The 49,691-nt window shown below is 36.7% G+C and carries 46 protein-coding genes, 1 tRNA gene and 1 other annotated feature; of the genes, 12 read left to right on the top strand and 35 right to left on the bottom strand.

The features are described 5' to 3' along the window. Positions 1-41: 41 nt before the first annotated feature. On the bottom strand, positions 42-1,136 hold the full coding sequence (locus JZO71_RS09215) for a DUF871 domain-containing protein (protein WP_206899205.1): 1,095 nt from the start codon (positions 1,134-1,136) through the stop codon (positions 42-44). Between the two features lie 187 nt (positions 1,137-1,323). Here JZO71_RS09215 and JZO71_RS09210 point away from each other — a divergent pair, with 187 nt between their 5' ends. Beyond that, positions 1,324-2,067: a peptidylprolyl isomerase gene (locus tag JZO71_RS09210; protein ID WP_206899204.1), complete on the top strand. Its 744-nt coding sequence runs from the start codon at positions 1,324-1,326 to the stop codon at positions 2,065-2,067. Positions 2,068-2,142: 75 nt separating this feature from the next. Here JZO71_RS09210 and fabZ read toward each other — a convergent pair whose 3' ends face one another. After that, positions 2,143-2,583 carry a 3-hydroxyacyl-ACP dehydratase FabZ gene (fabZ, locus tag JZO71_RS09205; protein WP_206899203.1) on the bottom strand — a complete coding sequence of 147 codons (441 nt, stop codon included), beginning with the start codon at positions 2,581-2,583 and terminating at the stop codon, positions 2,143-2,145. 240 nt (positions 2,584-2,823) lie between these two features. Between fabZ and fabI the strand changes: the two genes are divergently transcribed. Further along, entirely contained in the window at positions 2,824-3,579 is a 756-nt protein-coding gene (gene fabI, locus JZO71_RS09200; RefSeq protein ID WP_067482358.1) for an enoyl-ACP reductase FabI, read from the top strand. A 165-nt stretch (positions 3,580-3,744) separates the two neighbouring features. Here fabI and JZO71_RS09195 read toward each other — a convergent pair whose 3' ends face one another. Further along, on the bottom strand, positions 3,745-4,797 hold the full coding sequence (locus tag JZO71_RS09195) for a branched-chain amino acid aminotransferase (protein ID WP_206899202.1): 1,053 nt from the start codon (positions 4,795-4,797) through the stop codon (positions 3,745-3,747). Positions 4,798-4,910: 113 nt separating this feature from the next. On the opposite strand from JZO71_RS09195, the gene JZO71_RS09190 reads away from it, so the two are divergent. Then, on the top strand, positions 4,911-5,828 hold the full coding sequence (locus JZO71_RS09190) for a mechanosensitive ion channel family protein (protein ID WP_206899201.1): 918 nt from the start codon (positions 4,911-4,913) through the stop codon (positions 5,826-5,828). A 672-nt stretch (positions 5,829-6,500) separates the two neighbouring features. Here JZO71_RS09190 and JZO71_RS09185 read toward each other — a convergent pair. The 9 genes from JZO71_RS09185 to JZO71_RS09145 form a co-directional block, all read right to left on the bottom strand. Beyond that, complete coding sequence (locus JZO71_RS09185; RefSeq protein WP_206899200.1) at positions 6,501-7,079, bottom strand: lytic polysaccharide monooxygenase; 579 nt, start codon at positions 7,077-7,079, stop codon at positions 6,501-6,503. A 190-nt stretch (positions 7,080-7,269) separates the two neighbouring features. After that, positions 7,270-7,770, bottom strand: coding sequence for a cyclic-di-AMP-binding protein CbpB (gene cbpB / locus JZO71_RS09180; protein WP_206899199.1), 501 nt, complete (start codon positions 7,768-7,770; stop codon positions 7,270-7,272). A 111-nt stretch (positions 7,771-7,881) separates the two neighbouring features. Continuing rightward, complete coding sequence (locus JZO71_RS09175) at positions 7,882-8,394, bottom strand: metallophosphoesterase (RefSeq protein ID WP_206899198.1); 513 nt, start codon at positions 8,392-8,394, stop codon at positions 7,882-7,884. Beyond that, complete coding sequence (rph, locus tag JZO71_RS09170) at positions 8,395-9,753, bottom strand: ribonuclease PH (protein WP_206899197.1); 1,359 nt, start codon at positions 9,751-9,753, stop codon at positions 8,395-8,397. It abuts the gene before it with no gap. Positions 9,754-9,756: 3 nt separating this feature from the next. Further along, positions 9,757-10,569 carry a glutamate racemase gene (gene racE / locus JZO71_RS09165; protein ID WP_206899196.1) on the bottom strand — a complete coding sequence of 271 codons (813 nt, stop codon included), beginning with the start codon at positions 10,567-10,569 and terminating at the stop codon, positions 9,757-9,759. 200 nt (positions 10,570-10,769) lie between these two features. Next, on the bottom strand, positions 10,770-11,426 hold the full coding sequence (locus JZO71_RS09160; protein ID WP_206899195.1) for an amino acid ABC transporter permease: 657 nt from the start codon (positions 11,424-11,426) through the stop codon (positions 10,770-10,772). Between the two features lie 14 nt (positions 11,427-11,440). Continuing rightward, the gene (locus tag JZO71_RS09155) at positions 11,441-12,088 is read right to left on the bottom strand and encodes an amino acid ABC transporter permease (protein WP_206899194.1); all 648 of its coding nucleotides are present in this window, start codon (positions 12,086-12,088) and stop codon (positions 11,441-11,443) included. 11 nt (positions 12,089-12,099) lie between these two features. Further along, complete coding sequence (locus tag JZO71_RS09150) at positions 12,100-12,915, bottom strand: transporter substrate-binding domain-containing protein (RefSeq protein ID WP_206899193.1); 816 nt, start codon at positions 12,913-12,915, stop codon at positions 12,100-12,102. 18 nt (positions 12,916-12,933) lie between these two features. Continuing rightward, complete coding sequence (locus JZO71_RS09145; protein WP_206899192.1) at positions 12,934-13,671, bottom strand: amino acid ABC transporter ATP-binding protein; 738 nt, start codon at positions 13,669-13,671, stop codon at positions 12,934-12,936. 254 nt (positions 13,672-13,925) lie between these two features. Here JZO71_RS09145 and trpS point away from each other — a divergent pair, with 254 nt between their 5' ends. Continuing rightward, positions 13,926-14,936, top strand: coding sequence for a tryptophan--tRNA ligase (gene trpS / locus JZO71_RS09140; protein ID WP_206899191.1), 1,011 nt, complete (start codon positions 13,926-13,928; stop codon positions 14,934-14,936). Between the two features lie 131 nt (positions 14,937-15,067). Here trpS and pheT read toward each other — a convergent pair whose 3' ends face one another. From pheT to JZO71_RS09110, 6 genes are all read right to left on the bottom strand, one after another. Continuing rightward, positions 15,068-17,485 (bottom strand): phenylalanine--tRNA ligase subunit beta, encoded by a 2,418-nt coding sequence (gene pheT, locus JZO71_RS09135; RefSeq protein ID WP_206899190.1) that lies wholly within the window; start codon positions 17,483-17,485, stop codon positions 15,068-15,070. Positions 17,486-17,491: 6 nt separating this feature from the next. Next, a complete protein-coding gene (gene pheS / locus JZO71_RS09130) occupies positions 17,492-18,535 on the bottom strand; it encodes a phenylalanine--tRNA ligase subunit alpha (RefSeq protein ID WP_206899189.1) in 1,044 nt (347 codons plus the stop codon). A gap of 49 nt (positions 18,536-18,584) precedes the next feature. Next, positions 18,585-18,803 (bottom strand) — a binding site (T-box leader). A gap of 48 nt (positions 18,804-18,851) precedes the next feature. Further along, positions 18,852-19,193 (bottom strand): winged helix-turn-helix transcriptional regulator, encoded by a 342-nt coding sequence (locus JZO71_RS09125; protein WP_067482388.1) that lies wholly within the window; start codon positions 19,191-19,193, stop codon positions 18,852-18,854. A 64-nt stretch (positions 19,194-19,257) separates the two neighbouring features. After that, positions 19,258-22,971 carry a helicase-exonuclease AddAB subunit AddA gene (gene addA / locus JZO71_RS09120; protein WP_206899188.1) on the bottom strand — a complete coding sequence of 1,238 codons (3,714 nt, stop codon included), beginning with the start codon at positions 22,969-22,971 and terminating at the stop codon, positions 19,258-19,260. Beyond that, positions 22,968-26,501, bottom strand: a complete 3,534-nt coding sequence (locus JZO71_RS09115) for a PD-(D/E)XK nuclease family protein (RefSeq protein ID WP_206899187.1) — start codon at positions 26,499-26,501, stop codon at positions 22,968-22,970. Before JZO71_RS09115 ends, addA begins: the two co-directional genes overlap by 4 nt. Positions 26,502-27,076: 575 nt before the next feature. After that, entirely contained in the window at positions 27,077-28,543 is a 1,467-nt protein-coding gene (locus tag JZO71_RS09110) for a peptide MFS transporter (protein ID WP_206899186.1), read from the bottom strand. Between the two features lie 377 nt (positions 28,544-28,920). Between JZO71_RS09110 and JZO71_RS09105 the strand changes: the two genes are divergently transcribed. Next, positions 28,921-29,517 (top strand): nitroreductase family protein, encoded by a 597-nt coding sequence (locus tag JZO71_RS09105; RefSeq protein ID WP_206899185.1) that lies wholly within the window; start codon positions 28,921-28,923, stop codon positions 29,515-29,517. A 118-nt stretch (positions 29,518-29,635) separates the two neighbouring features. Here JZO71_RS09105 and JZO71_RS09100 read toward each other — a convergent pair whose 3' ends face one another. Both JZO71_RS09100 and JZO71_RS09095 read right to left on the bottom strand, forming a co-directional pair. After that, entirely contained in the window at positions 29,636-30,118 is a 483-nt protein-coding gene (locus tag JZO71_RS09100) for a hypothetical protein (protein ID WP_206899184.1), read from the bottom strand. Between the two features lie 133 nt (positions 30,119-30,251). Continuing rightward, positions 30,252-30,449: a hypothetical protein gene (locus tag JZO71_RS09095; RefSeq protein ID WP_067482398.1), complete on the bottom strand. Its 198-nt coding sequence runs from the start codon at positions 30,447-30,449 to the stop codon at positions 30,252-30,254. Positions 30,450-30,836: 387 nt separating this feature from the next. Between JZO71_RS09095 and JZO71_RS09090 the strand changes: the two genes are divergently transcribed. The 3 genes from JZO71_RS09090 (at position 30,837) to JZO71_RS09080 (ending at position 32,214) form a co-directional block, all read left to right on the top strand. Next, on the top strand, positions 30,837-31,598 hold the full coding sequence (locus tag JZO71_RS09090; RefSeq protein WP_206899183.1) for a C39 family peptidase: 762 nt from the start codon (positions 30,837-30,839) through the stop codon (positions 31,596-31,598). A gap of 66 nt (positions 31,599-31,664) precedes the next feature. Further along, entirely contained in the window at positions 31,665-32,078 is a 414-nt protein-coding gene (locus tag JZO71_RS09085) for a hypothetical protein (protein WP_206899182.1), read from the top strand. Between the two features lie 63 nt (positions 32,079-32,141). After that, positions 32,142-32,214: transfer RNA gene (locus JZO71_RS09080), tRNA-Gln, on the top strand. An 84-nt stretch (positions 32,215-32,298) separates the two neighbouring features. Here the strand turns inward: JZO71_RS09080 and JZO71_RS09075 are convergent. Beyond that, positions 32,299-32,670 (bottom strand): YxeA family protein, encoded by a 372-nt coding sequence (locus JZO71_RS09075; RefSeq protein WP_206899181.1) that lies wholly within the window; start codon positions 32,668-32,670, stop codon positions 32,299-32,301. Positions 32,671-32,908: 238 nt separating this feature from the next. Between JZO71_RS09075 and JZO71_RS09070 the strand changes: the two genes are divergently transcribed. Together JZO71_RS09070 and JZO71_RS09065 are read left to right on the top strand one after the other, a co-directional pair. Next, positions 32,909-33,094 carry a hypothetical protein gene (locus JZO71_RS09070; protein WP_206899180.1) on the top strand — a complete coding sequence of 62 codons (186 nt, stop codon included), beginning with the start codon at positions 32,909-32,911 and terminating at the stop codon, positions 33,092-33,094. Positions 33,095-33,510: 416 nt separating this feature from the next. Then, on the top strand, positions 33,511-34,059 hold the full coding sequence (locus tag JZO71_RS09065; RefSeq protein ID WP_206899179.1) for a hypothetical protein: 549 nt from the start codon (positions 33,511-33,513) through the stop codon (positions 34,057-34,059). 62 nt (positions 34,060-34,121) lie between these two features. Here JZO71_RS09065 and JZO71_RS09060 read toward each other — a convergent pair whose 3' ends face one another. From JZO71_RS09060 to JZO71_RS09040, 5 genes are all read right to left on the bottom strand, one after another. After that, positions 34,122-35,831, bottom strand: coding sequence for an N-6 DNA methylase family protein (locus JZO71_RS09060; RefSeq protein ID WP_206899178.1), 1,710 nt, complete (start codon positions 35,829-35,831; stop codon positions 34,122-34,124). A 202-nt stretch (positions 35,832-36,033) separates the two neighbouring features. Beyond that, positions 36,034-36,222: a hypothetical protein gene (locus tag JZO71_RS09055; protein WP_206899177.1), complete on the bottom strand. Its 189-nt coding sequence runs from the start codon at positions 36,220-36,222 to the stop codon at positions 36,034-36,036. Between the two features lie 17 nt (positions 36,223-36,239). After that, positions 36,240-36,503: a hypothetical protein gene (locus tag JZO71_RS09050; RefSeq protein WP_206899176.1), complete on the bottom strand. Its 264-nt coding sequence runs from the start codon at positions 36,501-36,503 to the stop codon at positions 36,240-36,242. Positions 36,504-37,093: 590 nt separating this feature from the next. After that, positions 37,094-37,417 (bottom strand): hypothetical protein, encoded by a 324-nt coding sequence (locus tag JZO71_RS09045; RefSeq protein WP_206899206.1) that lies wholly within the window; start codon positions 37,415-37,417, stop codon positions 37,094-37,096. A gap of 18 nt (positions 37,418-37,435) precedes the next feature. Beyond that, complete coding sequence (locus tag JZO71_RS09040) at positions 37,436-37,870, bottom strand: universal stress protein (protein ID WP_206899175.1); 435 nt, start codon at positions 37,868-37,870, stop codon at positions 37,436-37,438. A 350-nt stretch (positions 37,871-38,220) separates the two neighbouring features. On the opposite strand from JZO71_RS09040, the gene apf reads away from it, so the two are divergent. Then, positions 38,221-38,832, top strand: a complete 612-nt coding sequence (gene apf, locus JZO71_RS09035; RefSeq protein WP_206898830.1) for an aggregation-promoting factor — start codon at positions 38,221-38,223, stop codon at positions 38,830-38,832. A gap of 101 nt (positions 38,833-38,933) precedes the next feature. Here apf and JZO71_RS09030 read toward each other — a convergent pair whose 3' ends face one another. The 8 genes from JZO71_RS09030 to JZO71_RS08995 form a co-directional block, all read right to left on the bottom strand. Beyond that, the gene (locus tag JZO71_RS09030; protein WP_067481318.1) at positions 38,934-39,179 is read right to left on the bottom strand and encodes a GlsB/YeaQ/YmgE family stress response membrane protein; all 246 of its coding nucleotides are present in this window, start codon (positions 39,177-39,179) and stop codon (positions 38,934-38,936) included. Positions 39,180-39,222: 43 nt separating this feature from the next. Further along, a complete protein-coding gene (locus JZO71_RS09025) occupies positions 39,223-39,771 on the bottom strand; it encodes an Asp23/Gls24 family envelope stress response protein (protein ID WP_206899174.1) in 549 nt (182 codons plus the stop codon). Between the two features lie 12 nt (positions 39,772-39,783). Beyond that, positions 39,784-39,972 carry a DUF2273 domain-containing protein gene (locus tag JZO71_RS09020; RefSeq protein WP_206899173.1) on the bottom strand — a complete coding sequence of 63 codons (189 nt, stop codon included), beginning with the start codon at positions 39,970-39,972 and terminating at the stop codon, positions 39,784-39,786. A gap of 11 nt (positions 39,973-39,983) precedes the next feature. After that, positions 39,984-40,544 (bottom strand): alkaline shock response membrane anchor protein AmaP, encoded by a 561-nt coding sequence (gene amaP, locus JZO71_RS09015; protein WP_206899172.1) that lies wholly within the window; start codon positions 40,542-40,544, stop codon positions 39,984-39,986. Positions 40,545-40,823: 279 nt separating this feature from the next. Beyond that, positions 40,824-41,585 (bottom strand): formate/nitrite transporter family protein, encoded by a 762-nt coding sequence (locus tag JZO71_RS09010; RefSeq protein WP_206899171.1) that lies wholly within the window; start codon positions 41,583-41,585, stop codon positions 40,824-40,826. Between the two features lie 170 nt (positions 41,586-41,755). Continuing rightward, complete coding sequence (locus JZO71_RS09005) at positions 41,756-46,576, bottom strand: COG1470 family protein (RefSeq protein ID WP_206899170.1); 4,821 nt, start codon at positions 46,574-46,576, stop codon at positions 41,756-41,758. 68 nt (positions 46,577-46,644) lie between these two features. Further along, positions 46,645-47,154 carry a hypothetical protein gene (locus tag JZO71_RS09000; RefSeq protein ID WP_206899169.1) on the bottom strand — a complete coding sequence of 170 codons (510 nt, stop codon included), beginning with the start codon at positions 47,152-47,154 and terminating at the stop codon, positions 46,645-46,647. An 83-nt stretch (positions 47,155-47,237) separates the two neighbouring features. Continuing rightward, positions 47,238-47,852, bottom strand: coding sequence for a hypothetical protein (locus JZO71_RS08995; protein ID WP_206899168.1), 615 nt, complete (start codon positions 47,850-47,852; stop codon positions 47,238-47,240). 885 nt (positions 47,853-48,737) lie between these two features. Here JZO71_RS08995 and JZO71_RS08990 point away from each other — a divergent pair. After that, positions 48,738-49,037: a bacteriocin immunity protein gene (locus JZO71_RS08990; RefSeq protein WP_206899167.1), complete on the top strand. Its 300-nt coding sequence runs from the start codon at positions 48,738-48,740 to the stop codon at positions 49,035-49,037. A gap of 72 nt (positions 49,038-49,109) precedes the next feature. Here JZO71_RS08990 and JZO71_RS08985 read toward each other — a convergent pair. Further along, on the bottom strand, positions 49,110-49,691 hold a 582-nt coding region (locus tag JZO71_RS08985), incomplete at its 5' end, for an LPXTG cell wall anchor domain-containing protein (protein ID WP_206899166.1).

The raw sequence follows: 49,691 nt of genomic DNA, 5'->3' as shown, positions 1-49,691 counted from the left end.
GCTCGCTATCTCGTCGGAGCTAATCGTTTTGCACCACAACCTTATTTCACGTTTTCAATCAATTTAAAGCTTGACCATGGTTTCAAGAAATCGAGCAAGAATAATTCATCTTCTGAAATTCGGCCGACCACATTCACTCGTCCATCATTTTTCATTTCTTTCAGAGCAATTTGTGTCTCACCTTTGTATTGACCGTAGCCAACATTATCAATCAAAACGTCCCCGTGAGTCATATCACGAGTATTATGAGCTGGGAAAGGTTTATCTTTGTAATAAACACGTGTCATTGTCGAACGTAAAATATATTCTGAACGATCTCCTCGGTAACTGTGTAAGTTATCAAACAAACAAATACGTTCGTCTTCTGTAATTCCTTCTTCTACATCGACTTTTAGCGTTGGGTAATCTGCGTTGAAGGCTTCCGCCATTGCTTTTAACTCTTCTTCACTTGCATAGGCGTTCCCAACAGAAATATCATCAATCAAACCAGTTAACATCAAATGTTTTACTTGTGTTGAAATCTCTAAGTCACGATGGTCTTCTAATGAACACAAACCATCCTGTGTTGGCCATGGACCAAATGTTGCAACTTGTGAATTCACAAAAGCCATTGTATTCAAATTATATTTTCTGAATTTTTCTGAGCAATAAACAAAGTGATCGTAACTTAGACCAGAATAGCGATGTGGATAAAAGTTATGTGACCCCAATAAATTATTTGTGTTTGGTGAATAACTCATGATGTTATCCACGTAGTTTGTTCCAGAGCTCATATTGATTTCAATTTTGATACCATATGGGTTACGCGTCATCTTTGCTTCTTCTGCACCCGTAAAACCAATATCTAAACGAACGCCATAAGCGCCCATTTCATCAAAAAATGATAAGTCATCATAAGAAATCTCAAGTTGTTCAAATAAGGCAGGATTAATATCTACCATTACTTCCATTCCTAAGCTATTCGCATAGTCGACTACTTTTGTAAATCCGGCTAATACTTGCTCTTTGTCATCGTTCACTTGCAACAAGCTTGTAAATACGCGTTTAAATCCATATTTATGTGCTAGATCTAAATATGCTTTATCCTTTTCAAATGTTGAGCGTTCTGGGTAAATCGAAACTCCAAGTTTTCCCATAATCCTATTGCCTCCTAGCGGTTTGCTTTTTTGTATCCACTTACATTATAGCAAACCTGACACAAATGGTCTACACCTTTTATCAAGGCTTCAAAAAGAAAAATCGCTTGCTAATTTTCATTAGGTTTTTGCTCAAGAGTTTGCTATCATAAATGTAGACTATTTTTAAAGAAGAAAGGATTCAGATATGAAAAAGAAAAAAATATTGTTAACACTTGGATTGGCTGCAGCTCTACTAGCTGTTGCGGGTTGTTCAACAAATCAAACAACTACTTCAAGCACGAAAGCAAGCACTGCAGAAAGCACGACTGAAAGTAGCGTTGACTTGAACGCTTTAGAATTACCTCAATTAACGAACGAAGTTGCTACAAATGAAGCATTGGTCGAAATGACCACTAGCGAAGGCACGATCAAAATCAAATTGTTCCCTGAATTAGCACCAAAAGCAGTTGAAAACTTTTTGACGCACGCCAAAGATGGCTATTATGATGGTTTAACTTTCCATCGAGTAATCAAAGACTTCATGATTCAAGGTGGCGATCCAAAAGGTGATGGCACGGGTGGTGAAAGTATTTGGGGCGAAGGATTTGAAACAGAAATTTCGAATCAGTTGTACAACATCCGTGGCGCACTTTCAATGGCACGCTCTCAAAATCCAAACAGTAACGGCAGTCAATTCTTTATCGTCCAAAATTCAGATGACGTCCATGACGGCTTACTAAAAGATGACTACCCTCGCGCAATTATCGATGCGTATAAAAAAGGTGGTTATCCAAGTTTAGATGGTAGCTATACTGTTTTCGGTCAAGTCATCGAAGGCATGGACGTTGTGGATAAAATTGCTCAAGTTGAAACAGATAGCAATGACAAACCAACAGCAGATGTAAAAATCGAAAGTATCAAAGTTTTACAAGAAGCTGAAACAAAATAAGCACGCAAAAAGAGGAGAAGACTTTTCGAATAAGTCTTCTCCTCTTTTGCTTTGATACATTAAAAAAGTAGTGCATTAGGCATCTTGGTTTACGATAAAAGTGAATTCACATTCGCAGACTTTTTTGTCATCGACGTAAGCAGCTGATAGTGCGGTGCCCACAGCTCCTTTTAATTTTGTGATTTCAAAGTGACATTTCATTACATCACCTGGTACAACTTTTTGACGGAATTTTGCTTTATTGATTCCCCCAATATAGGCACGTTTTCCTAAAAATTCTTCTGATTTCAAAATTAAAATGGAACCAGCTTGCGCCAAAGTTTCTAAAATCAAAGCTCCCGGCATCACTGGATTATCTGGAAAATGTCCTTGGAAAAAATCTTCGTTAATCGTCACATTTTTAGTTGCAATAATTTTCTTTCCTGGTTCTAATGTGTCCACATAGTCAATATAGCAAATCGGGTAGCGATTAGGAATCAAATCCATTACTTCTGTAGCAGATAAAACATAAGACATATACATGCTCCTTCTTTCGTTTCAGGCAAATGCCAATTCATTTATTACTTTGATTATCAAAGTATCATATTCCTAATTATTTAGCAATCTTTTTTTTATTATCAAAAAAATAGTTTGACAATCAAAGCATTTTGCCTAATAATAAGAAATCAAGGAAGTTATTTTCTTTTAAGCACTTATCTTTTTATTTTACTTTTTTACTAGACAACGAAATTTTTTGCGAAACAAAGGAGAGTCAATATGTCATTTTTAAAAGGAAAAAAAATCGTCATTATGGGCGTCGCAAACAAAAAAAGTATTGCGTGGGGCTGTGCCGAAGCTATGCAAAAACAAGGGGCAGAAATCATCTATACTTATCAAAATGAACGCATGAAAAAATCTTTATTAAAATTAGTTGGTGAAGATGCTTTTACTGTTGAGTGTGATGTCGCTAGTGATGAAAGCATCGAGCAAGCAATGGATGCTATCGGCGCTTACGCTGGTGAGATTCACGGACTTGTTCACGCAATCGCTTATGCAAATAAAGAAGAATTATCAGGTAATGTTTCAGATATCTCAAGAGATGGTTATCAACTGGCCCAAGATATCAGTAGCTATTCCCTAATCGCTGTAACAAAATATGCACAAAAGTATTTAGCACAAAACAGCGGGATCGTCAGCATGTCTTATCTTGGATCAGAGCGTGCCATTCCAAACTACAACATGATGGGAATCGCTAAAGCGTCACTTGAAGCAGCTATTCGTTACTTAGCGGCAGAACTTTCACCAAAAGGTATCCGCGTTAACGGAATCTCTGCTGGTGCAATTAAAACTCTCGCTGTGACAGGCGTCAAAGATTACCAAAAATTAATTCAATTATCAGAATCACGTACACCAGATCAACAAGGTGTCACAATTGAAGAAGTCGGCAATGCGTGTGCGTTCCTGATTAGCCCCCTTTCAAGCGGTATGATTGGTGACATCGTTTATGTTGACAAAGGTGTCCACTTATCATAAAAATCTTTAGTATTCCTTAGAAACAACTGATAAAAAAGCGGCTGACAAATGCGTCATCCGCTTTTTTGCGTCTACTATTTGATTGAGTAACAACAAAAAAAGCTGGAAAGTTATTTTCCAGCTTCTTTGTATTTTTAACTTTATTGAAAAGTGATTTTCCTTGTGCTATTCCACTACTTGGATCCAACCCTCAGGTGCTTCTACGTCACCAAATTGAATTCCAGTTAATTCGTCATATAAACGTTTGGTTACAGGACCCACTTCTGTTTCACTGTAGAACACATGGAGTTGATTATCATGATAAATTCCGCCAATTGGTGAGATAACTGCTGCAGTCCCACATGCACCTGCTTCAGCAAATTCATCAAGCTTGTCAATAAAGACATCTCCTTCGATGGCATCCATCCCTAAACGTTCTTCAGCAAGCTGCAGCAACGAATATTTGGTGATACTTGGTAAAATAGATGGTGATTGTGGTGTGATGAATTTTCCATCTTTCGTGATGCCAAAGAAGTTTGCCGCACCAACCTCTTCAATCTTTGTATGCGTTGCTGGATCTAAATAAACACAATCAGAATAATCTAGTTCATGTGCTTGTGTTCCTGGTAATAAGCTGGCTGCATAGTTACCGCCTACCTTAGCTGCTCCTGTTCCTTTTGGTGCAGCACGGTCATAATCTGAAACGATAAAGTTCGTTGGTTTTAATCCGCCCTTAAAATAAGCACCAACTGGCGTACAGAAAACAACAAATAAATATTCCGGTGCTGGATGCACACCGATGTTTTCTCCTACACCAATCAATAAGGGTCTTAGATAAAGCGTTGCACCAGTTCCATAAGGTGGTACAAATTCTGCATTTGCTTTGACAACCTCTTTGACTGCATCAACAAACATTTCTTCTGGAACCATTGGCATCAACAAACGACGCGCGCTTTGGTTCATTCGGCGACTATTTTGTTCAGGACGAAATAGATTGATTTTCCCATCTTTCCGACGATATGCTTTTAATCCTTCGAAACATTGTTGTCCATAATGTAACGCAGGTGATCCTTCGTGAATCGTTAAATAGTTATCTTCTGTTAACTCACCTTTGCTCCATTCTCCATCTTTCCATTTAGCAATGTAGCGCCAAGGTGTTTTGATATATGAAAACCCAAGATTATTCCAATCTATTTGCATGTTCGTGTCCCCTTCATGTTTTTCTCCATATTTTACCATTGGCTTAGTTGTTTGTCATTTTTATTTTGAAAAACACCCTTTCTCATCCATTTTCTTTTTTTCTACTTCTTGATACAATGTTACAAAGAACGAGTGAAAGAAAAGAGGATTCTATGTATTTAACACAAATAGTAGCAACAAAAACATCATCAAGTGAAACAATTACCGATCAAGCTGTCCAACAAGTCAATGCCTTCCAACGATTTTGGAATGAGATCGATTGGGATGCGATTCTTGCAACTTTTATTGAAAAAACACTTTATTTGATTTTTCTAGTCATTCTTTTTAGTGTCCTGAGCAAAATCGGGAAATATTTACTTGATAAATCATTTAGTCAATATTCCAAAAAAGCTAGTTTGAACGAAAGTCGTTTAAAAACCTTACACAGTTTACTTCATACGATTTTTCATTATACGCTTGGCTTCTTCTTTATCTATGCATTGCTTTCTGTCATTGGTGTGCCGATAGGTTCCTTATTAGCAGGTGCCGGAATTGCTGGGGTCGCTATTGGTTTAGGTGCACAAGGCTTCATGAATGACATGATTACCGGTTTTTTTATTATCATGGAGCAACAAATGGATGTTGGAGACTATGTCCAATTGGCAAATTTGTCCATTGAAGGTACGGTTGTTTCTGTAGGGATTCGTACATTACAGCTAAAAGCAACTGACGGAACCGTACACTATATTCCCAATCGAAATATCACAACTATCAGTAACTTATCTCGAGCAAATATGTTAGTTCGCTTAGATATTCGAATCGTCCCTGAAGAAGGGTATGATAAAATTCAGGCAGTGATTCAACAAGTCAATCAACATCTAGCAGAAAAATATCAAAATGAATTACAAACTGAGCCAACTATTTTTGGTCTCGTTGATCTAGGAAATAGTAACTTTGCGATCCGAACCATCTGCTATGCATTAAATGGTAAACAACATGTCTTAAAGGAAGAATTTCTTAGCGCGTATGTCCAAGCTTTGACAAAAGCTGGATTTACGATCCCAAATACACCAGTTGGGCCCGTTGTATAAAATGAAGAAAAACTTTGTCAAAAAATAAAAGATCAGACATACCCTGTTATAGTTTACAAACTTTTTCTATAAAAAAGAGTGATCATTTCATTTCCAGAATGATAATCCTGTCATTTGATTTTCCACTATACTATGTTGTTTTTACGCGGCATGTCTCTCAGATTATCACGCGAGTAACACTTACTCTTGTGGAAACAGCAAAAAAGGAGAACAAGAGTATGCGCTCTGTTCTCCTTTTTCTAACTAATAAAAGAAGAAAGTCAGCTTTCCCTACGCACCTTGTCAGTGGCACCATCTGAGTGTCTCAGACTGTATTTCCTTTTTTACGGCGAGAGGTAATTTTTCCAATTCTTTTGTCCTTTCTTTTTGCTTTATTTTATTTTGGCTGAAGTTTTTTCTTCTTGAATATTTTCTATTTTTTGAATCTATGCTTGTGGGTTTGGCTAGTGGTAATTACTCTTGAATAATTTTCACTCGCCACAATTTCAACAAGCTTTCTGAATATCCGTTTTTGATACTAACGAATTGCAAATATATCAACAAAAAAGAGACCGAAATATAAACGTTTCGGACTCTTAAATGGCAAAAAATAATTATATCTCATGTGCCCTCCCCCCAAAAACTAGGCTTTGGAGGTTGGCATGATCTGCCACTCTTTTTTATCTTCACTTTTTATTGAACATTCACGTCCATAACTTGATAGAAGGCATTCACCGTATCACTAATATTCCAAACGGCTAAAATAATGTGATAACCCTTGCGATCTTGCGGAACAGAGATGGTATGGTTCACCAATTTTGGTGGTACTGTTGCATTGTCATTTACTTGACCAATTCGTTCAAAATCGCTAAATTTTAATGGCTGGTTAGGATTCCAACCTGGTTTTGTCATGTAGTAATCCCAAGTACTTGTGCGGTGTTGGGCAGTTAGTGTCCAAGAAACATTTAATGAGCCAGTATTGATTTGACTCTTATGCCAACGCGTCGCTGTTTGTTCGTCTAAAGGTTCAAAACCAGTTACGCCTGCACTTGCAATTTTTCCGTCAATAAATGTATTTTTCAATGCTTCAATACTTTGTGGTTCCCACTGTGCACGACCAACATTTTGATTCAAGTTCCCTGCAGCTGCCGTTCCAAAATAGGCACGACTACCAGGTTGTGTTACATAGCCATGTGCAAATCCAGGAAGACTAAAACCAAACAAGCCAACTCCAACCAAAACCAACAATAAGACTTTACCAAGCTTTTTCATAAATGAACCTCCTATAATTTGATAGCTACATTGTAACCGCTTACTTTCGTTTTGGAAATAAATATGCTTGACCGTTTGGTTATTAAGTTGCACAACAAAAAAAACAGACAGAAGCAAAACCATTGCTCTGTCTGCTTTTAATCAACTATTTCACGTTTAAAATAACCGATAAAATAAAATGATTGTTTTTTTAATTTAACAGATTGATTGTTTCTTTTAGTCCTTCTGTTTTAGAAGTCAAAATATTTCGTCTCTCTAATTCGTGAACCATGAAATTTACCGCTTTTAATAATTCTTTTCGCGTGATGATTCCTTTAAAAACTTTGTCTTCTGTCACAACTGGTAAAAAGGGTGAGTTAACTAACAAATGCAATACATCTTCTAGCTCCCAGTTTTCGTCAACCGTTGTGACATCCACTTCCATTACATCTGCGACTGTCAATCCTTCTAATGGTTCCATGCTGATATTTTGCAAATCCAGCATTTTATTCACAACATCAGATAAACTAATTAATCCAACAAAGCGATCGTTTTTGTCTAAGACCGGGATTTTTGAATATCCGACTTTCGACAAAACAAGCAAGCCGTGAGAAAGCGGATTTTGGTAAAGAACATTTGCTACATTCTCTGCTGGAATCAAAAATGTGTCTTGATTTTCCAACAGCAATTCTCTTACTACAGGTCCAATCATCGAGTGGCCTCCATTCTTGTTTGTTCAACAAGTTTATTTTACCGAAAACGGATGCAAAATTCATAAAGAAATGATGAACTTTTAGCAAAAATTAGAAATTCGTCCATAAAATCAGCGAGAAAAGTGAAATACTAATTCCTCTACTGGTTGATGTGCACGATTATAATATTGAACATTGATTTCATCAGCTAAACTTTCAATGATTGCATACGACGGGATTTGAATGGGGCCGCGTGGTTGTGAAACACTACCAGGATTTAAAAATAAAATACCATTTTCCATCTCACAACCGATTTGATGTGTGTGACCAAAAAGTGCCATATTGGCTTCGACTGATTGTGCTTCTAAAGCTAACTGAGTCAAATCAAAACGAACATTCGATAGATGTCCATGGGTAAGATAAATGGTGTCACGACCAGTATTGATGACTTTTTTTGCTTCAAACCCCGGGCCGTAATCACAATTTCCCTGAACAACTTGAAAGTTTTCCCACAATGCATCATCTGCAGGTAACTCTGAATCCCCACAATGAAAGAAAAAATCAACGTCCGAACGATAACGTTTGACTAAGTCCACCAAAATATCACGGTCACCATGATTATCACTTACAACTAAATAGCGCATTTATTTTGCTCCTTCCAACCACTGTTGCCATTTTTGGCTCAATTTTTTCATTGCTTGTCCACGATGGCTCACTTGATTTTTTTCCTCACCAGACATTTCCGCAGCTGTATGTGTTGAACCATCTGGAATGAATAGCGGATCATAACCAAACCCATTGTCCCCTTCAGGAATTCTAGCAATTTTTCCTGGCCATTCAGCTTCTACTACTAAACTATCTTTATCAGGCGCTGCAAAGACTAACGTGCAATGAAATTGCGCTGTTCGTTGTTCATTCGGGACATCTGTTAACTCGTGCAATAATTTTGCATTGTTTCCTGCATCACTTTTTGGTTCACCGGCAAAACGTGCAGAATAAACGCCGGGCATCCCACCTAGTGCATCGACTTTTAAGCCGGAATCATCGGCCAGTACAGGCTGTTTCAAGATTTGTGCAATTGTTTCAGCCTTTAAGCGCGCATTTTCTTCAAATGTTTTCCCCGTTTCTTCCACGTCTGGTATTTCTGGGTAGTCAAACAAGGTTTTAACTGCATATCCTTCTTTGCCAAACATTTGGCGGAACTCTTCCGCTTTCCCAGGATTTTTTGTTGCAATGACAATTGTTTTTGTTCCATCTTCTAGTTGACTTTCTTTAGCAGAAAGTTCAGTCAACAACGCATGCTTTTGTTCTGCAATCAGCTGTTCGATTGCTGACTTTCCATAAAAAAGCATATCGTTCAATTGTTCGCCATCAAAGGTTGCTTCTTCGCCTGTTCCTTGAATCTCTACAAATTTTCCAGATTCAGTCATCACTAAATTCATATCAACTAATGCTGCAGAATCTTCTTCATAATCCAAATCTGTTACACATTGACCATCAGGTAAAATTCCTACACTAATGGCAGCCAAGTGTTCTTTCAATGGATCTTCTGTCACTTCTTTTTCTCTGACTAGTTTTTCAATTGCTAATGTTAAAGCGACAAACGCACCTGTAATACTTGCTGTACGTGTTCCACCATCAGCTTGGACCACATCACAATCAACAATAATGCTTCTTTCACCTAACTTTTCCAAATCGACGACTGCGCGTAAAGAGCGCCCAATCAATCGTTGGATTTCCATTGTTCGACCGGTTAATTTTCCTTTGCTGCTTTCACGACGGTTTCTGGTATTTGTTGCTCGAGGAAGCATGCTGTATTCTGCCGTAACCCAACCTGTACCCGTTCCGCGTAAAAATGGTGGAACAGATTCTTCAATTGTTGCAGAACAAATCACTTCTGTGTCACCAAAACTAATGACCACTGACCCCTCAGGGTGTTTGAATACATTGGTACGAATATCGATTTTTCTTAATTCTTGTGCTTTTCTTCCATCATGACGCATGCGTTAATTTCCTCCTAATTCGATATGTTCAACTTCTAACTCATCAAGTGGTAACCAGTCTTGCGCAATTTCTTTGAACAACTTTGGCGAGCCGGTTGTATAAAATTTGCTGATTGTTCTTCCTGGAATAGGATTGTTACTAATTTCAAAATAATCAAGGAGCATAGAAACTTCTCCGACAGTCTCCGCACCCGAGTCGATCAAAGTCACATTTTCTCCCATCACGTTTTGAATAATCGGGCGTAATAATGGATAGTGGGTACAGCCTAAAATAAGTGTATCTAATTTTTTGGTTAATAATGGTGCTAAAGTTTCTGCTACGATTTTCTTTGCAACAGAGGAGTGATACTCATTGCTTTCTACCACCGAAACAAACTTTGGACAAGGTAAGCTACTAACAGTCAACTCTGGTGCTTTTTCTTTGAGTGCTGATTCATAGGCGCCACTTTTCACCGTGCCTAATGTGGCAATCACTCCTACTTGTTTATTTTTCGTTGCTTTTAAAGCCGCGCGCGTTCCTGGAAGGATGACGCCAATCACAGGAATAGGTAACGCTGCTTTGATTTCATCTAGAGCTACTGACGTTGCCGTATTACAAGCAATCACAAGCATTTTGATGCCTTGATCAACCAAATAATTGGTCATTTCCCACGTAAATTGAATCACTTGTTCTGCTGGTCGTGGGCCGTATGGACAACGCGCGGTATCTCCTACATATAAAATATTTTCATTTGGCAATTGTTTCAGTGCTTCTTTGACAACTGTAAGTCCGCCAACACCTGAATCAATAAAGCCTATTGGGCGATTATCTGACAATGGAACCCATCCTTTTTTTTGATTTCATTCTATTTGTCTATTGTGGACTTTTTGAGGCAATTTTTCAAGTCTTGAACTTTTTGAATGGATTGCTTAGCACGCTCTTTTTCCAAAGAAAAAAACCTCCAAAAGTTAGATTTTCAGGTCTAACTTTCGGGGGTCGGCTCATTTTCAACAAAGAATTTGAGATTTTTTCTTTCTTAATAACTGTACTTCCGTCGTTCTAAAAATCCAGATAATAATGATAATGCGTAACAAATGACAAAGTACATCAAAGTCATCGCGACAAACATCGGCAAAACATAATTTGTATTTTGCCCATAAATGATTCGGGCTTGGTGCGTCAATTCTGGTAAAGAAATAATTACGGCTAATGACGTATCTTTAATTAGCGAAATCAATTGACTGACGATTGCAGGAATCATCGACTTAAACGCTTGCGGCATGACGATTTTCCGCATCGTTTCGATGTAAGTCAATCCTGTTGATAAACCTGCTTCCATTTGCCCTTTTGGTACGGCATTCAAGCCTGCGCGGAATATTTCTGATAGCATAGCTGATTCAAAAATCGTCAACGCAGCAACGGCAGACCAAAAGATATTCATTTGAATACCCACTTGTGGTAAAGCAAAATATGTGAAGAAAATGATTAGTAACAATGGCAGATTTCGAATGACATCAATCACCAAGCCAACGATTTTGGATAAATAAGGAATATTCGCAAAACGAATCACGCCAGTTAAACCACCAATCAAAAAACTAAAGATGATCGAGACCAAAGAAACTTCGACAGTCACTTTCAATCCTTCTAGTAAAAAACGGATATTCATCCATGAAAAAGCACCACTAAAATCCATTCAACTTCCTCCTTCTATGAACGAACTGCCCATTTTTTCTCAAGATGAACCATCAAATAAGAAAGGGGCAATGTAATAATCAAATAAAATAGACCAACAATAATATAGGTATCAAATGTATTGAATGTTTCACTAGCAATCAAGTCACCTTGATACATCAAATCTAATCCTGCAACCATTGCTAAAATAGATGAGTTTTTCACTAGATTGATGAACTGATTTCCTAACGGTGGAATAACTATCTTAAACGCTTGGGGCAAGACGATATAGCGCATCGTTTCTGAGTAAGTAAAACCAGAAGACATGCCGGCTTCCATTTGTCCACTAGGAACTGTTTGGATTCCTGAACGAACCGTTTCTGCAATGAATGCGGAAGTATAAATCGTTAAGCCGATCGTTCCAGCTTGAAACCCGTCTAATTGCATCCAATACATTGGTACAACTACGTAGAAAAACATGACAATGATTAGCAACGGAATATTCCGGAAAAACTCAACATAAGCTTTTGCTAAACCATTGATCAATTTATTTTTTGACAACTGAAAAATTGCCATCAATGTTCCAATAACTAAACTAGCTATGAGCGCCAAAATACTGGAAAAGATTGTAATTTTGAATCCTTCTGCAAAGGTCGCTCCATAAGTTTGTATCAATTCACTCATATTGCCCCTCCTTAATCAACTTTGCCATCTGTTTCATTTGGAAACCAGTGTTGATAAATTTCATCATATGTGCCGTCAGCAATCATTTCTGCTAATGCTTGATTGACTTTGTCCAAAAATTCTTCCTGTCCTTTATTGATGGCAATTCCATAAGGTTCGTTAGTAAATGTACCTCCTGCCAACGTATAGGCTGGATTTTCATCCGCCATTCCTAAAAGGATCGCATTATCAGTCGTCATTGCATCTCCTTGACCCGACTGAAGCGCCGTAAACGCCTCTGCATAATTCTCTAGTTCTAAGATATTTGCATCGGGTGCATGTTCACGAATATTCGCTGCTGAAGTCGAACCTTTGACAGCCAAAACTGTTGTCGAAGCATCTAAATCAGTCACACTTTGGATACTGCTTCCTTTTTTGACTAACAAAGATTGTCCAGCATCAAAATAAACGTCTGAAAAATCCACTTGTTTTTTTCGTTCATCTGTAATCGTCATCGTCGCGATGATCGCATCGATATTTCCATTTTTTAACAACGGAATCCTAGTTTTCGACGTCACTTCAACAAAATTTGCTTGTCCTTCTTTACCAAGTATTTTCTTAGTGATTGCTTTTGCAATATCGATATCGAAGCCTTGAACTTCGCCAGACTTGATGTCCATCATTCCAAATAAACGAGTATCATATTTGACACCCCAAGTAATCTCCTTTGTTTCTTTGATTCTTTCTGCGATATTCTCGTCCGCTACGCTTGCCCCTTTACAGCCAACCAGTGCAAGTAACACGATACTTAGCAGAAAGAGTAGACGAAAGCTTTTATGCTTTTTCATACAATTCCTCCTAAATTTTTAATGGTTGATTACTTTACTAATAAATTGTTGTGCGCGCTCTTCTTGTGGATTGTCAAAGAATCCTTTTACATCGCGACTATCTTCTAAAACTTCTCCTTCAGCCATAAAAATTACTCGATCTGCTACTTCTTTGGCAAATCCCATTTCATGAGTGACCACAATCATTGACATTCCTTCTCTAGCTAACTTCTTCATAACGTCTAGTACATCCCCAATCATTTCTGGGTCAAGCGCTGAAGTTGGTTCATCAAATAGTAGCATCTCTGGATTCATGGCTAGACCTCTGGCAATCGCAACACGCTGTTGTTGTCCACCAGATAGCATTGATGGATAAGAATCTTTTTTGTCTAACATGTTAACTGTATCTAAAAATTTTTCAGCATTTTTGACTGCTGTTGCTTGATCTTGCTTCAATACTTTAATTGGTGCTAGTGTGATGTTTTCTAATACGGTTTTATTGGGGTATAAATTAAAATGTTGAAAAACCATCCCGATATTTTTACGTACTTCTGTTAATTTTGTCTGTTTATCTCTTAAATCTTTGTTATTTATCAGTAGTTGTCCTGAAGAAATGGTTTCTAAGCCATTGATGCAACGTAGCATTGTACTTTTCCCAGAACCTGAAGGCCCGATGACAACAACTACTTCCCCCTTCGCAAATTCGAGGTTAATATTCTTCAAAGCATGGAATTTCCCATAGTACTTTTCCACGTTCTTAAATTCAATCATTGCCATATCATTACACTCCCATTATTATTTAGTAAGATTTCTTTTAAAGATACTTAATAAAACATATTATATCTGATAATAAAGGCAAATGTAAAGTTTCTACGTTATTTTCTACAAATATATTTTGTTTTTGAATGTTCATTTCCTTTCATTTTCCTTTGTATCCTTTCCGCGTTTTTTCATTTGACTAGTTGTTTCTTCCAAAAAAAAACGGTAAGATATAAAGTGCTAGTCTTACAAATCGTAAAGAGGTGTCTTTTTTGAAAAATATTATATTGACTGGAGACCGTCCAACGGGAAGATTGCATCTTGGCCATTATGTCGGTTCTTTAAAAACGCGGGTGGAAATGCAAGCTGACGAAAAGAATCAATTGTTTGTCATGATTGCTGACATGCAAGCTTTAACAGATAATGCAAAAAATCCTGAAAAAGTTTCTTCTAATGTGTTACAAGTCGCATTGGATTACTTGGCTGTTGGTCTTGATCCGAAAAAATCAACTTTATTTATCCAATCACAAATTCCTGAGTTATCTGAGTTAGCCATGTATTACATGAACTTGGTCAGTGTTGGGCGTGTGAAAAGAAATCCAACAGTGAAATCAGAAATCGAACAAAAGAAATTTGGCGAAAGTATCCCAACGGGTTTCTTTGTTTATCCGATTTCACAAGCTGCTGACATCACAGCTTTCAAAGCAAATTTAGTTCCTGTTGGTGAAGATCAAAAACCAATGTTGGAACAAACACAAGAAATCGTGCAAAGCTTCAACCATACGTATGGTCAAGTTCTTGTTGAACCAAAAGGTGTCTTCCCTCCAAAAGGAATGGGACGTTTACCTGGAATCGATGGCAATGGGAAAATGAGTAAGTCACTGGGCAATGGTATCTATATTGCTGACCCGGCTGATGTTGTTCAGAAAAAAGTCATGAGTATGTACACAGATCCAAATCACATTCATGTGGAAGATCCTGGTCAAGTAGAAGGAAACATGGTCTTCACTTATCTGGATGTCTTCGGAACAGACAAAGAAACAATCGAAGATATGAAAGCACATTATCGTCGTGGTGGGCTTGGTGACGTTAAAATCAAGCGCTACTTGATCGACGTTTTAGAAGCTGAATTTGCACCAATTCGTGCACGCCGTGAAGAGTTTGAAAAAGATCCAGCAGCTGTTATGGAAATGTTACGTCAAGGCAGTTTAGCTGCAAAAGAAGTAGCAGCAGAAACATTAGCAGAAGTAAAATCTGCGATGGGAATCAACTATTTTAACTAACTATCAAAATCAAAAAGTGAGGACCAAAATATTTTTCATTTTGGTCCTCACTTTTTGACTAAATATAACCCAGCCACAAGTTAGACGAGAAAGTCTAACTTGTGGCTGGGTTTTTCTGAATAAGTAAAGAATTAACGAATACTTGCGTGCAAGTTTTCTGTTAACGCATTTGTTACTTTATCCATAGCTTTATTGATTTCTTCATCAGTTAATGTTGCGTCAGGATTTGCAAATGTCAAGCTATACGCCATTGATTTGTTTCCTGCTTCAATATTGTCACCTTGATAAACATCAAATAATTGAATTTCTGTTAGGAATTTACCAGCAGATGCTTTAATCACTGTCTCTAATTCTTGGTTTGTTACTTCTTCTTTAACTAACAAAGCAATGTCTCGACTAACTGCTGGGAATTTTGTCACAGCATGATAGGTAATGCCAGCTTGTGCTGCTTCAATCAGTGAAACTAAATCTAATTCTGCAACATACGTTTCTGGAATGTCATACGCTTTGGCAATTGTTGGATGAACTTGACCAACAAATCCAAGGTATTGTTCCCCAAGATAGATAGCAGCCGTCCGACCTGGATGCATTTCTGGCATGGTAGTTGCTTGATAACTCATTTGTTCAGTAATGGATAATTGGGCAAAAATGTTTTCTAACAATCCTTTGATTGTAAAGAAATCAACTGGTTCTGCTTTTGTTTGCCAATCTTTTTCTTGCCATGTACCAGAAATAGCTAACGCAAGATGTTTTACTTCTTGTGGCAAATGAGTCAAAGGATCATTTTCTTGATAGAACACACGTCCTACTTCATAGAAACCAACATCAGTATTTTTACGAGCCACATTGTAATTAACATTGTCCAATAACCCACTAATCAAGTTCATCCGAAGAACTGAACGCTCCTCGCTCATTGGCCAGTCTAAACGAGTGATATTCGTTTCTTTCATTGCGAATTGACGAGATTTTTCTTCGGTCGTCAACGCATAACTAATTGCTTCACTCAATCCACTACCTTCAAGCAATGTACGAATGGTTCGGGTGCCTGCTTGTTCTGCTGTTAGACTTCCAGCAACTGTTTCTCCACTTGGTAGTGTAGATGGCAAACGATCATAACCATAGATACGAGCAACTTCTTCAATGATGTCTGCTTCAATTTGAATATCCCAACGTCTTGGTGGAACAACGACAGCGTATGTTTCAGTGGTTTCTTGATAATCAAAACCAAGTGCTTCAAAAATCTCGTTCACTTCTGCCCTAGTCAAGTTTGTACCTAAATATTGGTTAATTCGTTGTAGTGTGATTGGAACTGTTACATCTTCGACTGTTACTTCCGCGCCAGCTACTGCACCAGTTAGGACTTCGCCTCCAGCAAGCGCGACAATCATAGCTGCCGCAACGTCATTTGCTTCAGCAATTGTTGCATGATTGATTCCTTTTTCAAAACGTGCAGAAGATTCACTACGTAAATTGAATTGTTTGGCTGTTCGACGAATCGAAACAGGATCAAATAATGCTGCTTCTAATGCTACAGTTGTTGTTGTTTCAGTGATTTCTGAATCCAAACCACCCATAACACCTGCTAAAGCAACAGGAACCGAGCCATTAGTAATCACTAAGTTTTCTGGTGTCAATTCACGCGTTTCACCGTCAAGTGTCACTAATTCTTCTGCTTCTTTGGCATGACGGACAACAATTTCTTTCGAGCCAAGTTTGTCATAGTCAAATGCATGTAATGGTTGACCAAACAATAACAGGATATAATTTGTTACATCAACTACATTGTTGATTGGACGAATTCCTTCGTTCATTAAAAGGTTTTGTAACCATTGTGGACTTGGTTGGATTTTAACCCCTTCAATTACCCGAATTTGATACGCTGGAACAAGTTCTTTATCTTCTACAGTCACAGCGATTTTTTCACTAGCTAAACGATCAACTTCGATTAATTTTTCATCATTGAATGTTGGTGTTTGGCGATAAATTGCGCCAACCTCATAGGCAACACCACGCATGGATAATGCATCAGCGCGGTTCGGTGTGATCGATAATTCAATAATTGAATCATCCATCCCAAGGTATGAAAATACTGGCTCACCATTCACAGCATCAGCAGGAAGATAATAGATCCCTTCTGCATATTCTTTTGGCACGACGCTATCAGAAAAACCAATTTCTTGTAGCGCACAGATCATCCCATTGGATACTTCACCGCGCATTTTTCCTTTTTTGATTTTCACATTGCCAGCAATCCGTGAATTGGGTAAAGCAACGATGACTTTAATACCCACTTTAACATTCGGTGCGCCACAAACAATTTGAGATAATTCATCTTCCCCAATATCTACTTGGCAAATGGATAAGTGATCAGAATCAGGATGCGGTACACATTCTTTTACTTCACCGACGACAATTTTTTTCAAACCTTCTTCTGGTACTTCGATCCCTTCGACCTCGATACCAGTAACAGACATTTTATCTGCTAATTCTTGTGGTGTCACTGCTGATAAATCAACATATTGGTTTAACCATTTATATGAAACTAACATCCTTTTTTACTCCCCCTTGAACTGACTTAAGAAACGCAAGTCATTTTGATAAAAATTACGGATATCATTAACACCGTAACGTAACATTGCTACGCGATCTGGTCCAAGTCCAAAAGCAAATCCCGAATATTCATTTGGATCGATTCCTGACATCTCTAAAACATTTGGATGAACCATTCCAGCACCTAAAATTTCAATCCAACCAGTATATTTGCAGACATTACAACCCTTGCCTCCACATTTGAAACAGCTAACATCTACTTCAACAGACGGTTCAGTGAATGGGAAATAACTTGGACGCAAACGAATTTTGCGATCTGCTCCAAACATTTTCTTCATCACAACTTCTAGTGTCCCTTTCAAGTCTCCCATTGTTACATTTTTATCAATCACAAGACCTTCAATTTGATGGAATTGATGGCTATGAGTAGCATCATCTGTGTCCCGACGGAAAACTTTCCCAGGTGAGATCATTCGTAGTGCACCTTTTGAGAAATCATGTTTTTCCATTGTTCGTGCTTGAACAGGGGAAGTATGTGTACGAATCAAAATATCTTCGGAAATATAAAACGTATCTTGCATGTCTCGCGCAGGATGGTCTTTTGGCAAATTCATTCGTTCAAAGTTGTAGTGATCTGACTCCACTTCGTAACCTTCAACGATTTGATAACCCATTCCCACAAAAATATCTTCGATTTCTTCCATGATTTGTGTCAAGATATGGCGTGTCCCTTGTTTTACTTGACGACCAGGTAAAGTCACATCAAGTGTTTCTTTTGCTAAAGCAGCATTCAGTGCTTCTTCTTCAAGAACTTCTTTTTTACGTTCAATTTCTGCTGTTAATAAATCACGAATTTCATTCGCAAAGCTACCTACTTTTGGTCTTTCTTCTGGACTAAGGTCTTTCATTCCACGAAGAACTTCGGTAATCGGGCCTTTTTTCCCTAACGTTTCCACGCGGATTTGATTCAATTCTTTCAAATCCTGTGCGGCAGTAATTTTAACAATCGTTGCTTCTTTCAAGCTTTCGAGTTGTGCTTGTAAAGACATTGCTGATTTCCTCCTTCAAATTCAAATACAAAAAAAGACCTCATTCCTATCAAGGAACGAGGTCTTCGCGATACCATCCTAATTTGTGAGTAAAGCGAATAGCTACTCACACACTTACTTGATTAACGACAATTGCCGGCCTAGTAGAAAAAACTAGGCGAACTCAGAAAGTGAACTTCATTTTTCAAACACAGGATTTGCTCTCAGTCTATGACAAATCTCCCTGATCTGGTTTAGCCAAACTACTCTTTTTCGTCATGGTTCTTTGTTTATTTACAATTTACAAAATCAATTCTACAAGAATTTTGTCCTGAAATCAACTGCATTCTTCCTCAGTGACCCACTTTTCACTCCAAACTTGTAACTGTTTGATTGAGTTTTGTAGATCTGCTCCTTTTTCAGTCAAAAGATACTCAGAACGATTAGATTCATTACAGGAAATATTTCGAGTAACAATTCCTTCTTTTTCTAACTCTTTTAGACGCTCGACTAATACTCGATCGCTAACCATCGGAATCTTTGCAGCAAGATCAACAAAGCGTTGCGGACCATTTTCTAGTAGTACATCAATAATTAACCCGTTCCATTTTTTCCCCAAAATCGAGAAAGTTTTCTCAAACTTCGGACATAGAACAAAGTCTGTCTGTGTAAGCTCCATCTTACTCACCTCTTTTTGAAGAGTATAGCATAATACTTACAAAGTGTAAGCAACTTATGCTTATTCATAATCTTTTGTTAACATTTATGATTTTTTTACCACGTAATAAAACTAAAAAGGTATTCGTTACAGGTTTCCCTAAAGAATCTGCCAATGCTTGTTGGTAAAGTCGGAGTTGTCCTAAATATTTTTGGACAACTTTATCAATCTCAGCTGGATTATCTGGATTCATAAGAAAATCTGTTTTGAAATCATAAAGATAAATTTCATCTACAAATTCAATATAACCGTCAACGATTCCGTGAATAAGTAACTCATCGCTTTCATCTGGATAATTTTCAAACACTTCTTCTGCTGTCATCAACATCGCAAATGGTTGCTCTCTCTTCACTTTTGTGGCGTTCTCCAATAACTGCTTTCCAAGCTCTGTTTCAAAAAACCAAAGAATCGCAGAAATGTCGACTTTTTTTGCCACTTGTTGATCTACTAATCTTTTTTTGACTAGCTCTGCTAATAAAGTTTGGATTGATTCTTCTGTTGGTGGCACCAACGGTAATAATTGCAACAATGTATGTGTGACTGTTCCAATTGCACTTGCCGATACCCCTTTTTGTAAAAATTTAGGCTCAGCCAACTGTTCTTGTGTATAACGAAATTGTTGATTTTTTGCTTTTGTTTGATTGTCTTCCCAACTTAACTTTGTTGCCTGACTATCATCTGGATCCTCAAATAATCGCTTGATTTCCGAAACTGATTGGTAACTGGTCGTTTGAGTGGCAGCCTGATAAGGATAAACATATGCTAAACGTTGACGCAGAGTTTCTGATAAGCCAATTTGGTTTTCTTCCGATTTAATTAAAGAAGGTCCACGCTGTGCAAGCTGGTGACGCTTTTCGACTAACGCTTGTTGATCCATCCATAAAACGCTAAAGGAATCTTTCGCATCAGCTAAAGTCATTGTTGACTCGTCCTCCAAATATTCGGACATTCGAGGATGACGAATCAAGCTATAGCCAATCCAATTCATTAAGCTCCCTCGACCTTTTAAACGGAGCGCTGGATCCAGAACAAGTTCCGCTGTATTTCGCGCTTCGCTCCACGTTTTAATCGTTTGTTCGCGACTCTTATAGGAGCCAACAATAAACAGTTTTTGTTCCGCCCGAGTCAATCCGACATATAACTTACGCATTTCCTCCGATAATAATTTGTTTTGTCTAGCTAATTTGATTGCTTGAAAAGGTAATGTATCAAACAACACGCGAGTTTGCGGATCCATATAGCGGATTCCTGCACCTAATTTTTCTTCAAATACATAACGTTTTCGTAGATCTTGTAAATTGAATTCTTTCGTCATGTCCAGCAAAAAGACAACGGGAAACTCTAGTCCTTTACTCGCGTGAATCGTCATCACCCGCACTGCATTGTCTTCCACCGCAATGACAGGTTCTGCCAAATCTTTGTCCTTTTCTTGCATTTTTTCGATAAAACGAACAAACTGATACAGCCCTCGAAACGAACTTTGCTCATAAGCTTTCGCACGATCCACTAGCGCATATAAGTTTGCTTGTCGCTGGACACCAGCCGGTAATCCTACCACATATTCTAAGTAACCTGTTTCGTAGTAAATAGCCCAAAGCAAGTCTGCAATTGAAGAGCGCCGTGCAAGTTCACGCCACTTATCCAATAATTCTTTAAAATCAGAGAGCTTAACACTCAAGTGATCTTGATTCAATTTTTCATAAGTCAAAAACGCATCAAAGAATGTATGGTTTCGATCTGCTAAGCGAATCTGTGCCAATTCAGGTTCAATCAAGCCAACGATTGGCGAACGTAAAATAGCTACCAAAGGAATATCTTGATAAGGATTATCAATGATTTGTAGTAATGAAATCATTGTCCGAATCTCCGTTGCTTGGAAATAGTTTTGGGCGTCGTTCATTTCCAATGGAATATCTAATGTCTTAAACACATCTAAGATCGTTAAATTATTTTTTTTCGTCGGTGTTAGCAGAACAATATCGCCATATTCAACTGGTCGATTCACTTTCAATTTTTTATCATAGATTTCCCACTTACTATCAACTAATTCACGAATTTTCAACCCTGTCATCAATAATTCGCCTTCTGTTTTATCTTCAAGAAAATCATCCGAAGGTAACTCTTCCGTGGTTTCTTCCTGTTCTTTTTCATAAATCAAAATTTCTGGATCAAACTGCGTACTTTTAGGAAAATCAGGAAACCCTAGCGCTAATTTTGCTGCTTCATCATAAGTAATCTGACCAACTTGCTCATCCATAATCTGACTAAAAATCAGATTAGTGAATCTTAATACTTCTTCTCGTGAACGAAAATTTTCTGCCAGAACGATTCTTCTACCGCCTTCTGCTTTTGAAAAATCTTGATATTTTTTGATAAATAAACTTGGATCAGCTAAACGGAAAGAGTAAATGGATTGCTTGACATCCCCAACCATGAAAAGATTCCCGTTCGTTGGGTCTGGTTCTCTTAACCAGTATAAAATTGCCTCTTGCAGTTGATTGACGTCCTGATACTCATCAACCATTACTTCTTTAAATTTCTCTCGATAATAGTTCGAGGCTTCACTTGCTGCCCAACTGTTCGCCGTTCTTTTGGTCAAAATCATCAGTGCTAAATGCTCTAGGTCATTAAAATCTAATACACCTTTTTCACGTTTCTTTTCACTAAAACCGGTCATAAATGCTTGCGTTACTTGACACATCTCTTCCACTAAAGGAAGAGTTTGTGCCATAATGGCTTCCATTTGCGCTGGTGAAACAACAAAATAATTCTTACTAATTTCTTGAATCGTTTTTTTCGATCGATCTCGAAGAGCTTTTATTTCTGCTGATAACTCTTTCAACTCTGCTTTCCTACTGCTTTTAAATGTTGAAAAGGTTAAATTCTCTAATCCTTGATAAGCAACATCTAGTTGGTCTTGTATAAATGCCTCATAGATTGCGTTGATTCTTTCATGCTCCTCGGAAACCTGGTCATACATTTTTTCCAAACCTTCCGTCTGCGCTAAGCGAACCATTTCTTCGTAAGCTTGTATACATTGAAAAACATCTGCCAAAATCAACGGGCGTAGTTGCTCTTGATATAGTGCCGATTCGCCAAGTGAGCCTTCTAAGCGATAAGCATCACTCAAACCTTTAAGCCAATTAGCTGGATCTGGATTAGCACGCGCAAATTCATAAAGAGAAAAGACCAAATCAGTCAATCCTTCATCTGACCGATCATTTGAAAAGTTTGTCGTTAATTGGAAAAACCGTTCATTTTTTTCTCCGTAAAGGTGTTCACGTAATTCGTCCCACACATCTTCTTTCATCAACAAAGTTTCTGTTTCATCAGTTAACATTCGAAAAACCGGATCGATATCAATCAAGTAATAAAAACGACGAATGACAGTTAAACAAAATGCATGTAGTGTCGAAATATTAGCAGTAGGTAGCAACATCAATTGCTTCGTAAAATGTTGTTGATGTTGTGTATCTGTTTCCTCATTGATTGCCGACTGCAAAGCTTCTTGGATTCTTTCTTTCATTTCACGTGCAGCAGCTTCAGTAAACGTAACAATCAAGAGTTCATCAATATTTACGCCCATTTTAAGTTTTTCAATCACACGACGAACAAGAACCGTCGTTTTCCCAGATCCTGCTGAAGCGGAGACAAGTAAATTGTCCCCACGGTCAAAAATAGCTTGCCATTGTTCATCTGTAAAACGTTCATTTTGGGGTTTTAACGGAATCTGACTCACTCTTCTTCACCTCGTTTCAAAATTCTGCGTAATGCTTCATCCTTGTCCAATTTTTCTAAACGATGATAATTATTTTCTTTTAACATTACATCGAAAGTACAGACACTTCGAAATGGACAAAATTGACAAGCAATACGCTGCTTATCTTTATACGCTGGATTCAGTTTGATTTCTCCCGAAGTGATTGCTTCACCAGCTAAACGCATATTTTTACGATTATGTGCCATAAACTGATGCAATTCTTCCTCTGTAAAGAATTTTTCTTTACTGTAGCTGCCTTTTTGATACTCATCTTTCGCATTTTTTTTCACTGGATAGATCAAAGATTGTTCTTTCGCTTCTAGCGAATGATCAAGAACTTCCAACAATCCCGGATCGTCAACAAAAACGCCATCATAACTAAATTTTTTCAACGTATTCTTTTCAATTTCTTCATTTTCTGTTAATACAGGATTATGGACATGTAAATAGTAGGAACCAGCAGGCTTGACTGTAGCTTGTCCGGTTAAGCGTACTGCGTCCATCAAAGCGACATCTAAGTAAGTCAGCAGTTGCATAGCCATTCCATAGTAGGCCTCCGTAACATCAAATGTTCGCCCACTTGATTTATAGTCCACGACACTTAACCATGTTTCCTCTTGCTCCGTTGCCGTATCGATACGGTCGATTTTACCTCGAACATGAAGTTTTCCGCCATTTTGCAAAGGTAATTCCAAACCAGGGATTCCTTTTGCCCCAGCAATTTGTCCAAATAAAATCTCTGTTTGTAATGGATGTAGCCCCGTATTTTTACTTTGCTTTTGTAACGCCCATGCAACTTTTTGGATTGTTTGACTCAATTGATAGCGAATATAGTTCATCCGTGCAGAGCTATCTAAAATTTCAAAGCGTAATTCACCAAACACGTCTTGGAGAACTTTTTCAGTGAAGTCTTGACGTTCTTTTTCTGTCATACTAACAAGTGAAAGTTGATTTGAAAATAATAATTTGAAGAAACGATCTAGTGACTCATGATAAAAGTCCCCTGTTGCTGCGGGTGTCAACCCATAGATCATACGTTCTTTCAACTTCAAGCCAAATTGAACAAAGTATTTATATTCACAATTGTAGAAATTTTCCATCCGAGAAATAGATGTATAGATTTCTTTTCCGTATAACTGTTCTGCTAATTCTGTTGGTAATGAAACTGGAACATTCAAATGAGACTGACTTTCAAATACACGCAAAGCAAAATTTCGCCAAGGAGAATGAAGTACAACTTCTCTTAATTCGGTCCAAACTTTCGCTAATTGTTGTTTCTCATCCGCTGCCAAACGAAACATTCGATTCAATGCATCAATAGCACTCCGATACGTGCCAATATAATTTGCTGGATCACTAGTTACCATCAACCGTGTCTTTTTCTCGATTGGAATTGCCAAGTAACGATTGATTCGTTGTAAATAAGGAGAAATTTTCAAACTTCGATCCGTATCATAACTTTGCGCATAGCTTAAATAAAGTCGCTCTGTCCCTGAAAGAAAGACCAAATAAGCTTGAAAAGGCTCAGAAGACATACTTTCCGTTGCAGGATCAAACAAATACTGGTCTTCAGCCAATGCTTGATTCAACTGTTCTCGTTCTTCACTAGACAACAATCCTTTTGTTTCTTGACGAGCTGGAAAAGTCTGATCATTCAAGCCCAAAGCAAAAGTGATTTTTGCTTGATTTGGCCGAACCAATTCTAAGCGATTCACTTGAACTTGATCAATTGCTGTAGGGATCTTACCATAACTTAGGTTTTCTAATCCACTGCTGATAATCTCTTGGAAGATTCCCCATTCGAAACTGGTTTCTCCATATATCAATGCAAACTCGTCCAATAAGTCAATCAACGCACCCCATGTTTGCTCATGATTTCTTGCTTGAGCTAAGTTTCCGCGAGCCACTTCTTGGTTTCGCCAAAATAAAAGCTGTTGACGGACACCACTCGTTACTAAAAACTGATAAAAAACATTAGCGGCTTCTTGTCCATTTTCACAATTTTTGATTTTTTTAAAGAAAATTGGGATATTACTCTGGAATAAGCGTCGAATTTCATTTGATTGCTCTTGTAGTTCTTGGACATCTTCCAGCTCTTCTGATTCAAAGTTGTAAGAAACAAACGTCCAATCCTTTGCACGGGTCCAATAATTTCCTTGATAATTATAAGCCAAAGCAACATTTTCTGTGAGGTCCAGTTTCTTACGAAAGTCATCTCTTATAACTTGCCAGTCTTCTTGTTCTAATTCGGGATTTTCTGGAGCAATCAATAACTCCGTTTTGAAAAATCGCATAATATCACTCAACCGATACGCGTAACGATCCAAAGCAAACAAACTATTAATCCATTCAATCAAGGGATGATTTTCCATTAATTGTTCTTCATCAAGATAAAATGGAATCGCCATTTCTTGAAAAATCGGTTTTAGTAAATTGCCATAAAGAAGCATATCTTTCGTCAATACTTGGATATCACGATACCGACATTCTCCCTCACTTACCAAACGACGAATTTCTACAGCAAGCTGTTGGACTTCTTCTGTCGGTGTCTCCGCCTCCCACAAATGAATCGTCTTTTGTGCACCGATTTTTCGCGAACGATTTTGCTTTTGACTACTTGTTTCTTCCCACATATCTTGTAATGCAGCTAACGCCTCTGGTACTTCTTTTGCTGGTGCATATTGATCAACTAAAATCGGCGCACGCTGTTTTCTTGCTCCATTCAACAGGCGAAAATATAACTTACCTGTTTCGTGAAATAAATTTAAAGGTTCAGGTACTTCATTAGGATAAGGTCTGTCAAGTAATAAATCGACAACCAGATTTCCTTTTGCCATCATTGCGCTCAACAGCTGATACTCCTGCGCATTGATTCGAGAAAAGCCCGTCATCAAAAATTTCACATGTTGAAAATCATGTTGGTAGAGATATTCACTCAAAATCGCCAAAGCATCTTCAGCTTGTAACATGCGTTCAAATAATTCTTCTTCATACGCAGAAAAAATCAACCGCAAATCTTGCATTTTCAATTGTTGATCTGCTTCTTTTGGACTTTCCCTCATTAAGCTAGCCGTTAAATCACTGGGCTGAACATTTCCTGTGCGCATTTCTTCATACAATTCTTGGAGTTGCTTGATAAATCCTTTTTTGTTGACTTCTCCACGAAAAATAGTCAACTTTTCACGATTTTTTTCTAAAATCTGACGCAGAATCATTGCTGAGCCAGTTTCGGTGATGCTATTCCCTGAAAGCAAAGTTGTCTGTTGCAAAATGTACCATGCGAGTCGATAAAAACTGAAAACTTGGACATTTGTTGTACTAAAAGTTTTTGTTCCTTTGCGCTGACGTAACATTGCTAATAATTCTTGTTCTTGTTCAAATTTATTGTAATTAGGGACAAGGAAAAAGACTTGGTTTTGAGGAGCTGCTTCTAACCAAGCCGTCGCCTCATCAATTAATGCTGTTCGATGATCTTTTTTACCTGAGCCGAGAATAAATTGTAAAGACATTTTACTCCTCCTTTACTTTTTGATGCTCCTCTATTATAACAAAAAAACTGAACATTCGTTCTACTTATCAAGGTTTTTGGTGAAAAGAAATAACTTTTAAAAAAAGGTTGTGGTGCAAAGCGGTCAGCTTCGACAAAATAATGAGCAACTGACAAAAATAGCTTTCCATATTTTTGGTCAGTTACGAATTATTTCGAGAAGTTGCTTTGAGAACACCGTGGATAAGGTTGTGGCGCAAAACACCTAACTCCCACCAGAGAGCGCGCAAGCACTTAAAATAGCTTTTCATAATTTTGATTAGTTGAGCGTTATTACGAGGAGTTCCTTGGGGCACTCGGAGGAAAAAACTATCACAAATCATCCCCCTTCAACAATATCATACGCAATTGCACAAAATAATTTCTTCTATTTTGAAGTAAATGTAACTATATGAAAAAGTTGCTTTAAGAACATCTCAAATAACTTTGCGACAAGAAAATAGTCAGCTACAAATTTTTTTGAATTGATCTTATATCTAAACTATTTTTCCACAAAAAAAAGCCTAGGGCATCAATTGCCCAAGGCACTAAGAATTTTTAATGAATTGAACCCATCAGTTTCTTAATTGGTTCTTTGATTGTGAACAATAAAATCCCGCCGACTATTGCAACAACCCCAATGATTCCAAAATATGCTGATTCAGTTGCCGGTGTATAAAAACGAGCGATTTGTGCGTTAATTGCTTGTGATGAGGCATCTGCTAAGAACCAAATAGCAATGGTTTGTGATTCAAACGCGCGCGGTGCTAGTTTAGTTGTTACTGAAAGACCAACTGGTGATAAACACAATTCCGCAATTACGATGATGAAGAAGCTACCCACCAACCACATTGGGCTTACTTTTCCAGCTGTTCCATATAATAAACCTGGTAACATCAATAATAAGTAAGAAAGTCCAGCAAATAATAAACCAAGCGCAAATTTCACAACAGTAGATGGTTGTTTTTGTCCTAGTTTTGTCCATAAAGTAACGAAGACAGGTGTCAAAACAAAAATGAAAATCGGATTTAATGATTGGAACCAACTTGCTTGGATCGTTACACCAAATAAAGTTGATTGTGTTCGTTCACTGGCAAACAATGCAAGAATAGATGAGCCTTGCTCTTGTAATGACCAGAAAATAATTGCTGCTAAAAACAAGGGAATATATGCTAACACGCGTGGTTTTTCTTCTGCAGAAACATCTTTTGACGTTAACATTTTTACAAAATAGAAAACAGGCAACACAATTCCAAGTACGCTAATCGAATTAACAAAGAAATCAATAGAAAGATGACCAGTTAATTGTGCACCACCAAAAATAGCAATGATTACGACAATTGCAAGAACAAAGTTACGAATAAAACCTTTACGTTCTTCTGGTGTTAATGGGTTTGGTGCTTTTGTTCCAACACCGTCTAATGTTTTACGTCCTTGAATGATATATTGCAATAAACCAAAGAACATCCCAAACGCTGCTAGTGAGAACCCTAAATGATAGTTATATTCTTGACCCAAAGTCCCAACGATCAGTGGTGCTAATAACGCGCCCAAGTTCACACCCATATAAAAGATTGAGAAACCTGCGTCACGACGTAAATCCGTTTTTGAATAAAGATGGCCCACCATTCCAGATACATTTGGTTTCAGTAAAGCTGTCCCCATAATGATCAATGCCATTGAAATAAATAAAGCTCCTACTCCAAATGGGGTTGCTAAAACAATGTGACCAAACATGATGAATACTCCACCAAAAAATACTGTTCGCTTTGCTCCAAGTAAACGGTCAGAAATCCAACCACCAACAATACTTGACATAAATACAAGTGAACCATAAATCGACATGATTGCTAAGGCTGTAGTACGTGGTAATCCAAGACCACCATTTGAAACTGCGTCATACATATAATAAAGAAGTAATGCGCGCATCCCATAATAACTGAATCGTTCCCACATCTCTGTGAAGAACAATGTTGATAACCCCTTCGGCTGGCCAAAGAAGCCTTTATCTTGTTGATTTTCCATAATCCATACCCCAATTCTTTAAATTTTCAGAAAATAATAAACATATTCACCGAAAAATTTAACTGAAAAACTTATTTAAGAAATATATACTTCTTTTCTATAAAAATAAGTAAAATTCAATGACAAAATAATAAGAATAAAAAAACACACATTTAATAATTATATAGTACCACTCCATAGACAAAGTGGAAAAAGTCGCTAAAGCAACCAAGTAACCGCTATCACTCTTTTTGCTTTCTCATTAAATTTTTCTTCAAAAAAAAGTTAAAATTTTTTGAGCATTTCTATTTACTTACTTTTTGTAAGGTGATATACTTCATTTTGTATTCAATTACAAAAAGTAAGTTAAAAAACAACATTCAAAGGGAGATTATATTATGACTACATTTACAAATACTTTAAAAAACCGCCGTTCTATCTATCATTTGGGACGCAACGTTTCATTATCAAACACAGAATTAGAAGCACTTATCAAAGAAGCAATCAAAGAAAGTCCAACTGCTTTCAATGCACAATCAACACGCGCTGTTATTCTTTTCGGTGATGCTCACGAAAAATTATGGGAAATCACAGAAGAAGCACTTCGCCCATTAACACCTGCTGAAGCTTTTCCTAACACACAACAAAAATTAGCTGGTTTCAAAAATGGTTACGGAACTGTTTTATTCTTTAAAGACACTGACATCGTTAAAGGATTGCAAGAACAATTTGAACTTTATGCGGATAACTTCCCAGATTGGTCAGAACAATCAAATGGTATTGCAACAGCAAATACTTGGGTTTCATTAGTTGATCAAGGACTTGGCGCAAACTTACAACATTACAATCCAGTAATTGACGAAGCTGTTGCAAAAGAATGGAACATTCCTGCAAACTGGAAACTACGTTCTCAATTAGTCTTCGGTTCTGTTGAATCACCTGCTGGCGAAAAAGAATACATGAACGACGAAGATCGTTTCCGCGTATTTAGCTAAGCTACGTACAAGAAAAAAAGGACACGTTTAGGATAAACCTAAGCGTGTCCTTTTTTAGTTTAAAACAATCATTTTTATAGAAAACAAAATCGGTGCTTAACGCTTTGCACCACATTCTTTACTCTTCATCAATCATAATATCAATTTGTGCATCATCATTTAACCGCTGCGCTAAAAATGGCACCAATTCCTCTAAAGAAGTAGAAAATTTTAGCATTGGCCCACGCCAACCCTTACGGAAAAAGTTCATTTTTACTTCATTTGAACCTTGTGGTTGATATAAAACGATTCGATTGATCTCAGAAAAAGGAACACCTCGTTTATCAAAGCTATTTAAAACCAAGCCATCTTCTGTGATTCCACGGCTATCCAATAAAAAACTGATGAATATCATTGCTGATAAAACAGCCTTCGCTAAGTCGTCTAGTGTTGGCTGACTAATGACAGTAAACCAGATCACTAGGACCACTAGAAATGGGACTACCAGATAAACCCAACGATTTCGGACTGCTTTATAAACAATTTCTCTACGGACAAACCATAAAAATAAGAACATGACAAAAACAAATGCAAACAATAACAAAGTAAAAGTCGTTATCATTGTACATCACCTCTCTTCTCTCATCTCAAGAAAACTTTTCTCTTTCTACTAAGTATATAGAACTTTTGAAAAAACAGCAAAAAGGACACGCAGCAACACTTTTCGCGTTTGAGCTACTTGTCCTTTTTATTTTTTATTCAAATGTATCATATTTTGCAACAACCATGCTGGACTTCTCTTCCAATAACTCTTGGTCTTCGTCAGCACACTGAGCAACTTTGACTACGGCACAATTCGTCATTTTTGATACAACTTCTCCAACAACTGGTTGTGTGAATCCAATTGGCTTACAAGAATACTTTTCTCCTAAATTTATCATTTCTTCCGTCATCAAAATCCTCCTACACTGCTGCCCCATTTTCTTTCCTGAAGTACTTTATTCAGGTCGAATGTTCATTGTCATTGCCGGTTAACGCTTGCTAACAACTTTTTGAACAAACCATATTGGCATTATAGCCTACTGGTTTCGTTTTCACAAATAAAACCCCTTCTAAACACGAAAGTTTCGTTGAAAATTCATAAAAAAGAACGGAATTATTCATTTTTTCTTTCTCTCAATAGTTAAGTTGAAATAGTTGAAAAAATTATTACTAGCTGTTAATTTTTTTATGTAAACTTTCTCACCAATAATTAGTGAAAAAGTATTTTACATTCTCAAAAAAAACATTATAATAGCAAGAATGTAAGATATTCCCCTGTGGAATAATTGGAGGTCCTTATGAAAAAGAAAGTTGCAAAAAAATTAACAGGAATTGTTAGTATCAGCTTACTTGCTGCTGGCTCAATTTATTGGTTAACCACTCCCAACTCAAACGAAACACCACAGCAAAAACAAGAGAATCAGAAACCTCCAGCTAAAAAAAATTCAAATGAAGCAAACGAAATCATTTTAGATGTCCCACTTGCTAATCAGTTTGACGAACCAGCTTTAGAAAATGGCTGTGAAGTAACTGCCCTTTCTATGCTCTTAAATTACTATGGCTTTGATACGAACAAAAATCAATTAGCAAACGAGCTTACCTATGTACCTGTATTCAATGAAGACGGCACCCATGGTGATCCAAATGAAGGATTTGTTGGTGATATTTCTGGTGGAGACTGGGCAATGGGTGTCTATGTCGCACCAATTGCTGCACTCGCACAAGAAGTAGTCCAAACCAGCTATCACGCTCAAGCAAAAAAAGAAGCGTCACTTACTGATATCAAAGAAGCATTGAATGAGGATAAACCCGTTTGGACTAGTGTCACCATTGAGTTTGAGGTCCCCGATGACAATGATTTTATGACTTGGATCACCCAAAATGGAGAAGTTTCTGTTACTCCCCTCATTCACGCTTGTGTTGTAACAGGCTATGATGAGGAAACGATTTACGTGAACGATCCCTATGGTGAAAAAAATCGAGCAGTTCCAATCGAAGATTTTACTGAAATCTTTGAAGCAATGGGTGGACAAATGTTAACCTTGGAAAAAAGTAACTAGCGTTCTTTCAAAGAATGACATATACTTTAGACAAGAAGATTCTAGTTTGAAAGAGGAGGCGTCATCATGGAAAGATTCAATCAAAAAAAACCGAATCCAAATGAAATTCCAATCATTTTTGTACGTGATGATTCTGGGAATGTTCAGGGAAAAATTTCCGTCAATGAATGGACAAACCGTCACCGCCCTTCATCTTTGAATCAATTGGAAATCAAATTATATCGTCAAGCTTTGGCCTATTATGCCGAACAAGATTTTGAAAAAGCAATTGATATCCTAAAATTTTTGATTTTACAAACTGAATACACGCACTTTGAATATGTTGAGCGTTTAGCAAATATCTACCATTTGAAAAATGAACTATCACTTGAATTAAAACTTCTTTCTTCGACTATTTCTGTGGCTGAAATAACAGGCCTCCCATCTAGTTTAGTTAGAAAAATCGAACGCCGAATCGAACGAATCAAGAAAAACAAGTAGCGGATAAGTTAAATTAGTTGCGTTTTTCTTGATAAGTGCTAACATAAATTTGCGTTGAGTCATTGGGATGTAGCCAAACTGGTAAGGCACTTGACTCTGAATCAAGCAATTGCAGGTTCGAACCCTACCATCCCAATTCTGGGTTCATGTTTTCTGATCATTTAAAAAAAGGAGTTGCGATAAACATCGCAACTCCTTTTTTTATCTGTTTTTATATCTATTATCCAATAAGTGCTAATGCTTTTTCAGGTACTTCGTTTTTGTCGACTTCTTCATATGTTTCGACATGTGCTCCTTTATTTTTCAACTTCAAATAACGCTCTTCTTTTAATACACCAATTCCATTGAATTCAACTATTCGTTTTTTCCCGTTTTCATCTGCTGCTTCCTGAACATACGTTGCTGTTCCGTAACTATTAACAGAGTCTGGTTTTTTCGTTTTTACATAAACTTCTCCTTCTGTTACCAAAGGATTCAGTTGATCCGCTATACCAGCAAATTCACCATGTTGGTTTGCCGTATACATTTTTAATCCAAACAAACTTAACCCGCCAATCAGAATAATTCCTACAAAAAATTTAACTACTTTCATTTTCCTACCTCCTATGCTATTGCATTTATTATAACTAGAAACAGAAAATAGAAACCTCCGACCTAGGAATGAGTTTTCCCTCATACTTTAGCAATGCAGTCAAATTTCATAACAACTATTATGCAAAAAAACCTCATTATCTGATAAACTAATAGTGTAAAAGTAATCTGAACATGATATTAAAAGTATTTTATATTGTTATTCGTTACTTTTTAATAACTATAAAGGATGGGTCAAAATGAATAAAGACGAATTAATTACAAAAGTAAAAGAAATGGTTAATGAAGGAAATTTAGACGAAGCAAAACAATTTGTCGAAGACCATAAAGATGAACTTGGTAGCTATGTTGAGCAAGCAAAACACCTTTTGAAAGATATCGATGTTGATGGAATCACTGATAAAATCAAAAGTTTGTTTAAATAAAGGTTGTGGCTCAAAGCGTTTAGCTCCGACTAGATAGCGAGCAAGCATTCAAAATAGGTTCTCATATTTTGAGATGAATGTAAGCTATATCAAGGAGTTGCTTTGGGAACACCGTGAATAAGGTCGTGGCTCAAAGCGTTTAGCTTCAAAAAAATAAAGAACCACTGGTAAAAAATAGCTTTTCATATTTTTGAACAGTTGTGTGTTATTTCGAGAAGCTGCTTTGGGAACACCGTGGATAAGGTTGTGGCTCAAATAGTTCTCCCACAAATAACGCACACCTAATGAAGATTGTTCTGGCATAGATTACCAAAAGAAGCTATTTTACTGCATCAGATAGCAAGTAAACCTAAACAATTTGATAAATCTATTATTTATTTTGCTAGAATAGAATTGATTTTGAAAGGAACAAACTTATGGAAAAGCACATTGAGGATTTTAGAGATGGTATTTTTTCGCTTAAGACTCGGCGATTTGGTACGGTTGCAGAACTAATGATCAAAAATATTTATGCTTTGGACATGTCCACTGCACTCAATTATGATCTATGCAAAGACAAGATCAACTATGAAGTAAAGTTTTCAACTGTTCTTTCCCAAAACAAACAAAAAATCACACCTCAAAACATCATCAAAGAAATTTTGAATGCGACAATCGAACGGAGAATGATCAGCTTTCAAGACGTTCTCAATGGTGCACTATTCGATTGTAATATCCAACAAGTAAAACCTAATGAATTTCATTACTTGATTTATGGTCTCTTTTTTGAAGATCAAATTGCTATTTTCGAGGCGAAAACAGACCATATCCAAATGATTCAAAACTATTCCAATAAACAGCATCGTGGAAATATCGGTGAGGGTCAGTTCCATATCAATCAAGGTACGATGGATTATCATTTTAAAAATCATTTCGTTCGTTGGCTTACTTATGAAGAACTCTATGAGATTTTTTATCAAATATAGTTGCTAGATAAAAGCATCTGTTTACATCAAAAAAAGACCACCAAAAAAATTGGTGGTCTTTTTTACGCGAATGTTTTTTCAACTAACTGGATCTCTTTTGGTGTTAAATCAAATAACTGATAAATTACCTTATCAAGTTTTCTCAATATCATTGGATCTTGCTTTTCTAAATAGTTCGCTACAAGATCACTGATTTCATTATCTTGTTTCATACTGATTTTAGGAAATGGGAGTTCTTCTAAATTTCCTCGCAAAATTTTAATTTCCCCAAACAAACAAGTATAAATGTATGCATAGAGTGTTGAATTCAAAAGAGCCATAATCGTTTTGATTGAAGCATTTTTCGTATTTGGAATTAAGATATTTGCACTATTTAAGAATAATGAACCATCTTTGTCATAGGCAAATACAAGTTTTTTAGAAATAAATTTATAGACTAATTTTTCTTTTGCTCGATAGATTTCGTCTTTTGCTACTTGCTGGAAGTTTTCTCGATCATAACGTATAAATTTTTTAGGAGCTAATAATTGATACGCTGTAATTTCTTTTCCTGTATAAATTGGCTCCAAACCAGAATCCATGTTATTTTTTAATTTATTTTTGTTATCCCCTGTTACAATTCCTAAGGCCCATTCACTATCTTTCAAATCAAATCTTTTCTTTTCTTTTATTTTTTCAATCAAGTGATAATCTTCTACAGCTATTAAATTGTAATTGTAATTTTCTGTTTGATAAAATGCGTCAATCAAGACTTTCCAAGAGAGCTCTCCACGATATACCTCGATCAGATCATGCTGTTTCCCCAACTCTAGTTGAATGCTAATATACTTCGTTGTCACGCCTGCAAAAAGTTTGTCATACACATGGATATTCTTGATTTCATAGTTATCCAAAACATAGCGTCTCAAATCTTTATGCGTTTTGACATTCAAAAATGACTCTGGCAATAGATAGATCAAACAACCATTTTTTTTGAGGAATTTTTTTGAATGGACAAGGAAATGAGAGAACGTTTCTTTTGAATTGATTTCAGTATTCTTAAATCCTTTGGGCAATGCTCCCCAGGGAGGATTGGTGATGATGTAGTCAAATTTATTTGCAAAATCTGAAAGCTGGTCATTTAAAAAATCACGTACATATACTTGTGGCTCAAACTCTAAATTGTTAAATTTCAATAACAGATTGATTTTTGTGATAAAAACAGCGATTTCATCATTATCAAATCCTACTAATTGCCGTGGGTCTTCACAAGGGATGCTCAACAAAAAAGAGCCACTCCCACAACAAGGATCTAGAATAACCTTTTCTTTGAGATCAATTTTTTTGGTCATTTCCTCAACGACATTTTCAGGTGTATAATAGGATCCTTTTTTATTTTTTTCGCCTTCTACCAATAAACTCTGATAAGTGATTCCTAGAATATCTCGTTCATCATCTGGAATAGTGAGCGGAAAGGTTACCTCTGATATTTCGTTGTTCTTTTTGAACTCATCTAAAACCTTCTTTACATGTTGATGTTTTAAGATTCCAGCATTCGATAGTAACTCACAAGCTATTTGATAAACAACACTCGCTATCGTTAATTGCTCCGTCTTCATCATATCTACGATTTCTGATGAAAAATATTTATTTTTCGGACGTTGATAATACTCAACAGGAACAATGTACTTTTCAGATAAAGTTTTATTTGCACGAGACTTCAGTCTAGTATCTTTTTCAGTCGACAGTCTTTGCCAATTTCTGATTGTAGCCTTAGAGATCGATGTTTCCATATGATTCCCCCCACCATAATAGCCGTATTGTAACACGAACGATTGATTTTTTTTACCAAGATGATTGCTAAATTAGGTATAGAATAAACGTTTTTAGTTGAAAACTGCATACAAAAAGGCTAAATAATCTCGTTATAAATTTAATTCACAAGGATTATTTTCGCCTAGTAAACACTTTTAGTCTAGTTTTTTTATCATTTTGTTAGTATAAGCGTGTTGGATCATAATGATAGGTAACATTCCCATTCAAAGCTGCTTTTCCAACCACATATTTGCGATCTTCCAACTTTAGCCAAGCATCGCGAAAGATCATTACCTCCTCACGCTTGACTTCGATTTTTTCAATTTCTCCAGCAATCAATGCTTGGATTTGTTCATCATATGGATTCATTTTTTCTTCCTCCATCATTAATACGTAGTAAAAATTGGTTCATAGCTTTTTTTCGTATCCAAATCTTTTCTGACTTTCACTGTTGTGTAGATGATTTTTTCAACCGGAATACTATAAAATTCTTTCTCGCCATTATTAAAGCGATGAACCTCTTTTTTACTTAAAATACCATTGATTTTATTTGTCAACACTCGTTTTTCTACACTGTTGCTGACAACATAATAAATCACTCGTATATTATTCACTAAATGTAAGTCAATTTCTAATATCACATGGTCCATGAAAATTTTCATCCTCTCTTCCAAGTTCGATTATATCAGGAATTTACGAGACAATCAAAATCAAAGAGAGAATTTATTGTGTACTTTTCACAAATAAGCTTGCACCATTCAACTTAACATGTTATTTTGTAACATGGGCTTATTTCGATAGAGGAGGCTTACCATGCTGATCTTGGGTCAACTATTCTTTTACATTCCTTTTTTTACTATGGTTTTGATTACTTGCTATTATACCCGCTGGACAAGAAAAAAAATTTCCGCGGTGATTGTTTCTCTTCCTAGCGCTTATTTCACTTACCAAATTTTTTCTATTCGCCATTGGGAGACTTCTTCTTTGTTAAGCAAGTATGTCTTGGGGCTTACGATTTCAGTTATTTTACTGATTGTGTGGTTGTTTATCCTATACAATAAAAAAAATTAACGTTATAACGCGCAAAAATTCCGCTTGTTGAACGTTCCTTTTAAATCTTGCCTGATTGCCTGACCAGCTAATTTTGCTTAGCTGGTTTTTTGTATACAAAAAAACGTGAGTTGTTTCGCACAACTCACGTTTTCACTTTTCTTCTATTAATATAGAAGAAAAAGAGTATTTAAACATTCAAGTCTTCTCCTACCCTTTTTTGTAAAAATTCTTCCAGTTCATCTAAAGCTTGCTGTGTATGAACGAAATCCTGACTATAAAGTGCTGCTAATCTCTCAGGTAAAATAAACCAAGATGGATGATAACCATTCGTAGTTACCGGAAATCCTTTATCCAAACGATTATCCCCATCCCATCGAACAGCAATCGTTTTCTTGTCCTTCCATTTTACAAATGCTGTTGAGTAACCTTTTTTCGTCTTCGTTCCATCTTCAATGATCGATAAAACTTTGATTTTTTCTTTAGGAGCCTTCACATCTTGTGGTTGAACCATTTTATACACCAGCTTTCCTTATTTAACTACTAAAACACTACATGGCGCATGTGTCACAACATAAGAAGTTGTCGAACCAACTAATGCTTGTTGAATCGCTCCTTTGCCAGTCGCACCCATCACAATCAAATCGATTTGTTCTTTATTCGGAATATCTGTTCCAATCAGTTCGCGAGGGTCACCTGTTTCAACCACTGCATGGATCGAATCAATCCCATACTCTTTTGCATCGTTGATTTTTTTCAACATTTCTAATTCAATTGCTTCTTTTTCTTCTGCATAAATTTTTGAGAATGCGTAAGCACTATGTGTTAATTCAACTTCATTGATAATCGAAACAATAGATAAACTTGCATGATTTTGTTTGGCAATTGACAGTGCTTCAGAAAAAGCTTTCTCTGATTGCTTCGATCCGTCAACAGCAACTAAAATGTTTTGGTAATTGATAGTCATTGAAACCGCCTCCCTTTTCTTTTATTGTATCATCACCTACTTAATTTCAAAAATATATACACTATTTCCTCAAAAATTCCTTTAAAAACAAAATTTTTTTATTTTTTACGCACGAAAACCAGAACATACTTTCTCATTTTTCTCTCTTTAGAAGTATTGCTGTGGTTGCTTTATGTGCTTTTTTTCATTTTACCCACATTTTTTGATAATATTTTTGTTACAAAAAACCCAATTCTGTTACAAAGTGTCATCAATCTTTTACCTATGAAATCTTTTCACATGATAAAGTATGTCCATGTTGAAAAACACTTAACAAAAACTTTTATGATTCGAAGGAGAATATATATTATATGAAATCACTTAAAACTGTATTACTAGGAACAACTCTGGCTGCCGGCGCTGCATTATTTATGGGAACAACAACACACGCAGACGAAGCGTACACTGTTCAATCAGGCGATTCATTATCAACTATTTCACAAAAATATGTTGGCGATAACTCCTTGATTAACCAAATTGCTCAATCAAATTCAATTTCAGATATCAATCTGATTTTTGCAGGTCAAACTTTAACGATCCCAACTGCTGAGCAAGCAGCAACAACTTATGTTGCTCCTCAAACAGAAGCAGTTCAAGCTGAACCTGTTCAACAAGAAACAACACAAGAAGTGGCTCAAGCACCTGTTCAAGAAACAGTTCAAGCAACTCCAGCAGTAGAAACAACTGAAGCAGTTGCTACTACTTCTAACTCTGCGAAAGAATGGATTGCACAAAAAGAATCAAGTGGTTCTTATTCAGCAACAAACGGTCGCTACATCGGACGTTACCAATTAGATTCATCTTACTTAAACGGTGACTACTCAGCTGCCAATCAAGAACGTGTGGCAGACGCTTATGTGTCTTCACGTTATGGTTCTTGGGAAGCTGCTCAATCATTCTGGTTAGCAAACGGTTGGTACTAAGATAAAACTTAACTAGTTCAATTAAAAAAGGTCTGGAAGAATTCTTCCAGACCTTTTATTTTTTGTCCAATTATATTAGAAACAAAAGACTCCAACCAAACTTAATCCATTTTACGGACAAAGAATGATACGATTAGCACTAAGATCACTGCACCAACAATTGACGGAATGATTGCCATTCCTGCCAAACTTGGTCCCCAACTTCCTAGTAGCCATTGTCCTAATGCGGAACCAACTAATCCTGCAGCAATATTAGCAATAATCCCCATTGAAGAACCTTTCTTCGTAATTGCACCTGCCACAGCTCCGATGATACCACCAACAATTAATGACCAAATAAAGCCCATGTCACTCACTCCTTTTCAATTTTTACAATTTTAAATGATAGTATTATTCCACACGAGGTTCAGTGTTTTCTTTCACACGTTGTGTACCTTTATCCACAGCTTTTTTTGCTTTAGAAGTTTGTTTTGAAGCAAATTCGCCTGTTGATTTTGCTGCATCCGTTACTTTATCTTGAACTGTTTCGCTTTCTTTTGCGTATTCTTCACGTGTTTTGATATCAACGACATTTACATTGACTTCAATCACATCTAAGTGAGTCATATTCTTCACTTCACGTCCAATTAGTTCTTTCATTTGTTTGTAAATTTCTTCGATATCTTTGCCATATTCAACAACAACATCCATATCGACTGCTACTTGTTTTTTACCTACTTCAGTGTCGATTCCTGCTGTTACGTTATCTGTATTGACTAATTTTTCAGCAATATTTGAGAAAAATCCGCCATCAACAGTTAGTAATCCGTCAACATCTTCTAAAGCAATTCCGATAATTTTTTGGATTACTTTGTCCTCAAAAGTTAGTTCACCATTCATTTGATCAGTCCCTTTTTTGTTGTTTGGTTGTGTTACAGGTTTAAATTCGTTGTTTTCCATTCTCTATTCCTCCTAAAATTTAAAATAATCATCTAAAAGATGTGTTTCTTTAAGATAAAGGCCAATTGCGACACCGATTGCAGTTAGAATCAAAATGAGTAAGGTTTTGAAAAATCCTACCGTTAACCACAAAATCGCTAAAATTAGCCCAAGACCCCCAAAGATAATAGGGAGCTTGTATGTTGAAAAGAATTGATTCATTTTTTGCCCTCCTACTCTACTCGAGAGTGCTTGTTTTCTTTTGTTGTTTTTTGAAATTGCTGATAAGTGACTGTCACTTGAACAGGTTCATCTACCCCCAACAAACGTTTGACTTCTGCTTCGATTTCTTTCATCAACTGATCGGTTTGACCAATTAAAGAAGAAGTTCGCTTCAACTCACCCTTAATTTTGATCTTGATTCGATTTTTTGTTGCACGAACCACAATTCTAGGGGAATGAATAAATTCTTCTGCCCTTAACTTCGTTCGAACTAATCCCTCAATCGCTTTTTTATCGACAGCTAAAGTTCCATGTTCACGTTTCAAGACAAAAGTCGTCTTGGTTTTTGGATAAAAAAGGATGAATAGAATAAGTATGGCAACAAGAATACTAAATACCACGGCTACCCAAAAGATATATTGTTGAAAATAAAAGTTAGTTACAACAAAATATCGGATCTCTTCTAAAAACCTTGGTAACTGATACACCGAATAGAGCAATGCAGCCGTTAATGAGACCGAAAGGATGACCAAACTTCCAATGATTCCAATCACTTTAACCCCTTTATTCATTTTCCACCTCCTAAAACTTTTTTAAACAACGGCAATTTGCCAATCATTTATTAAATAAGACAGATCAATTAAGAGAGTAAAACAACAAACACATGACAATTCACTCATAATTGAAGCGCTGTTTTGTTATGCTTTTCTAATCTATCTTAATTCCAGATTATTACTTTCTGTTTTTTTTTGCAACAGTTATGCTTATTAAAAAAAACAAATAAGCAGACAAAAATAAACCGCCCATTTTATAAATGGACGGTTTATTGAAAGGTTTTTCTCTTACTTTTCTTAGTGACCTTTATAACTTAAATAATAAAATCCTGAAACAAATATCCCTCCGCCTACAATGTTTCCTAAGTAGACTAATATGAAATTCCTAAAAAATTCTGTCCAGCTTAACGAACCCTCAAAAATAGCGGCAGGGATAACAAATGCATTTGCCACACTATGCTGAAAACCAATTGCCACGAAAATCATCACCGGAAACCAAATGCCTAAAATTTTCCCAGCTGCATCTTTCGCACCATAACACAACCATAAAGCCAGTCCAACAAACCAGTTACAGCCAATTCCAGAAATGACTGCTTGTTCCCAAGAAACATTTACTTTGTGTTCTGCTAATGAAAGCACCTGATCTAAATACACACCGCTATGAGTCAAACCTAAAACATGACCAAATGCAAATGCTACAAACAAGGCTCCCACTAGATTGGCTAATGTGATTGTTAACCAATTGATAACAAGATCATTAAAAGAAACTTTCTTCGCCATCCAAGCTGTACTCACAGCCATCATATTTCCTGTAATCAATTCTCCGCCGGCTAATAAAATCACGATTAAACCGATTGGGAAAACAGAGGCGCCAACTAATGCCTGAACGCTAGCTAAATCTGCAGGGATCGAAGCAGATACCCGAATATATGCTAGATAACCTAAAGAAATCATCGCGCCTCCAATGAAACCCAGAATCCATTTGGCTACCCAAGTCTTTTCAATTTTTTTTTGACCGTTCTCAATACTGATTGCTAAAATTTCACTTGGTGAATACACAAAAATCTCTCCTTTAACTTTTCTATTCCTTTTACTACTTTACAGTTAAATCAACCGTTTTCAATAGTTTTGTACATTTTTTCACTAATTCCTCATTTCCATAAACCCTCAGTCATTTTGAAACAAAAAAAGGTGACTACGTTCTAAGATTGTAGCCACCTTTTTACATATTATTTTATGGTCTTAAATCTTAACCTCAGTGTGGAAGAAGATTTTGATACTTCTGTCTGTTGATTAACAGAGCCACTAAATGAAAGTTGTTTGATTTCTTCTGAACCAAGCGTCAACAAGAATTGAAGTTGATTGATACCTTGTTCGTTTTCATATAAAGTAACAGACTGTCCTTCAGAGGTTACATTTAATAAAAGATTTTTCCCTTTCAGATTTTGATCAGGTGTAAATTGATCGACCATTACTTCAACAGGTGTCGTTGAATTATTCTCCATCTTATATACAGGAGAAATGATTTGATCTTTCTCTGCGCCAAAGTTCATTTTGGTCGGAATAGTCAGATTGATCTCAGATGGATCGAACCCACTAACTAAGCTCCCAGGTACTTCGACCGTTGTTTCAGGTATTTCTTGCTCGACTGTACTTTCATTGGTTGCTTTTCCCGTCACTTTGACGACTGGATTTTGATCAAGAGCTTTTTCTGTTACTTTCACTTTGAACTGATGAGTAACTGTTTCTCCCACCGCTAACTCTGTTAAAGGAACAGTTAAGTCTGAAGGTGTTTCTGTTTCCAATCCTTCAGGTAATGCAACAGACAAGTTTCCTGCTTTTAGCAAACCTATTGGACTGTCATTCGTTAATGTGTATACATAAAGCAACTCATCGCCAACTTTTGTTTCCTCTTCTGTCCTAGACAGATTCGTAACTGATAAGTTCGTTGTTAAGGTCAAGTTTGGTGCTTTGATCAGAAATGATACTGGATATTCATAGTCAAAAGTACCACCGCTTTTTAGTGTTTCTGAAACAGTAATAATCGATGTGCTTCCACCTACTTTTGATGTGTCTGGATACATTGAAAATCCTTTGACTTGAATGTTGTCATAATTTTCGGTTGAAAGAAACTCACTTACTCGCTTATCTAGTTCTTCCTCCGTTGTTCCTTGCTCAATTTCTTGGAGTTTTGATGTCAAACGATTGATATGCAACAATGAGTAACCAGTTGGTGTTAATTCATAAAATGCGTCATCATAACCTTCTGATTCTTTGACAAGCATTTCATTTCGGCTAACATAAGTTTCTGCTCCACGTAAAGACCAGCTTGTATCATCTCTATTAAAAGCTGAAGCAACTAAAACATCACCATAAGAATAGTTCTGATTAGCCATCGAACTATTCCAAGTTTCTGCTAACTGTTCGGGTTTCTGGTAAACTGTATCTGTCTTAAGCGAAGTTAGTGAATTTACCAATGAATTTCGGTAAATGCCAATAGATGGACGTAGGCTCAATTTTGATTCAGTTGAACTAGATGACGCAACTAATTTGGGTGCGCCCCCATTCGTTAACAAACTTAATGCAATCGTTGAATTATTTCCCATCACGATTGTGTTCCCATACAAGACCTTGTAGTCGATAGTTATCTCTTTAGATATTTGATATGTTGGACTCGTCACGCGAACTGTTGCTTGATGAGTACCGACAGCCATCCCACTAATTGGATCACTTACCCATTCAAAAGTTAATTGCCCTTCATCTTCTGGAGTAGAAGTAACTGTGACATATTCTTTTGCATCATTTGATAATGTTGTGCCTAAAGGAATATCTGCTATTTGTTTTGCTGAAACATTTAAATCTGCTAAAACGTGAAATGTCACTTCGTATTCATAGGTGCGGGTCACATTAGCAATCGTCTCTTCCACTAGGACTTTTCCTTTTGACGTTCCTGTTTTGGATCGATCTGGATATTCAGTGATCTTAGAAACTTTCAACCCATTTCCATTCATCCCTTTGAAATCGATCATGTCGCCAGCTTGTTTATCCAATTCTTCATCTGTCATCGTGGACAGAATCGTCATCTCTTTCGGCTCCAACTGATTTAAGCGGTACGGTTCAAACCCCTTCTCAGTGACGGCAAAATAAGCAACTGCTTCATCTTTTGGTAAATAATTGATTTCTGCTCCATTTTTGACATAGGTATTCCGCCACTGTTCCTTATGCCAAATTTTAACAACATCACCAACTTGAACTAATTGCTGTTTATTTGTTCCAAAGTTATTCACAATATCATCAGTGGTCTCGTCCCCATTGAATTTTTGATCATACGTACTAGCTAATTGATCGATTCTGCCAGTTCCTCTTAACAAGGTAATCGACTGATAGGGTGTCCCAACAAAACTGTTATGAATCCCAGCTGGTGCATAGTTTTTATTTTCTCCATAACTTGAACGTATATAGTAGGAGTCACCTATTTTATGCAATGTATAGGCTCCTGTTGTTTTGTTGCTTACTCCGCGTAGTTGGATCGTATTTCCCCACGTTACTTTAACTGGAACTTGGACTTTGGTAACTGCTTGTGTCGCATTTCTTGTTAATTCGACTTCGATTTTATCGGTTACTGTCAAATTATCAAGATTAGGCGCCCAAGCTACTTTGGCTGTATATTCGCTTGAATCTAGGACTGTGCCATCATCTAAGCGAACATTGGTAACCATTTTATCTACAGCTAGTTCACCTGTCCATGTCCCTAATTCAATTGTTTGTTCCACTGGATCTGCCCAGATTTGCCGATCATCTGTAACTTTGAAAGACACCTCGTATTCATAGGTATGTGTCACATTTGAAATCGTTTCTTCCACTAAGACTTTTCCTTTTGACGTTCCCATATTAGAACGATCAGGATACTCAGTGATCTTAGAAACTTTCAAACCGTTTCCACTCATCCCTTTAAAATCGATCATGTCGCCTTTCTTCTGATCCAGTTCACTATTTGATGTAGTTGTAGAAATCGTCATTTCTTTTGGTTCTAATTTATTCAAGCGATAAGGGACAAAGCCCCCATCAGTAACCGCAAAGTAAGTTTCACCTTCGCCTTCATCTGCATACTTTATGTTATAACTACCATTATGGGAAAAAGTATTACGATGTTGTTCCTTATGCCAAATTTTAACAACATCGCCAATTTGAACTTCTTGTTGTGCGCTAAAACTATTTACTACCTCATTCGTAGTGACTTCCCCATTGAATTCTTTATAGTACGTGCTATTTAGTTGATCGATTCTGCCAGTTCCTCTTAGCAAAGTAATCGATTGATAAGGGGTGCCAGTAAAATAGTTGTGGATACCCGACGTTACGTAGCCTTTATTTTCTCCATAACTTGAACGGACGTAGTAAGAGCCACCTGCTTTATGTAATGTATAGGCACCTGTCGTATGATTACCAACTCCACGAAGCTGGATCGTATTCCCCCACGACATTTTGACCGGCACATTTACTGTACTTACTACACCAGTTGTTTTACGTGTTAACTCCACTACAATCTTTTCAGTAATAGCCATGTTATCAAAAGTGGGACACGATACAATCTGCGCTGTGTACTCGGAAGCATTGAGGGGGGTGCCATCTTCTAAACGTACGTTTGTAATCATCTTTGAAACATCTGGTATTTCGCTTAAGAATACTCCAGCTCCAAGTACTATCGTTTGTTCCAGTGGGTCTGCCCAAATTTGTTGATCATCTGTAAAATCTACTGAAATTGAGTCTAATGGAATATTAGTTATCGGTAATGCCCAATAAAATAAAGAGCCATCATAAATCGACATAGTACGTCCCTCAGCATCATGACGTGTATTCAACGTTAACGAACAGTTGCCTGTCACGTCTCCTGCTTTGATTCGCTTCATTCGATAATTTATTTGTGTTCCAGTAGACCCAGTCTTTTCAAGTTGAACATAGTTAGAAAAGTTACTGGATAAGTTAACTTGAAATTGAGACAAGTCAGAGACATAGTCCCCAGAAAAAGTAACTGTATCTTGAATGCTTTCGCTTGCTTTACTTTCAACCGTAAAATTCACAGTATCATTCACATTTTTTCCTAACTTACGATAATTGGATTTCAAGGCATTGGATAAATTATTTGCTATTGTTTGAATGGATGCTTTTCGCCACTTATCATAAATCCAAGAATATTGACTAGGCATGTCTCCACTTTCAAGGTCACAGGTTAACCCAGTCAAAGTTACATCCTTACTAGCCTTCTCGTAGTAATCAACTTTATTCCATGACCACTCATTTGTCCAAGCATATTCATCTGCTTGGACATCTCCAGAACACATAAAAGTTAGACTGGGAAAAGTAACTTTTCCAGCTTTTTTTCGTTCTATAAAAAAATTAAAGTAGTTGTATGTTACACCATCTAAGGTTGCCAAGGAAGTATTTCCAGTGATGGTAATACCATCACCACCTCCGTCAAAGTCAACCCCAGTAAAGTAAACATTTGACTTGTATAGCCAGTAATAGGTACGACTATCTGAATATAATTTTGTCACGGGTGCATTGTCGCAAGGCAAGTAAAATCTAACATTGACTTTGGCTCCTACATAATTACCAAGTTTTGCTGTTGCAAATCTATTTGTTATTTCATTCAGCCAATAATTTTTTGCTTCCCCAAAAGCTACGCTTGCACCAGGGTTATCGTCAACGTTTCCCGCCTGTGTCTGGATGCTCGTTTTCAATGTCTGTGACGCAGCTTCCTCTTTTGTTGAACTTTCAGCCACCGTTTCCTCAGTAGATATTCTTGTTTTTGATGAACCTTCATTTTCTTCTTGCTGAGAACTAGTTTGCGCTTGAGTTTGACTTGTTTCGGTTGTTTCTCCAGACTGTAGTTGTGTTGATGCCGAATTCTCTTGATTTTTAGTTGTTTCGAGGCTTTCGCTTGTTTCTTGCGCCCACGCAATCTGACTCCCCACACTGACTAATTGAGCGACTTCTGCAAATAATAAAGCCAGTAACATCAGCCAAATGATTATCTTTTGTTTATTTTTCATTTCCGGCTCATCCTTTTTCCTTCTGTCTTCTTCCACCATCCTTTTTTCATCATACAGCGCCTCCTTCATTAACTAACATATAAAACACCGTCGATTGTCGATTGATTGATTTCCTTTTCTTCATCATAGATCGTATAAACAATCGTTACTTCATGACTACCCTCTGATAAATCTTTTGCTAGCTTGGCTTCCATTAATTGGCGATTTGCAGGAATCAATCCAGATTTGTAAACCTGTTCATTTCCTTCTTTCAACAAATAGGCTACTTGGATACTGTAGGCATTTGTTGGTTTGTTTTTCACCGAGATTTGAGCAACATTCGTTTCTTTTGAAACTGCGATCTCATGTTTCAAATTGATATTAAAGTTGTCTTTGTCGACTTCTGTTTGCATGAACTTTAACATTTCTTCATCTGTCATTTTTTCTAAATTTTGTTCAACGTCTGGCAATCCGCTGATAACTTTCGGCGTTTCTCTGAAAAAGTAAAATGAAAAAAATGATCCTAATGCAATAAGCAACAACAGTAATAAAATCAATAATCGTCTTTTTTTCTTCTTATTTGCTTTTTGTTCCACCATTCTTGATATCCCCCTATGTCAAAACCCAGAAAAGGAGAAAGATTAATCAATCTCCCTCCTTTACTCTAAAGCTCTTTATTTGCTTATTTTACTGCTGTAAAGTGTAGATTCATTGAATATGTAGGTCTCAAAGCTGCTGCTCCGTCCCCAGTTGGAAATGCGCTTTGATCAATATTCCCTGTGAACTCGAAGTTTTTCACTCCATCTTTAGGAACAGTTACTAAGGTTCTTCGTGCATTTAGCATTTGACCTGCTTTTGTTTGTAAAGCAATTGCCGCTTCACCTTCTGCAACAACTGACAAGTCTTGTTTGACATCAACACCTTTTGCTGAAAAACTATCAACAGAAACTTTTACATCATTTGATGTTGAATTATTGGTTAATTTGTATGTTGGTGAAATAATTGTAGATGTTGGCTTCCCAGCGTCATCTACACTATTTGCATATAAAACAGTTGTTGGAACTGTGATGTCGATGACTGTTGGATCTTCTGGATCAGTTGGATCTGGTGATTCTGGATCAGTAGAGTCCCAAGCACCAATCCAACCATTGACTGTCACTTCTTTACCATCTTGGCCTTTAACTGTTTCACTTGGTGTATTCGGATCTACTTCTCCTGCTTCCCACGCACTTGCCGTAATTGGAGCCAAAACAACCCCACCTAAAATTAATGTACTAACTAGTAATTTTTTTACCATTTTTGTATCTCCCTTTTTTTATTTTTTTCAATAAAACTATTTTTCAAATGAATACTTCCAAGTCAAATTCAGATAAGGTAAAACACTTTACTTCTAGTCTTACCTACACGAGGTTACCTAAATTTGGTTATGTAGTCGTCATAAAAAGAATAGTATTATTTTCAAACATAACGCTTTGTTCCAAAGAAATTTGTCTTTTTTGCGTAGTACGCCTTGGAACACAAATTATATTAGCAAACGAACACAGATAAATTCCATTCAAATTTTACCTAGACATAGGAACGCAATTCGTTGGAAAAATTTTTACTTAGTTTCAAGTCATATTTTTATCCTTAAAACGAAACAAACTAATTTTCCACTCACCTTTTCTAATAAATAAATATTTTTTCTAATAAAAAACACCGGTTATAAATATGTATTTTTGAACAAACTCAGTCTAAAAACCGTAATGACACTGTATAAAATACTATGTGTTCGCGCTTTCATCACGTAATATTAAAATAACTTAGAAAAATAAAAATGTCAACAAAAACTCTTTTATAATATACTTTTCATCAAACTAAAATAATAAATTATAGATAAAAAAAGAGGGATATAGTTACTCGATAACAAAAAAATACGGTTGAAAAACAACTTTAAGCAAAGTAACTATAGATTAACCACTAAAATGACATTATGATTAAAAAATCACACATACAAACTAATAAAAATATAAAAACTAATTATTTGATTTTTAAATAATTGTTTTTTTATCATTTATTTTACGAGGACAGCTCTTAAGTAGCAGAATCAACAAAAACGGAAGAAACTATTCCTCTTATTTAAGGATTTTTCTTTTGAGTTCATTAGGGAAAAGTGCTACGCTAATCACAAGGAGATGATTCAATGTCTGAAAAAAAATTCACACTCATGATGGATCAATTAAGTTCTGCTTATTCAGATGAAGAAGTCACCAAGATGCCAAAAATCAAAGAAATGATTTTTGATGCTGCACAAGAATTAGAAAAAACGGAAAATACGAAACTAGTGGCTACAAAACTTTGCCATGCAATCACACTTAACTATCTTGAAAATAAGCAACAACTTCCGGAAGCAGTTATCAAACTATATTATCAACTAAAACATGACGCAGAAATTTATCAAGGTACTGCTGTTGCCGCCATGCTACTTCCGCTCTGGTTTTAACCAAAACAAAAAAGTCTGAGATAAAATCATCTCAGACTTTTTTTCATAATCTGCTTTCAACGGATCAGAATTTTACTGATTCGTTTTTTTATTTTTGCGGTACCAGAAAGTAAGTAAGACAAGCACAATCGTACCAACTCCCGCCCACGCAATCAAAGGTTTAGACGCATCATTTGTTTTGGGGAGTTTCTTTTTAGACTCTTCAAAACTGCCTGTTGTTGAATTAGACGAACGACTCGTGTTAACTCCCAAACGATTCTCTTTTTCTACCGAACGGCTTGTATCAGAATTCCCATTATTGCTACCTGTCGTAGTATTCGAGTAAAACGTAGTACTGCTTATATCTGGGGTACTGCTTGAATCTATCGTACTGTTTGTTGTATCTGTGGTGTTTCTTGTCGTATCCGTTGTACTGCTCGAATCTGTTGTGTTAGTACTTGTTGTATCCGTCGTACTGCTTGAATCTGTCGTGCTACTTGAGTCTGTTGTGTTAGTACTTGTTGTATCCGTTGTACTGCTTGATTCTGTCGTACTACTTGTCGTATCCGTTGTACTGCTTGAATCTGTTGTGTTAGTACTTGTTGTATCCGTTGTACTGCTTGATTCTGTCGTACTACTTGTCGTATCCGTTGTACTGCTTGAATCTGTTGTGGT

The sequence above is a fragment of the Candidatus Enterococcus courvalinii genome (assembly GCF_017315945.1).
Taxonomy (GTDB): domain Bacteria; phylum Bacillota; class Bacilli; order Lactobacillales; family Enterococcaceae; genus Enterococcus_B; species Enterococcus_B courvalinii.
The sequence above is the reverse complement of the archived record's forward strand: the minus strand, read 5'-3'. Positions and strand labels throughout refer to the sequence as shown.

What these genes read in the sequence shown, in the direction of transcription:
- JZO71_RS09215 (WP_206899205.1), bottom strand. Translation starts at nt 1,136, where the DNA reads ATGGGAAAACTTGGAGTTTCGATTTACCCAGAACGCTCAACATTTGAA.
- JZO71_RS09210 (WP_206899204.1), top strand. Translation starts at nt 1,324, where the DNA reads ATGAAAAAGAAAAAAATATTGTTAACACTTGGATTGGCTGCAGCTCTA.
- fabZ (WP_206899203.1), bottom strand. Translation starts at nt 2,583, where the DNA reads ATGTCTTATGTTTTATCTGCTACAGAAGTAATGGATTTGATTCCTAAT.
- fabI (WP_067482358.1), top strand. Translation starts at nt 2,824, where the DNA reads ATGTCATTTTTAAAAGGAAAAAAAATCGTCATTATGGGCGTCGCAAAC.
- JZO71_RS09195 (WP_206899202.1), bottom strand. Translation starts at nt 4,797, where the DNA reads ATGGTAAAATATGGAGAAAAACATGAAGGGGACACGAACATGCAAATA.
- JZO71_RS09190 (WP_206899201.1), top strand. Translation starts at nt 4,911, where the DNA reads ATGTATTTAACACAAATAGTAGCAACAAAAACATCATCAAGTGAAACA.
- JZO71_RS09185 (WP_206899200.1), bottom strand. Translation starts at nt 7,079, where the DNA reads ATGAAAAAGCTTGGTAAAGTCTTATTGTTGGTTTTGGTTGGAGTTGGC.
- cbpB (WP_206899199.1), bottom strand. Translation starts at nt 7,770, where the DNA reads ATGATTGGACCTGTAGTAAGAGAATTGCTGTTGGAAAATCAAGACACA.
- JZO71_RS09175 (WP_206899198.1), bottom strand. Translation starts at nt 8,394, where the DNA reads ATGCGCTATTTAGTTGTAAGTGATAATCATGGTGACCGTGATATTTTG.
- rph (WP_206899197.1), bottom strand. Translation starts at nt 9,753, where the DNA reads ATGCGTCATGATGGAAGAAAAGCACAAGAATTAAGAAAAATCGATATT.
- JZO71_RS09160 (WP_206899195.1), bottom strand. Translation starts at nt 11,426, where the DNA reads ATGGATTTTAGTGGTGCTTTTTCATGGATGAATATCCGTTTTTTACTA.
- JZO71_RS09155 (WP_206899194.1), bottom strand. Translation starts at nt 12,088, where the DNA reads ATGAGTGAATTGATACAAACTTATGGAGCGACCTTTGCAGAAGGATTC.
- JZO71_RS09150 (WP_206899193.1), bottom strand. Translation starts at nt 12,915, where the DNA reads ATGAAAAAGCATAAAAGCTTTCGTCTACTCTTTCTGCTAAGTATCGTG.
- JZO71_RS09145 (WP_206899192.1), bottom strand. Translation starts at nt 13,671, where the DNA reads ATGGCAATGATTGAATTTAAGAACGTGGAAAAGTACTATGGGAAATTC.
- pheT (WP_206899190.1), bottom strand. Translation starts at nt 17,485, where the DNA reads ATGTTAGTTTCATATAAATGGTTAAACCAATATGTTGATTTATCAGCA.
- pheS (WP_206899189.1), bottom strand. Translation starts at nt 18,535, where the DNA reads ATGTCTTTACAAGCACAACTCGAAAGCTTGAAAGAAGCAACGATTGTT.
- JZO71_RS09125 (WP_067482388.1), bottom strand. Translation starts at nt 19,193, where the DNA reads ATGGAGCTTACACAGACAGACTTTGTTCTATGTCCGAAGTTTGAGAAA.
- JZO71_RS09115 (WP_206899187.1), bottom strand. Translation starts at nt 26,501, where the DNA reads ATGTCTTTACAATTTATTCTCGGCTCAGGTAAAAAAGATCATCGAACA.
- JZO71_RS09110 (WP_206899186.1), bottom strand. Translation starts at nt 28,543, where the DNA reads ATGGAAAATCAACAAGATAAAGGCTTCTTTGGCCAGCCGAAGGGGTTA.
- JZO71_RS09105 (WP_206899185.1), top strand. Translation starts at nt 28,921, where the DNA reads ATGACTACATTTACAAATACTTTAAAAAACCGCCGTTCTATCTATCAT.
- JZO71_RS09100 (WP_206899184.1), bottom strand. Translation starts at nt 30,118, where the DNA reads ATGATAACGACTTTTACTTTGTTATTGTTTGCATTTGTTTTTGTCATG.
- JZO71_RS09095 (WP_067482398.1), bottom strand. Translation starts at nt 30,449, where the DNA reads ATGACGGAAGAAATGATAAATTTAGGAGAAAAGTATTCTTGTAAGCCA.
- JZO71_RS09090 (WP_206899183.1), top strand. Translation starts at nt 30,837, where the DNA reads ATGAAAAAGAAAGTTGCAAAAAAATTAACAGGAATTGTTAGTATCAGC.
- JZO71_RS09085 (WP_206899182.1), top strand. Translation starts at nt 31,665, where the DNA reads ATGGAAAGATTCAATCAAAAAAAACCGAATCCAAATGAAATTCCAATC.
- JZO71_RS09075 (WP_206899181.1), bottom strand. Translation starts at nt 32,670, where the DNA reads ATGAAAGTAGTTAAATTTTTTGTAGGAATTATTCTGATTGGCGGGTTA.
- JZO71_RS09070 (WP_206899180.1), top strand. Translation starts at nt 32,909, where the DNA reads ATGAATAAAGACGAATTAATTACAAAAGTAAAAGAAATGGTTAATGAA.
- JZO71_RS09065 (WP_206899179.1), top strand. Translation starts at nt 33,511, where the DNA reads ATGGAAAAGCACATTGAGGATTTTAGAGATGGTATTTTTTCGCTTAAG.
- JZO71_RS09060 (WP_206899178.1), bottom strand. Translation starts at nt 35,831, where the DNA reads ATGGAAACATCGATCTCTAAGGCTACAATCAGAAATTGGCAAAGACTG.
- JZO71_RS09055 (WP_206899177.1), bottom strand. Translation starts at nt 36,222, where the DNA reads ATGAATCCATATGATGAACAAATCCAAGCATTGATTGCTGGAGAAATT.
- JZO71_RS09050 (WP_206899176.1), bottom strand. Translation starts at nt 36,503, where the DNA reads ATGGACCATGTGATATTAGAAATTGACTTACATTTAGTGAATAATATA.
- JZO71_RS09045 (WP_206899206.1), bottom strand. Translation starts at nt 37,417, where the DNA reads ATGGTTCAACCACAAGATGTGAAGGCTCCTAAAGAAAAAATCAAAGTT.
- JZO71_RS09040 (WP_206899175.1), bottom strand. Translation starts at nt 37,870, where the DNA reads ATGACTATCAATTACCAAAACATTTTAGTTGCTGTTGACGGATCGAAG.
- apf (WP_206898830.1), top strand. Translation starts at nt 38,221, where the DNA reads ATGAAATCACTTAAAACTGTATTACTAGGAACAACTCTGGCTGCCGGC.
- JZO71_RS09030 (WP_067481318.1), bottom strand. Translation starts at nt 39,179, where the DNA reads ATGGGCTTTATTTGGTCATTAATTGTTGGTGGTATCATCGGAGCTGTG.
- JZO71_RS09025 (WP_206899174.1), bottom strand. Translation starts at nt 39,771, where the DNA reads ATGGAAAACAACGAATTTAAACCTGTAACACAACCAAACAACAAAAAA.
- JZO71_RS09020 (WP_206899173.1), bottom strand. Translation starts at nt 39,972, where the DNA reads ATGAATCAATTCTTTTCAACATACAAGCTCCCTATTATCTTTGGGGGT.
- amaP (WP_206899172.1), bottom strand. Translation starts at nt 40,544, where the DNA reads ATGAATAAAGGGGTTAAAGTGATTGGAATCATTGGAAGTTTGGTCATC.
- JZO71_RS09005 (WP_206899170.1), bottom strand. Translation starts at nt 46,576, where the DNA reads ATGAAAAATAAACAAAAGATAATCATTTGGCTGATGTTACTGGCTTTA.
- JZO71_RS09000 (WP_206899169.1), bottom strand. Translation starts at nt 47,154, where the DNA reads ATGGTGGAACAAAAAGCAAATAAGAAGAAAAAAAGACGATTATTGATT.
- JZO71_RS08995 (WP_206899168.1), bottom strand. Translation starts at nt 47,852, where the DNA reads ATGGTAAAAAAATTACTAGTTAGTACATTAATTTTAGGTGGGGTTGTT.
- JZO71_RS08990 (WP_206899167.1), top strand. Translation starts at nt 48,738, where the DNA reads ATGTCTGAAAAAAAATTCACACTCATGATGGATCAATTAAGTTCTGCT.